Annotated in this window: 42 protein-coding genes and 8 pseudogenes; 28 read left to right on the top strand and 22 right to left on the bottom strand. The window is 68.3% G+C overall.

The window, feature by feature from the left end; all coding sequences use genetic code 11:
- A pseudogene (locus tag ACFWPQ_RS46080) lies at positions 1-413 on the top strand (hypothetical protein); the annotation flags it as partial.
- A gap of 46 nt (positions 414-459) precedes the next feature.
- On the opposite strand, the gene ACFWPQ_RS46075 reads toward ACFWPQ_RS46080, so the two are convergent.
- The 3 genes from ACFWPQ_RS46075 to ACFWPQ_RS46065 form a co-directional block, all read right to left on the bottom strand.
- Positions 460-615, bottom strand: coding sequence for a hypothetical protein (locus ACFWPQ_RS46075; RefSeq protein ID WP_384049471.1), 156 nt, complete (start codon positions 613-615; stop codon positions 460-462).
- A gap of 403 nt (positions 616-1,018) precedes the next feature.
- Positions 1,019-1,468 carry an IS3 family transposase gene (locus ACFWPQ_RS46070; protein ID WP_384049468.1) on the bottom strand — a complete coding sequence of 150 codons (450 nt, stop codon included), beginning with the start codon at positions 1,466-1,468 and terminating at the stop codon, positions 1,019-1,021.
- Positions 1,465-1,764: a transposase gene (locus ACFWPQ_RS46065; RefSeq protein WP_384049465.1), complete on the bottom strand. Its 300-nt coding sequence runs from the start codon at positions 1,762-1,764 to the stop codon at positions 1,465-1,467. Before ACFWPQ_RS46065 ends, ACFWPQ_RS46070 begins: the two co-directional genes overlap by 4 nt.
- Positions 1,765-2,809: 1,045 nt before the next feature.
- On the opposite strand from ACFWPQ_RS46065, the gene ACFWPQ_RS46060 reads away from it, so the two are divergent.
- From ACFWPQ_RS46060 to ACFWPQ_RS46045, 4 genes are all read left to right on the top strand, one after another.
- Positions 2,810-5,422, top strand: coding sequence for an ATP-binding protein (locus ACFWPQ_RS46060; RefSeq protein WP_384049525.1), 2,613 nt, complete (start codon positions 2,810-2,812; stop codon positions 5,420-5,422).
- A gap of 129 nt (positions 5,423-5,551) precedes the next feature.
- Complete coding sequence (locus tag ACFWPQ_RS46055; RefSeq protein WP_384049462.1) at positions 5,552-5,797, top strand: hypothetical protein; 246 nt, start codon at positions 5,552-5,554, stop codon at positions 5,795-5,797.
- A 122-nt stretch (positions 5,798-5,919) separates the two neighbouring features.
- On the top strand, positions 5,920-6,423 hold the full coding sequence (locus ACFWPQ_RS46050; protein WP_384049459.1) for a hypothetical protein: 504 nt from the start codon (positions 5,920-5,922) through the stop codon (positions 6,421-6,423).
- Between the two features lie 23 nt (positions 6,424-6,446).
- Positions 6,447-7,010 carry a hypothetical protein gene (locus tag ACFWPQ_RS46045; protein ID WP_384049456.1) on the top strand — a complete coding sequence of 188 codons (564 nt, stop codon included), beginning with the start codon at positions 6,447-6,449 and terminating at the stop codon, positions 7,008-7,010.
- Between the two features lie 104 nt (positions 7,011-7,114).
- Here ACFWPQ_RS46045 and ACFWPQ_RS46040 read toward each other — a convergent pair whose 3' ends face one another.
- From ACFWPQ_RS46040 to ACFWPQ_RS46030, 3 genes are all read right to left on the bottom strand, one after another.
- Positions 7,115-8,257: a helix-turn-helix domain-containing protein gene (locus ACFWPQ_RS46040; RefSeq protein WP_384049453.1), complete on the bottom strand. Its 1,143-nt coding sequence runs from the start codon at positions 8,255-8,257 to the stop codon at positions 7,115-7,117.
- Positions 8,258-8,623: 366 nt separating this feature from the next.
- Positions 8,624-8,911, bottom strand: coding sequence for a hypothetical protein (locus ACFWPQ_RS46035; protein WP_384049450.1), 288 nt, complete (start codon positions 8,909-8,911; stop codon positions 8,624-8,626).
- Between the two features lie 716 nt (positions 8,912-9,627).
- Positions 9,628-11,760, bottom strand: a complete 2,133-nt coding sequence (locus ACFWPQ_RS46030; protein ID WP_384049448.1) for a hypothetical protein — start codon at positions 11,758-11,760, stop codon at positions 9,628-9,630.
- A gap of 387 nt (positions 11,761-12,147) precedes the next feature.
- Between ACFWPQ_RS46030 and ACFWPQ_RS46025 the strand changes: the two genes are divergently transcribed.
- Positions 12,148-12,501, top strand: coding sequence for a CU044_2847 family protein (locus ACFWPQ_RS46025; RefSeq protein ID WP_384049445.1), 354 nt, complete (start codon positions 12,148-12,150; stop codon positions 12,499-12,501).
- 15 nt (positions 12,502-12,516) lie between these two features.
- Positions 12,517-14,838, top strand: a complete 2,322-nt coding sequence (locus ACFWPQ_RS46020; protein WP_384049443.1) for a trypsin-like peptidase domain-containing protein — start codon at positions 12,517-12,519, stop codon at positions 14,836-14,838.
- Positions 14,839-14,983: 145 nt separating this feature from the next.
- Here the strand turns inward: ACFWPQ_RS46020 and ACFWPQ_RS46015 are convergent, their stop codons facing one another.
- From ACFWPQ_RS46015 to ACFWPQ_RS46005, 3 genes are all read right to left on the bottom strand, one after another.
- Positions 14,984-15,322: a restriction endonuclease gene (locus ACFWPQ_RS46015; protein ID WP_384049522.1), complete on the bottom strand. Its 339-nt coding sequence runs from the start codon at positions 15,320-15,322 to the stop codon at positions 14,984-14,986.
- Positions 15,288-17,102 carry a reverse transcriptase domain-containing protein gene (locus tag ACFWPQ_RS46010; protein ID WP_384049440.1) on the bottom strand — a complete coding sequence of 605 codons (1,815 nt, stop codon included), beginning with the start codon at positions 17,100-17,102 and terminating at the stop codon, positions 15,288-15,290. Before ACFWPQ_RS46010 ends, ACFWPQ_RS46015 begins: the two co-directional genes overlap by 35 nt.
- Before the next feature lie 370 nt (positions 17,103-17,472).
- Complete coding sequence (locus ACFWPQ_RS46005) at positions 17,473-18,114, bottom strand: restriction endonuclease (protein WP_384049519.1); 642 nt, start codon at positions 18,112-18,114, stop codon at positions 17,473-17,475.
- A 488-nt stretch (positions 18,115-18,602) separates the two neighbouring features.
- Between ACFWPQ_RS46005 and ACFWPQ_RS46000 the strand changes: the two are divergent.
- Positions 18,603-18,821 (top strand): annotated as a pseudogene (locus ACFWPQ_RS46000) (transposase); the annotation flags it as partial.
- A gap of 80 nt (positions 18,822-18,901) precedes the next feature.
- Here the strand turns inward: ACFWPQ_RS46000 and ACFWPQ_RS45995 are convergent.
- The 3 genes from ACFWPQ_RS45995 to ACFWPQ_RS45985 form a co-directional block, all read right to left on the bottom strand.
- Entirely contained in the window at positions 18,902-20,062 is a 1,161-nt protein-coding gene (locus ACFWPQ_RS45995; protein ID WP_384049437.1) for an SAVED domain-containing protein, read from the bottom strand.
- A gap of 150 nt (positions 20,063-20,212) precedes the next feature.
- Positions 20,213-21,958, bottom strand: coding sequence for a ThiF family adenylyltransferase (locus ACFWPQ_RS45990; protein WP_384049435.1), 1,746 nt, complete (start codon positions 21,956-21,958; stop codon positions 20,213-20,215).
- The gene (locus ACFWPQ_RS45985) at positions 21,955-22,965 is read right to left on the bottom strand and encodes a cyclic GMP-AMP synthase DncV-like nucleotidyltransferase (protein ID WP_384049432.1); all 1,011 of its coding nucleotides are present in this window, start codon (positions 22,963-22,965) and stop codon (positions 21,955-21,957) included. Before ACFWPQ_RS45985 ends, ACFWPQ_RS45990 begins: the two co-directional genes overlap by 4 nt.
- A gap of 116 nt (positions 22,966-23,081) precedes the next feature.
- Here ACFWPQ_RS45985 and ACFWPQ_RS45980 point away from each other — a divergent pair, with 116 nt between their 5' ends.
- A complete protein-coding gene (locus ACFWPQ_RS45980) occupies positions 23,082-23,930 on the top strand; it encodes a hypothetical protein (protein WP_384049430.1) in 849 nt (282 codons plus the stop codon).
- A 24-nt stretch (positions 23,931-23,954) separates the two neighbouring features.
- Positions 23,955-24,506, top strand: a complete 552-nt coding sequence (locus ACFWPQ_RS45975) for an STAS-like domain-containing protein (RefSeq protein WP_384049427.1) — start codon at positions 23,955-23,957, stop codon at positions 24,504-24,506.
- Here the strand turns inward: ACFWPQ_RS45975 and ACFWPQ_RS45970 are convergent.
- Both ACFWPQ_RS45970 and ACFWPQ_RS45965 read right to left on the bottom strand, forming a co-directional pair.
- Positions 24,488-24,802, bottom strand: a complete 315-nt coding sequence (locus ACFWPQ_RS45970) for a hypothetical protein (protein WP_384049516.1) — start codon at positions 24,800-24,802, stop codon at positions 24,488-24,490. The two genes, ACFWPQ_RS45975 and ACFWPQ_RS45970, sit on opposite strands and share 19 nt — an antisense overlap.
- Before the next feature lie 153 nt (positions 24,803-24,955).
- Positions 24,956-25,219: pseudogene (locus tag ACFWPQ_RS45965) on the bottom strand (helix-turn-helix domain-containing protein); the annotation flags it as partial.
- A 292-nt stretch (positions 25,220-25,511) separates the two neighbouring features.
- Between ACFWPQ_RS45965 and mgrA the strand changes: the two are divergent.
- From mgrA to ACFWPQ_RS45945, 4 genes and pseudogenes are all read left to right on the top strand, one after another.
- Positions 25,512-26,555 (top strand): L-glyceraldehyde 3-phosphate reductase, encoded by a 1,044-nt coding sequence (gene mgrA, locus ACFWPQ_RS45960; protein ID WP_384049424.1) that lies wholly within the window; start codon positions 25,512-25,514, stop codon positions 26,553-26,555.
- A gap of 529 nt (positions 26,556-27,084) precedes the next feature.
- Positions 27,085-27,753, top strand: coding sequence for a response regulator (locus ACFWPQ_RS45955; protein WP_384049421.1), 669 nt, complete (start codon positions 27,085-27,087; stop codon positions 27,751-27,753).
- Positions 27,750-28,937 carry a sensor histidine kinase gene (locus ACFWPQ_RS45950; protein ID WP_384049418.1) on the top strand — a complete coding sequence of 396 codons (1,188 nt, stop codon included), beginning with the start codon at positions 27,750-27,752 and terminating at the stop codon, positions 28,935-28,937. The genes ACFWPQ_RS45955 and ACFWPQ_RS45950 overlap by 4 nt, the downstream gene beginning before the upstream one ends.
- A gap of 344 nt (positions 28,938-29,281) precedes the next feature.
- Positions 29,282-29,464, top strand: a pseudogene (locus ACFWPQ_RS45945) (hypothetical protein); the annotation flags it as partial.
- Between the two features lie 48 nt (positions 29,465-29,512).
- On the opposite strand, the gene ACFWPQ_RS45940 reads toward ACFWPQ_RS45945, so the two are convergent.
- On the bottom strand, positions 29,513-29,983 hold the full coding sequence (locus ACFWPQ_RS45940; protein WP_384049415.1) for a hypothetical protein: 471 nt from the start codon (positions 29,981-29,983) through the stop codon (positions 29,513-29,515).
- Positions 29,973-30,512, bottom strand: coding sequence for a hypothetical protein (locus tag ACFWPQ_RS45935; RefSeq protein WP_384049412.1), 540 nt, complete (start codon positions 30,510-30,512; stop codon positions 29,973-29,975). The genes ACFWPQ_RS45940 and ACFWPQ_RS45935 overlap by 11 nt, the downstream gene beginning before the upstream one ends.
- A gap of 46 nt (positions 30,513-30,558) precedes the next feature.
- On the opposite strand from ACFWPQ_RS45935, the gene ACFWPQ_RS45930 reads away from it, so the two are divergent.
- The 3 genes from ACFWPQ_RS45930 to ACFWPQ_RS45920 all read left to right on the top strand — a co-directional run bounded on the left by ACFWPQ_RS45930 (position 30,559) and on the right by ACFWPQ_RS45920 (position 33,617).
- Entirely contained in the window at positions 30,559-31,905 is a 1,347-nt protein-coding gene (locus ACFWPQ_RS45930) for a CoA transferase (RefSeq protein WP_384049409.1), read from the top strand.
- A gap of 609 nt (positions 31,906-32,514) precedes the next feature.
- Positions 32,515-33,057 (top strand): winged helix-turn-helix domain-containing protein, encoded by a 543-nt coding sequence (locus ACFWPQ_RS45925; RefSeq protein ID WP_217562449.1) that lies wholly within the window; start codon positions 32,515-32,517, stop codon positions 33,055-33,057.
- A complete protein-coding gene (locus ACFWPQ_RS45920) occupies positions 33,054-33,617 on the top strand; it encodes a transposase (protein WP_384049513.1) in 564 nt (187 codons plus the stop codon). The genes ACFWPQ_RS45925 and ACFWPQ_RS45920 overlap by 4 nt, the downstream gene beginning before the upstream one ends.
- On the opposite strand, the gene ACFWPQ_RS45915 is transcribed toward ACFWPQ_RS45920, so the two are convergent.
- Positions 33,614-34,222, bottom strand: coding sequence for a hypothetical protein (locus tag ACFWPQ_RS45915; RefSeq protein WP_384049405.1), 609 nt, complete (start codon positions 34,220-34,222; stop codon positions 33,614-33,616). The genes ACFWPQ_RS45920 and ACFWPQ_RS45915 overlap by 4 nt on opposite strands.
- A gap of 191 nt (positions 34,223-34,413) precedes the next feature.
- Here ACFWPQ_RS45915 and ACFWPQ_RS45910 point away from each other — a divergent pair, with 191 nt between their 5' ends.
- Complete coding sequence (locus tag ACFWPQ_RS45910; protein WP_384049402.1) at positions 34,414-35,757, top strand: IS630 family transposase; 1,344 nt, start codon at positions 34,414-34,416, stop codon at positions 35,755-35,757.
- 354 nt (positions 35,758-36,111) lie between these two features.
- Positions 36,112-36,231, top strand: a pseudogene (locus ACFWPQ_RS45905) (IS5/IS1182 family transposase); the annotation flags it as partial.
- Between the two features lie 122 nt (positions 36,232-36,353).
- Here the strand turns inward: ACFWPQ_RS45905 and ACFWPQ_RS45900 are convergent.
- On the bottom strand, positions 36,354-36,542 hold the full coding sequence (locus ACFWPQ_RS45900; RefSeq protein ID WP_384049399.1) for a hypothetical protein: 189 nt from the start codon (positions 36,540-36,542) through the stop codon (positions 36,354-36,356).
- 204 nt (positions 36,543-36,746) lie between these two features.
- Between ACFWPQ_RS45900 and ACFWPQ_RS45895 the strand changes: the two genes are divergently transcribed.
- The 3 genes and pseudogenes from ACFWPQ_RS45895 to ACFWPQ_RS45885 all read left to right on the top strand — a co-directional run.
- The gene (locus ACFWPQ_RS45895) at positions 36,747-39,470 is read left to right on the top strand and encodes a hypothetical protein (RefSeq protein ID WP_384049397.1); all 2,724 of its coding nucleotides are present in this window, start codon (positions 36,747-36,749) and stop codon (positions 39,468-39,470) included.
- 69 nt (positions 39,471-39,539) lie between these two features.
- A complete protein-coding gene (locus tag ACFWPQ_RS45890; RefSeq protein WP_384049394.1) occupies positions 39,540-41,243 on the top strand; it encodes a hypothetical protein in 1,704 nt (567 codons plus the stop codon).
- A gap of 241 nt (positions 41,244-41,484) precedes the next feature.
- A pseudogene (locus ACFWPQ_RS45885) lies at positions 41,485-41,932 on the top strand (IS630 family transposase); the annotation flags it as partial.
- 402 nt (positions 41,933-42,334) lie between these two features.
- Here the strand turns inward: ACFWPQ_RS45885 and ACFWPQ_RS45880 are convergent.
- A pseudogene (locus ACFWPQ_RS45880) lies at positions 42,335-42,736 on the bottom strand (transposase); the annotation flags it as partial.
- 121 nt (positions 42,737-42,857) lie between these two features.
- Here ACFWPQ_RS45880 and ACFWPQ_RS45875 point away from each other — a divergent pair.
- From ACFWPQ_RS45875 to ACFWPQ_RS45855, 5 genes and pseudogenes are all read left to right on the top strand, one after another.
- Positions 42,858-43,139 carry a hypothetical protein gene (locus ACFWPQ_RS45875; protein ID WP_384049391.1) on the top strand — a complete coding sequence of 94 codons (282 nt, stop codon included), beginning with the start codon at positions 42,858-42,860 and terminating at the stop codon, positions 43,137-43,139.
- A 148-nt stretch (positions 43,140-43,287) separates the two neighbouring features.
- The gene (locus tag ACFWPQ_RS45870; RefSeq protein WP_384049388.1) at positions 43,288-45,939 is read left to right on the top strand and encodes a tetratricopeptide repeat protein; all 2,652 of its coding nucleotides are present in this window, start codon (positions 43,288-43,290) and stop codon (positions 45,937-45,939) included.
- 403 nt (positions 45,940-46,342) lie between these two features.
- Positions 46,343-46,813, top strand: a pseudogene (locus ACFWPQ_RS45865) (transposase); the annotation flags it as partial.
- Positions 46,810-47,214: a hypothetical protein gene (locus ACFWPQ_RS45860; RefSeq protein ID WP_384049385.1), complete on the top strand. Its 405-nt coding sequence runs from the start codon at positions 46,810-46,812 to the stop codon at positions 47,212-47,214. The pseudogene ACFWPQ_RS45865 and the gene ACFWPQ_RS45860, both read left to right, overlap by 4 nt.
- 234 nt (positions 47,215-47,448) lie before the next feature.
- On the top strand, positions 47,449-47,715 hold the full coding sequence (locus ACFWPQ_RS45855) for a transposase (RefSeq protein ID WP_384049382.1): 267 nt from the start codon (positions 47,449-47,451) through the stop codon (positions 47,713-47,715).
- Positions 47,716-47,767: 52 nt separating this feature from the next.
- Here the strand turns inward: ACFWPQ_RS45855 and ACFWPQ_RS45850 are convergent, their stop codons facing one another.
- Positions 47,768-48,538, bottom strand: coding sequence for a site-specific integrase (locus tag ACFWPQ_RS45850; protein ID WP_384049379.1), 771 nt, complete (start codon positions 48,536-48,538; stop codon positions 47,768-47,770).
- A gap of 38 nt (positions 48,539-48,576) precedes the next feature.
- Between ACFWPQ_RS45850 and ACFWPQ_RS45845 the strand changes: the two genes are divergently transcribed.
- Positions 48,577-48,933, top strand: coding sequence for a hypothetical protein (locus ACFWPQ_RS45845; protein WP_384049376.1), 357 nt, complete (start codon positions 48,577-48,579; stop codon positions 48,931-48,933).
- 75 nt (positions 48,934-49,008) lie between these two features.
- On the opposite strand, the gene ACFWPQ_RS45840 is transcribed toward ACFWPQ_RS45845, so the two are convergent.
- The gene (locus ACFWPQ_RS45840; protein ID WP_384049372.1) at positions 49,009-49,596 is read right to left on the bottom strand and encodes a hypothetical protein; all 588 of its coding nucleotides are present in this window, start codon (positions 49,594-49,596) and stop codon (positions 49,009-49,011) included.
- A gap of 12 nt (positions 49,597-49,608) precedes the next feature.
- The coding region (locus tag ACFWPQ_RS45835; RefSeq protein ID WP_384049370.1) for a GNAT family N-acetyltransferase at positions 49,609-49,935 on the bottom strand (327 nt) is incomplete at its 5' end.

The raw sequence follows: 49,935 nt of genomic DNA, 5'->3' as shown, positions 1-49,935 counted from the left end.
AGATGAGGGAGGAGGCCGGGGATCGGGAAGGCGCCGAGAGACTTCTCCGGCAGGTCACCGAGTACGGCAGCACCGACGCCCTGTACCACCTGGCCGAGATGCGGGAGAAGGCCGGGGACCAGGAAGGCGCCGAGGCCCTAGCCTGGCAGGCCGCCGACCACGGCAGCACCCACGCCCTGGAACGCCTGGCCGGGATGCGGGAGGTGGTCGGGGATCGGGAAGGCGCCGAGAGACTTCTCCGGCAGGTCACCGAGTACGGCAGCACCGACGCCCTGTACCACCTGGCCATGATTCGGGAGTTGCTCGATTTTCTCTGGAAGTACGGTCTGGACCCGGACGGTACACCGACGTCTCCGTGGCAACCGTCTATCTACGCTCCGCTCAACCGACATGTACCACCGAGTACCTCGTAGAGATGCCACCGCTTACGGCTGATGACGATCTTGCTCGCTTATTCGGTCATGCAGTGAGGGAGAGTTCGAGGCGGGCAAGGCGGTTGATGCGGGTGCGGTTGAGCGGGTGGCCGTTGCACCAGACGTCGAGGCGGATGAGGTTGACCGTCGGCTGAGAAGACGTGCTCCAGGTGGGTCTTCTGCAGACCGAGGTAGCGGGCACGTCTCCTTCCGGTGACCGCGACGTCCTGGTGGATGGTTCCCTCGATGCCCACGCAGGTTCCGTACTCGGCTCGCCACTGCTCGTCGCTCTACCGAAGGCGGGCATGGTCAAGGACTTCTTGCATCTGGCAGGGGCGCAGGGAGAGGGTCCGGCCGCCGGTCTTCGAGCGGGTGCGCTGGTCGCGCACCGGGCAGGGGCGGCGTGTCTCCTTGGCGGACTTCATGATGATGGCGTTGGTGCCGCGCGGGGCGGCGGGGCTCCACGAGGTGCTGGTGTCTCCACGGGCAGGTGGCCTGCCGCTTCCCCCAGTCGATGGTGAACGCGGGGCGGTCGAATCCGGCGCCCTGATCCGGAGTCTGCCTTCCTCCGCAGAGCCCGCCGAGGCCTGGCAGCGCCCCGACGGTTACTGGCCGAGCGCTTCCCCGTCCTTCCCGGATTCTCCCGGCTGGTCGAAGTAGGAGCAGGAGCGAGTCGTCGTGTTGCGTGAGACGGAACGCGACCTGGCCGCCAAGATCGCCATCAGCGGGTCGGGGACTGTGGTCAGGTGCCGGCGTCTGCGGTGCCGGCCCTCCAGGCCCGCCGCCCGCATCAGTCTGGCGACGCGATGGCGTCCGCAGGCAGCACCCTCGCGTTTGAGTACGGCGTGGATGCGTGGAGCGCCGTAGGTGCCGCGGGACTTTGCGTGGGCCTCGGTTATCCGCCCGGTCAGCTCGGCGTCACGGACCGCCCGCGGACCCGGCTTGCCGGTGCGGCGGGCATAGAAGGCGGCTCGGGAGACCTGCAGTAGTTCACACGCCCGCTTGACGCTGTGACCGTCTCGCTTCTCCGCCTCGATGAACGGGTGCACCGTCACCGGGTCTCCTTCGCGAAGAAAGCCGTGGCCCGCTTGAGGACCTCCACGTCCTCCCGCAGCCGGCGGTTCTCCCGCCGCAACGCGGCCAGTTCCTCACGTTCACTGCTGGTCAGGCCATCGCCCTCGCCTGCGTCGGTCTCGGCCTGGCTGACCCACAGCCGCACCGCGGTCTCGGTCAGGTCGAAGTCCTTGGCGACCTGGCCCACCGAGCGGTCGCCACGCCGGCACAACTCGACGATCTCGGCCTTGAACTCCGGCGTGAACGAACGGCGAGGCCGAGGCCTCTTCTTCCCCATGCTCTCCATGATGGACATCCTCCCGGGGCAGAACCCCTGATCTCGGATGTCCGTCAAAGTGAATCAAGCCCACTTTCCTCGCCTACGGAGCTGGCCAGAGCAATGTCAGCGGCCCCCTTCGGAAGTGATGCGTGAAGACCAGGCGTCTTGCGGCGGGCCCGCAGGACGGCTCGATCTGGGGCCACCGGGCTGACGAACCGGCCGGCCACCGTGCAGCAACCTCGGGATAGCCGCGACCGTCCTGCCTGCGGCTCGGGCAGCAAAGCAGCTCGCTGGCGCCCCCGCGAAGCCTTCCACGGGGGCGCCAACGAGCGCAGGGCGGGATGACCGGCCCGCAGTGCAGGCCCGGCGCAGTTCGGCGATCCGGTTCTCCTTGGCGCGCCGCTCCACGGTCCGGGCGAATCAGTCAGACCGTTGCGAGCGTCGCTGGTCGGCGTGCTCGCCATCAGGGAACCGGCCGGCGCTGATCGGCGTACGGTAACGCCGCCGGTCCGTCCACCAACGCAATCTGTCTGCTGAATTCTGCGGGAAAACTGTATTCAGAACCGCAGAGCAGACCCCGAGCAGCGTGCAGGCGAGCACCACCCACCACGGAGCGTGGGTGATCGCAGCTGCCGTTCCGGCACCCGTCGGCCCGAGCGCGGACGGCCACTGCCCTCGGCGCGGGCGGACGGGTGGTTGCGACCTCCTGTGTGAACGCCCTTCGAATCCGCTGTGTGTATCGGCGCAGCCGCAATTCGACCGCAGCAGGTTGCACGTGTGTCGGGGATCGGTCGGCATATCGGACTCCACAGTCGCCGGTTTCGGCGTCTCAAACCATCGGTCTGAGCAGCGCTCGTTGGTAGCAGCTTCGGTCACTGCGGTGGCGTGGTAGGAAACCCGGGACGGTCCGGGACGGCGCGCGGGCAGCGGTTCACCTCGCGCGAACCGTCGGCTCGCCGCGTCTTCGGGAGCCGGTAACGACCGGGTGAACTCGGTTCGGTGGCCTGCCCTGTTGTCGCTAACGTCGAGCCATCGAACTCTGCAAACTTTCGAGGTGCGTTTGATGCCGCCTGCGTCCTCCGGTACACCCGCGTTCGAGGAACCGCCCGACCCCTGCGAGGCCCGTCATCTGGACGAGCTGATTGTCCAGTTGCGGCAGTTGAAGGTATGGGCAGGCAATCCGTCCTACGAGACGATCACGAAGAGGGTCAACGAGTCGTGGCGAAACGACGGTCTAGCTGCACGCGAATGGACCACATACAAGAACACAGTCGCAGCCTGCTTCATGGTGGGGCGACGACGACCCAATGACGATCTTCTGTTGGGCATCGTGCGGGTACTGAACCCGGATATCGGGTACGTGACGAGGTGGAGGCAGGCGCTTCGGATCGTGCGCGGGGAAGCGGAAGCAGCGTCCTTTGTCCAGGCGCAGGCTTCGCTGCCCGACGACATCGCCCAGTTCACTGGGCGCGCCGCCGAAATCGCGCTACTGACCGGCGTTGTCGGCGTCGAGTCCAGGGCTCTGCCAGTTGTGATCTCGGCGATCGAGGGAATGGCCGGCATCGGAAAGACAGGGCTGGCCGTTCGCGCTGGCAGGCTACTTTTAAGACAGCACGATGTCGACCGCGTGTTGTTCGTTAATCTACGCGGCTTCCACGACGAATCCCGGCAGCCGCCTGCGGACCCGGCAGCGGTCCTCGACTCGTTCCTGCGCCTGCTTGGGGTATCCGGTCACGACATTCCTCTCGACGTGGATCGCCGAGCCGCTCTCTACCGAAAACGGCTGCGCGATCGCCCGACGCTCGTCGTGCTCGACAACGCCGCGGATGCGGCGCAGGTACGTCCGCTGCTACCTGACGATGCGCTCTGCCAGACGCTGATCACGAGTCGGCGTACCCTGTCCGACCTAGAAGGCGTACGACACCTGGAGTTGGACGTTTTCACTCCTGAAGAGGCGCTGGGCTTCCTGCGCCGGACCGTCGGGGCTGAGCGCGTGGACGCTGAACGGGACGCCGCGGGACAGGTCACCGCTGTCCTGGGTTACCTGCCCCTCGCGCTTCGACTCGCGGCGACACGGCTCAACACTCGCCCCAACTGGAGCCTCGGTGACGAACTGCGACGTCTACTCGCGCGCCGCAGCGAACTGCGGCTCGACGATCCGTTGGAGAACTCAATCGGCCTGTCGTACGACGACCTGGCTGCGCAACCGCGACACATTTTGAGACTCTTGTCGCTCCATCCGGGCGACGATTTCGAGAGCCAGACCGCCGCTGCGCTTGTCGGCTCTGATCCCTCGACGATGGAACAACAGCTGACCAACCTATTGCGCAACAACCTGATCGTCCGGCGGAAACCCGGACGCTTCGAGCTCCACGACCTGGTCCGGACGTATGCGGCCGTCCGCGCCCACGACGAGGAACGCGTCACCGACCTGCGTGATTCAGCGGACCGCCTGGTTAGTCATTACATGCGCACGACAACCGCCGCGATGGATCTGCTATACCCCGTTGACCAACAGAGCCGCCCGCACGTACAGGCTTCGGACACACATGCCGTCCCGCTGCCCGACGAGGCCTCTGCGCGCAGTTGGCTGGACAGCGAGCGGGCCAATCTGCTCGCGGTGGCCACCGACCCCAGGAATCAAGACCCGTCCGCCGTCGCCGTGGCATTCGCCACGCTCCTGCATCGCCACCTGCTCACCGGCGCCCACTACTCCGATGCGCAACTGGTCAACCAGTTCGCCGCGACCGCCGCTGAACAGTCCGGCGACCAGGCCGGCCAGGCGCGCACACTGACCAACCTCGGCGCGATCTTTGGATTGACCGGCCAGTACGACGAAGCAGTCCGGTGCCTCGAGCACGCCGTCATCCTTCATGAAACAGCCGCAGACCTCTACGGGCAGGCGAGGGCTCTGAACAATCTCGGCGGAATCTACGCACGGATGGGACAGCACGATCAAGCCGCCCGCCATCTGCAACATGCCTTGGACACATTCCGAGAGATCGGCAGCGTTGACGGCCAGGCGCATGCTTTGACGAACCTGGGATCTGTGTACGAGCAACTCGGCCGATACGGCCAGGCAGCCGATCACCACCGGCAGACATTGACTTTGTGTCGCGAGAGCGGCGACGCCGAAGGACAGGCCCACGCGCTGACGAATCTCGGTGTCGCGATTGCACAGGTCGGCCAGCATGAAGAAGCGGCCGCATATCACTCCCAGGCGCTGGAGCTTTTTCGCGGCCTGGGAGACCGATACGGCCAGGCCCACGCGCTGACCAACATAGGGTTCGTACACGAGCGGCTCGGTCGGCACGAGCAGGCCGCCACGTCTCACCAGCAGGGACTGGCCCTCTTTCGTGAAATCGGTGATCCCGAAGGACAGACGAAGTCGCTCAACGGCCTCGGGAAGGCACACATGGCGGCGGGAAACCACACTGACGCGCTCGCAGCATTCTCCGAAGCAGGACAACAGGCCAGAGCTACTGGTGACTTGCACGGCCAGGCGCACGCTTCATTCGGCCTCGGCGACGCTTACCACAAGACGGCCGATCACGATCGCGCCGGTGAGTGCTGGCGAGAGGCGCTCGCTCTCTACGAACGCATCGGCGCCACCGAGGCGGAGGAGGTCCGGACACGTCTTGACGCCGATAGCCGACGAGACGCACCGGGAGCGTAAGAGCGGTTGCTTGCTCCTCGCCTCCGCCTGCCCTTCATAGAGCAACGCCCCACTCCCCACATCAAGATCAACTTCTTTGCACCCCAGGGACCCCAGTCCCAAGAGCGGGGCGGATGCTGTCCGGCCGGCGTGGAGAAGCACAACCCGGCGGCGACCGCGGCGGGCCCGGCCGTGCGGGGCTGGACGGTGCGCATCGTGGCCGCCGTCTCCTCGGCCTTCATCCCGGTACTGGTCACCTCCGTGACCTCGCTCGTGGAGCACGGCGCCGGTGTCCGGGCCGGGCGTCGCTGTCCGGCCACGACGGCAGAAGACAGTGCGGCGGCGGCCCAGAGGCACGGCCCGTTGCCCGCCGGCGAGCCGGTCACCGAGAAGTGACCACGCCGTCTCGTGCCGGTCGGTGGCTGTGCATCGGTTGGGCAGGCGATTTCGCCCGCGTGGTCACGCGTGTTGGGCATGATGAAGCGAGATGACCGTTGCGGGGGAAGGGTGCGGGACACATGGTGATCGAGGCCGGAGTGGTGACCGGGTACGTGATCGCCTGGGCGGTGCGCAAGGCTCGCCGCGCGGCTGGCCGTCTGGACGCCGAGGTCGATGTGGTCATCGATGCGGGGCTGGACAAGCTGCACACGGCGGTGGCCGCCAAGCTCGGCGCGCATCCGGCCCTGGATGATCTGGCCGAGGAGGCCGCTGCCGAGGAGGGGCAGGTCAGCGAGCTGACCCGTCAGCAGGTGGAGCTGGCGGTCACCGCCGCAGCCCGCAAGGACGACGAGTTCGGCCGCGCGGTCACCGAGCTGGTGGCTCAGCTGCAGGCCGCGGAGAAGACCAGCGGCACCTCGGCGGTGACCGGCGCCGGCTCGACGGTGTTCACCGGCGACGCCCACGCCCATGCCGGCAGGGACGGGATTGCGTTCGGCCAGGTCGGCGGGAACGTCCGGCTGGATCGCGGTGCTTCGGGCGGGCAGCGGCCGGACCCTTCCGAGCCGGGCCGGTCACGCCCCTGACCGCACCCGGCGCACCTGGTGGCGTGGCCCCCCTCGCGCCGTCGCAGCCCTCGGCCGATCCAGTCGGCCCGCCGCCGGTGCACACCCGTGAGAAGGGCGATGGCATCAGCATTGAGCAGGTCAGCGGGAATGTGACGATCAACCAGTACCGGGGGCCTGCCGCTCCGCAGCGCCTTGAAGACGCGGAGCTCTTCAGGTTCGTAGAGTCCAGCGCCGCCCTCCAGCGGAGCCTGTCGGGGTTCGCAGAGGGGACCTTTCTCGGCAACAAGATCCCTACCGGCGTGCTGACGAGCCTTGACGAGTTCGTTGGCGCGTGCAAGGCCGATCCACGCGGCTTCCACGACACCGACGTTGAAAACACTTACCGCGTGTTCCTGGCCGCCGCGCGCGGTCTGCTCAAGAGCACCGCTGAAGGAATGTTCCCGATGAAGCGGGCGGTGGGGTGGAGCGAGATTCCGGGCGAGTGGTACGACGAGGACCGCGCGCGCTGGGACAAGGCGGAGAAGGAGATCATGGAGACGTGGCGCGGGTTTCTCGACGCGCACGACGCCTTCCTCCTCTGCGGTCATGGCGCGCTGCTCGGCTAATTGGTGGGCAAGGACGGACCAGGTGACTTCGTGCCTGGTCTGGACGGTGTCGTTCAGTGCAGTGAAGTCGTCCGCATCATCAAAGTGAACGCCCGAGGTTTTCGTCAGGAGCGGCCCTGGCGTTCTGCGCGTCGGGCGATCCGGCGGCGTACGGCCTCCCGCTGCGCCGAATCCAGCGCGGGAGCACTGCCGAGGACGCTGCGGAACTGGCTGATCAGGCTGTGCGCGCTGTCCGCAGGACTGGCCGGCGGTACATCGAGGTCGGCGCCTTCACCGGGGTCCGCGGCCGGTGCGGGCTGGCAGTCGTTCTTGGTCGCCGCCTCCCACAGGGGGTGGAAGTAGTCGACGGATCCGCCCAGGGCCTGCACCAGCCGCAGCAGGGTCGGCCAGTCGCATGCGGCGGTGCCGTCGAGTACGGCGGTGATCTGGGTGGCCTGAAGGCGCCATTGCGAGGCGATGGCGATGTCCTGGGCGGTGGGCTGGCCCGCGCGTACGTGAAGCGTCCGCAGGGCTGTCATGAGCCGCTGCACCGCGTGTGCCTGGGTGCTGATGCCGTCCAGTACGTCGATCTCGTCCTGGCTGGTGGACGGATGGCGTGACGGCCGCCGCCGGAGCTGCTCCGTCTCCCATACCTTGCGCAGCACGACCGGGTCCGCCCCGCAGGCCCGGGCGAGCCGTTCAGCGATCTTCCAGGAGGGGACCCGGTGGCCGCTCAGCACCCGGCTGAGATAGGACGGCGAACAGCGGGCCTGCCGGGCCAGTTCATTCAGGGGCAGTTCGGATGCGCGGGCGAGCATGGACAGGACCGGCGCCAGACGGTTGTAGGCCGCGCCGGCGGCCTCGGCTTCGTCAGGGAGGTCGTCGTCCTGGCCGGCCGCACCCCCGGCGACGTGACGGGCCGGTTCCTCGTAAAGGGCTCGCAACGAGGTCGGCACGGACGGCAGGTGCCCCACCTGCCGCAGCCGGCGCACGATGTAGTCGTCTGTGTACCGGTGCCTGGCGGTGTCCTCGCTGACGTTCAGCACCTGCCCGATGCGCCCCCAGGTCACCTGCCTCAGCCTGGCCCGGCCGACCAGGCCCGCCGTCAGGCAGTCCAGCCGGGTGCGCATCTGCCGGACCTGCTCCAGGATCTGCTCGGTGTCTTCGGGGTTCAACTGGCGCAGCAGGACCCGGGCGTCGTCCTGGAGATCCCGGATCATCTCCCCCAGGATCTCGTCCAGGCGGCCGGGCGTTGTACGCGGCGGCAAGGAAGCGGTCTTCGGGACCGCGGTCACCTGCCGCGGCCCCGACGGGACAGTGTCGGCCGGGAACGGAGCGCCCCCTTGCCTGCGGGCGGCCCGGTGCGCAGTCTGTCGGCACGTGGTGGAGCAGTACTTCTGCGGGCGTCCGACCCGAGGGCCGGCCGGTAAGGAGGCGTGGCATACGAGACAGCGGTCCACGGAGGTTCTTCCTGTCGGTCAAACGGCTCGTTCGCTCATTTCGTGACCCGACCCGGTCGTTGATGCCCGGCGCATTTCGTCGCCGGGTCCGAAGAGGTCGCGGTTTCGTCCCTGCCGGGGGAACACATCTTCGGTGGGCGGGACATGCCGCGGCGTGCCCCGCCCGCCGAAGGGTCAGCCGTGCGACTTACCCCGCTCGCAGCAGGCCATCAGGCCCGTAACCATCGCGGCGAGCACGCTGCCCAGCACCTGCGCGGACAGTTCGGCCCGTACCTCCGCCCCGGACGAAGAGCCCGCGATCAGCACAATGGCCAGGGCAGGAACCGCAAGGAACGCAACGAGACTTGCCTTTCCCACCGAGGCAAGAACGCCAGTAATTTCGTCGCTCCTGTTAACCTGCTTTCCAGGCGCCTGACGGGCCACTGCCGGTTTAGCGCCACGGCGTCGAGGGGATCGAGACATCGCAACTCCTTGAGGTTGTCGTTCGGAAAGCGCGCGCAGGCCCTCGGATGTGGTTTGGCGACCGTGTGAGGACCTGCGCGTGCCTGAGCGTGACCCTAGCGACACGCTGTGCGAAAAACGAATCACCGCAATATCCGGCAAAACCACCTTTGCGCAGGTCGCCGGGGCCACGGCATCGCGTTCCGTCGCAAGCCGCCCGGAACATTCGCCGACGCAAGCCGAATCCCGGTGTCCCGTGAAAGAAAGTGGTAAAGAAGCCCAGCAGGGACGCGGAATTCGAGCACCGCATACCGCATCCGGCCCGCGGGCCGCCATCCGAAAACATGCAGCAGGAACTCGTGGCCCGGACGGCGTCGCACAATCGGGCCCGGACGGAAGCGGCGTGGCGTTGAGTCGAGGCAGCATCACTCCGCTGGCAGCGGGCCCTGCCAAGTACGAGGCGCTGGCCCATCTTGCCGACGCCTGCCCGGGACGCGGCGTTTTGGGGCTTGGCCAGCTGGCGAGCTGATTCTGTACGGAGGCCTTGCCCAGGGGAGCTGGACGTCCGCGCAGAAGTCCGCGGAGAGCAATGGGACATCGCGAGGGTCTGCGGCGCGCGACTGCCGCCGCCTACCAACGGCAGGCTGGCCCCGGATCCCAGTGCATGGAGTCGGCAGGATCGGCCTCACAAAGCAGTGCCCGGCCCGTCCCTTTCTGCGGCACGGGGATGGTGGCCGTCACCAGGCAAGGCGGGCCAGCAGTCTGGAGTGCTCTGCAGCGAAGGTGGGATCGGCCTGGTAGTCATCAAAGCCGAGGATCGGCATGAAGAGGGGGTGAAGCGCGGTGCGGCCGTATGCCAGGGGATCGCGAAGCGGTGCCCGGTCCACTTGCAGGCCCTCCTCGTCGCCAACGCGGACGGCGCCGCCGATGGGGTCCGTCTCGCGCCAGAGATTCCGCCAGGCACCGATGTCCCTGTGCAGCCGGTTGAGGTTCCGGGGGCCGAAGTAGGCCGGGAAGTAGCGCCCGTAGATGCGCGTCAGCGGGCAGCCGTATGTCAAGAGCGACACCCTGGGGCGCTGCTCCGGACTCATCTGCAGCACTGCGGCGGCTACCCAGACGGAACCTTGTCCGTGCGCGGAGAACATGAGTCGTCCACCGGTCGCCCGCATCCACGCAGTTGCCCGCCACTGCAAGTCGGGCACGGTCCGCTCGCCGAGGCACGGTGGCCCGAACGGGTGGGCGGCGCGCGGCCAGAAGGTGGCGATGTCCCAGAGCAGTCCGACGGACCGGCGACTGACCGGGTACTGGTAGGCGAGACAGCCGAGGGTGACCAGGCCGACGCTGGCGAGGAGGAAGAGCCATTCGCCGAGCATCTTGCCCAGAGCGACGGAGGCATCGTCCCGGGTGAGCACGTCCAGCAGAGACGGAGCCGCCCATGTGGCAGCCGCACTCGTGCCGAGGCTCAGGGCCGCCGCACCACTGAACACACCCAGCAGCAGCGGCAGATGATCCGTGCTGTGAGCTGATGCCCTGGCCCGGGTGATCTCAAAGGTCCGCTCGATGTCCGGAGGCTCCCCCGGGTAGTCCCGTTCCAGGTGGTATCTCAGCCGACGCGCCATGCGCAGCCGGTCAGCCCACAGGAAGCACGCCACCGCGGCGCCGGCGAGCAGCATGACCACGAACCCCCACACCGAAGCCTCCAGGAAGGCAGGCGGCCCGGGCGCGGTGGCGGAGCCGGTGGTGCCGTCGAAGAACTCGGCCACCAGCAGGGCCTGGCCGGCCGCGAAGGCCACACCGGCCCAGAGCGCGAGGAGGAGGACTGCCGGCCCGCCGAAGCCGCGCAGAATCCCGTGGTAGGCCGGTCTCCGGCCCATCAGGAACACGCAGGCGATGCACAGCGCAACGACAAGAACCGCATCGGCGGCAAGGATGCCGCCGAAGAAGAGTGACGTGCCCGGCAGCCGTCCGGATGGTGCCCATCCCTCGCGTGCCCATCCCGCGTACAGGAAGATCCCTGCCACGAGCAGCACACCTCCCCGGGCCAGAAGCCTCGGGAGCGCGGTGGCTCTCTCGTCGAGTCGCATTTCACTCCGTTCGGACGTGATGACGACAAACAGCGTCAGCGCTGCTACCAGCACCACCAGGGCGGCCAGGCAGCAGCCGACAACAGTCAGCGGCCCGAAGCCGTGGTGCTGGTCGCGGTCCAGACAGGGGATCAGGACGAATGCGCCGACCGTGCACAGGCCCAGCGCGATGTGCGCCCGGCGCAGCCTGGCCACCTGCTGTTTGCCGTACCAGAAGCCGGGCCGGGACAGGGGTTCGTCGCCGCCCGGATCGCCGTCGAAACGCCCGTCGGCGAACGGCATAAGCGGCCGGAGGACTTCGGTACGCCGCCAGGTCCGGCGTCCCAGCACAGCCAGACAAACCAGCACGGCCAGAGGCAGCGCCGCTCCCAGCACCAGTCCCCGGCCCGGCGTGGCCTGCCACCAGCCGTCGCCCTGTGCGTTCAAAAACGCCAGCCAGGCGTGGTCTTGCGTGCAGGCCGTGGAGCTACCGCACTGCCAGAACACGAGGTCCATGGAGATTTCTGCGTAGGTGGCGACCAGCTGCACGGTGAGCACGGCTGCGGCCAGCCGGACGCACACGCTGTAGCAGCGGGAGGCGGTCGCTGGCCTCGAGGGCTCAGCGGGCCGCACCCAGTGCACCAGGTTGACCAGCGACAGCGGCAGTAGCAACAACCACAGTCCGCGGGCAGCCGCACTGCCCGTCCGGGGGGCCAGCAGATACGCCTCCGGAACGCTGCGGCCCCTGTAGTCCTCCGGCCTGCTCTCAGCGTCGGCATCCTCCGCTCGCCGGTGGATGCCGGTCACGCGGTCTCCGAGTATCCGACACGTACGCGGGTCACCCAGCACATCGTGCGGGGGTGTGGCGTATACGCCCGACACCAGGATCTCGAGTACAGGTACAGCAGGCTGCTCGGCCGAGGAGCGCAGCGGGGCCCAGTTCTCGCTGACGACGGGCTGGTCCTCAGATCCTGTGATGCCGGGCGCCGCTCGCTTCTCGCCTGGCCCTGCCTGTTCGCCGGGATGCCGCCCCTCCGCCATGAACTCCCCCTCGCCCGTGTCCGGTTCGCCCGACCTCCTCCCCCGCGCCGTGCGGCATGGCTACTCTGCCGCACAGGAATCCATCGGGGTAAGGGGGTCGGAATGGAGACAGGGCTTGTTCTGACGGAGGTCGCTCTGCCAGGTGGTGCCCGCATGATGATCCAGGCCGTCAGCGTGGCTCCGGGGCGCGTGACAGCCCCGACGCCAGCCGGTGACGCATTCGAGGACTCCGTCGACGAGGAGGTCGGCTTCTTCCGACACGGGCTGGGGCAAGTAACGGAGGCTCTGGGATCGTTCGCGCAGGCGATCACCGAATCCCTGAGCCAGGCCAGGCCGGACCGCGTCACGGTGGAGTTCGGCTGCCAACTGGGCGTGGAGCCGGGCGGGCTGATCGCGCTGATCACCCAGGCGGGGGTGGATGCCAACCTCAACGTCACCCTGGAATGGCAGAGGGCTCCGGCCGGCAGTGCGGCACCGACCGCACAGGGCTCATCCGCCGCCGGCTGATCTGCGGAGCCGGGGATGGCGGATACACCGACGGGCTGGGGGCGCCTGACCTCCGCCCTGAACCACAGCACGCTTGCGCTCAGCGCCACAGGGCGCGGCGGGGGCACCGGATACGGCACCGGCTTCTTCATAGGCCCCGGCCTGGTGCTGACCTGCGCACACGTCGTATGCCCTGACGGCCGGCCCGCAGCCATGGTCGAAGGCATGTGGCGGGACAGCGGCGGCGAACAGCACCGGCTGTCCTTCATGCCGGTCACTGACACCGACGTACGACCCTTCGCGGGTGGAACCGGCGCGGATCTTGCCCTCCTACGGCTGTCGGCGTTGCCGCAGGGGCACCCCTGCGTCGCTCTGTCCCGCGGGCCGGGAGACCTGGAGCCGGACAAGAAGCTGTACGTGCATGGCCATCCGCGGCACGCCTATTGGGGCGGTGATTCGTTCGATCTCTCGGTGGTGGGTGTGTCGCGGCACCGGGCGGGCGCAATACTGGTCAAGGCGATCGGATCCGAGGTATGGGGCGGGGTCAGCGGTGCTCCGGCCATCGACATGGAGTCGGGGTGCGTCGTCGGGGTCCTGCGGGCCAAGCAGCCCGCGGAGGGTACCGGGCGCGAGTACGAGTCACGGCTGGTGCCGGCCCCGGTGGTGTGGGATTCCTTTCCCGAACTGGCCCAGGTGCAGCACCTGGGCCTCCCGCAGCTGGACGAGTGGCTGGACTGGCTGTCCGATGCCCAGCTCCAACAGGCCAACTGGCGTTGTTCCGGGCCGGACATGACCGACTACATGACGCTGGTCCGCGAGGCGACCGAACACAGTGGCTACCTGGAGGCACTGGCCTCGTCCCTGCGCGCACGCGGGGCCGCCCCGCGCATGGGCGATATCTACGTGCCGGTGCGGGCGAAGCCCGGGCACGATAACGAGTCGCCCGCTTCACGCTGCATGCCGGTGGAATCGTCCGCGCTGGCGGGCGGAGCGCACATCGTCGGCGGGCCGGGCACCGGCAAGTCCAGTCTGCTGCGGGCGGTGGCCAGGGATGTCGCTGAGCAGTGGCTGAACGGGAGTCTGAGCGACTACGTCCCGGTGTACGCGGCCGCGCCCGTCCTCGCAAGCAGTACCGGTCCCGGCGGCCGCTGGGACCCGTTCGCGATGCTGGAATCCGCCGTCGCCGCAGACCTGCGCCCCGCTCTGGCTCTGCAGCCGGGCAGGACCAGCAAAAGCCCGCTGGCACGAGCCTTCGAGGATCCGCCGTTCCCGGCACGGAAGTGGCTCGTCCTGGTGGATGCGGTCGACGAGGTCCAGGACGGGCAACTGCGCGACCTGCTGGAGGACGCGCTGACCAAGTATGCCAGCACCCCGCATCTGGCGCTGGTGGTCACCAGCCGTGAGTGGTTCTGGTCGCGCGGGATCGAACAGGCAGGTCTGGAGAGCCTGCGCCTGTGCCGGCTGAACGAGAGCATGCACCGGGCCCTGGTCGCCAAGTGCCTCGCCGCCTTCCGGCTGCACGGCGAGGACATGGTGGAGAATTTCCTCCGCGAGCTTGCGGCACGGCGGCTCACGGACCTCGCCATGCAGCCGATGTTCTGCGTCGCCCTGTGCCGGGTGTTCGCCGAAGCCGACCGAAGAGCCCTGCCCGCAGGCCGCGGAGCCCTGTTCGACACGCTCACCGACATCCTGCTGGCCGGTGCCGCCCGACGAGAGACCGCTGTCGACGTCAAGCCAGAACGCCTGCGCGAGCTGCTGATGACCCACGCAGGCGAGCGTGAGCGCCCCAACCAGGTCCCCCTGCCGCTGGACAGCCTCATCGACCACCTGCTGGACCGCGAACGTCTCGCATCGTCCAAGGCGCGATGGAGCGAAATGGTCCGCACCCACCTGTACGGCTCCGGCCTGCTCACCCCCAACTCCCCCGACGAACAGCCCTTCTCCCACCAGCTCCTGGCTGCCTACTTCTCGGCCCGCTACTGGGGAACACGGCATCCGCAGCCAGGCCCGGACCACGTCCGCGAGATCGCCGTGAACTGTATGAAGAGCCACACCGAGGACCACGCCCTGTTCTGCGCGGAGCACATCATGACGACCGTCCCCGACGTCGTCGCCGCGCTCCTGACGTCCTGGCCCACAAGCCGCCAACGCCCCGCGGCAGTCATGACAGCAAAGCTCGCCCGCGACGGCGCACCAGTCCCGAAGCACCTGCTCGCGCACGCCCTCAAAACCCTGACCCGCTGGGCCACCAAGGCAGACAGCCCCAGCCCGCCCCGGACGAGCCCCTCCCTGCCGAACGAGCCCGGCTGGCCGCAATGGGCAGCCGCCCAAATCGCCTACCTCGAACAGAAGTTGTAAAAGACCTGGCGGGTCCACATCGACAGGCGGCGTACGCGGCGCGGTGTGCTCGGATAGCCCTCAGGCTGGCCGCAGGCGAGCCCAAGGGCGAGTAGGCCAGCATCATCCGCGCAGGGGACGTGTCCTGGGATCCCTCAAGGAGCGGTCATGGGGTCGCGCTGTGGATGCCGAGGACGTCGTAAAGGTGTCGGCCATGGGCCCACTTCTTCAGCTCGGCGCGGCCCATGAGGATGAGCTGGTGGTGCTGGGCGAACTTGATCGCTGGTTCGGTGAAGCCGTTGAGGGCGATCATGATCGGGAGGTCGGCCCCGTGGTGCGGCCGCGCTGTGCCGTTGAACTGCTGCACGTGTCCTGAGCCGACCGGGTTGGAGTACTGCGTGGAGTAGGCCGCCGGCGAGGTACCCGTGGCGCGGGTCCTTTTCCGTCGGCCCCTCCCCGAACGGGACGGGTCACTTTCGCAACATCCCGCTCTCCAGTGACTGATTCCGGAGTGAGGTTGTCAGCCGACCTGCGTGGATGGCGTGATGGCAGGCTTCACAGACAACGAGCGTCTTGCGTCGCCGTTGTGCCATCCGTCGGGTCCACTCGGAGGTCTCCGGTCGGCCGGGCTTGTTGAGGTCGGCCATCTTCCGGATGTGGTGAACTTGCAGCCCCATCCGGGATTCACAGATCTCGCACTGCCCAGCCAGCAGGCGACGAATGAGCTCATTCGCCCATGTGTGCTGTATGACCGGCTTCCTGTCGGATATGACAGCTCCGCGCTGTCGTTGCAGAGGAATCCCGCCGAAGCGAGCGATCAGCGGCTTCTTCCCGTCACGGGGAACCATGACCTGGAAGCACCGCCGTGGCCCCAAGGGGGTCTCGACCATTGCGTTGAATCGCCGAGCCATCTTGGCCACGGTGGAGTTGTACTTCGCGGCCATGGTCTTGAGCAGGGATGCCCCCATGACCCAGTGCAGGGTGTGTAGACGCCACACGTCCTGCGCCAAGAAGTAGTACTGAACGAACCCGCGATACTCCGTCTGATACTTCATCATGATGGTGTAGTCGCTGTCATGAATCAGAATCGAACGGTGCGTAGGCTTCCCTCCACACATGTACAGCATGCAGCGTTGCCGGATTACGTCACGAGGAACGTAAAGGCCGATGCCGCCATTTACCGTGCGGCGCCCGCCAGTCAGTTTCGTGTCCTCGTGCTGAACCTTCACGTCATAGCCGAGGAATCGTGCCGCCTGGGTGGCGGCATGCGTGATCAAGGTCTTCGGAACAGAGAGTTCCAGCCCGAGATCTGCTCGCAAGAAATCTCGGACCCTATCCTTGATCTCTTCAGCTTCACGTTTTGGTCCTGCAAACCCGAGAAGCCAATCGTCCGCGTACCTGACGTACTTAAGCCTCCGATACCCTGGATCATTCGGGTCATTGCTCGGCAGTCGGCGGCGTTGCCGCCTCAACTCCCGAACCGCCGAGACATCTTTGCGGCGTTTGGCCCGTAGAATCGCAGCGCAGATAGCCATGTACTCAGGGTTGTGCTCGCGTTTGTCTCCCCGGTTGTAATCTGGCATCAACTCTTGTTCCACGAACCTGTCCAGCCGGTCCAGGTATATGTTGGAAAGCAACGGTGAAACGATCCCACCCTGTGGCGCACCACTGAGCGTCGCGTTCCATCGCCAGTCTTCCAAGTACCCGGCCTTAAGCATCCGGTCGATCAGTCGCAGGAACCGTCCATCGTGGATTTTCTCTCCAAGGATCGCGAGCACGATCTCGTGATCCAGGCTGCCGAAGCAGTCCGAGATATCCCCCTCGATGAACCAGCGTGTCCCGGTCCAGGTGTTGGCCACCTCAGTCAATGCTGTGTGGCATCCCCGGCGGGGACGAAAACCGTGTGATCGGTCGGAAAACTGGGGGTCGTAGTACGCGTCCAGCAGCAGCCGGACTACCTCCGCCACCAGCTTGTCCGACCAAATCGGCAGGCCAAGCGGCCTTGAACCCCGATTTTTCTTGGGGATCTTGATCCGCTTCACCGGCGTCCACCGATACGTCTCCGAGCGCAAGGCTTGGATGATCGTCTCGATCTTCGCCAGCGACATACCGTCCACGGTTTCCCCTGTGACCCCTGGCGTCATCGCACCCTTGTTGGCGTAGATGCGCCCATAGGCCATCAGGAATAACTGTGAGTTGAAAAGTTGTCGGTACAGCCTCTCAAGCGGCATACCCTTCTTGCCGCGTTCCCGGATGACTTCCAGCACAGTTGCGGCGTTCTGCATTACGCATGCCTCCCTTACTGGATTCCCCAATCACCTGTGTCCCTTTGCCCTCATTCCGGCTTTCCCGGACTTCATGGCCGGTCGTTACTCCGGCGACTACTACGGACACTCCGTCACCTTAGGGCTCGCGCCCCTTAGGTGATCCCGTGGTGCGTCCTCGATGTACGTGTCGAGCGCGACTTAGGCCGCCCACTCATCTCCTTGACCTCCCTCGTTGGGAGACGTTTCACGACCTGGAAGTTACCCCTGACATGCAAACCATCTGGGGTATGTCGTGACACCGGTTTCAGACGTTTTTCCGGCGGGAGGATACTTTCTCCACCTGGAGATTAGGCTTCAGGCAATCCAGCTTTGGCCATATCGCACGGGTCTAGCGGAGCGTTGCCTTTGAACGTCTCGGGACAGCCTCCGCGTTCCTGACATGCTGTTGTCCCCTCGCGCTTTCGCGTCCAGGTAAGTCAGGCGACCCAGGAATATTCCTCCAAATTCCTCCCAATTGGGTTGGGGATACATCGAAGCGCCTCACGGCGCACTTGCACTGCAGGATCAGGAGACGGTCTTCGTCGTCCCGTGCAGTGACGTCAACGCCGAGGTCCCCGGCCCCGCCGACCCGGCGGGGGCTGCGGAATCCGTCACGGGCCAGAAGGTCGGCGCACGCCTGCTCGAAGCCCGTGGCGGTCATCGAGGAGAGCTGCTTCATCTTGTAGGTCAGCAGGTCCGGGGCGGGCTCATCGTCCGTCGCGTCAAACACGTAGTGGGAGCCGCCGTAGGCCTGGGCGTCAAGGAAGAAGGACAGGACCTTGCCGGCCAGGATGAGCACGCCCAGTCCGCCGACCACGGTCAGCCCGGTCCACCACGGGTGATCTGCTATCAGATTCCACAGGTCCACCGTGATCCACCGGCTGACGTCCTCGGTGAGCCACTTCCAGAGCATCTTGCCGATGGCCAACGCGAGAACGACGTACAGCAGGAACTTCAGCAGCGGGTCGAGTGACCCGTCTTCGTCGAACACCACACCCCCGAATGATGATCAGCGAGCCTGCCGGTGATGCAGCGCCCGTCCCAAGAGATCGGTGTAGCAGCGGGTACTGACAGCAATTGATGGCCCGTCACGGAACCGGGCCTGGTCAGGACCCCATCCGGCCACCGGCACCGGAAGGGCGTGCGCCCATGCGCCAGTTTGCCTGTGGCCGCTGGCCTGGGCAGACGTATGTCGTGGTCCCCCGTGCAGCCACCCCGGCGAACCCCGCCGTAGGAAGCAACGGGCGCGTACTGAATGACCTGTCACCTGCGGATACGGCCGGGGACACACTCAGTGGCCCGCATCGCCACAAAATGGCGAAATGCAGGGGACGTCCGCTCGTTGCCACAGCGCGCCGGAGCCGCGGCTAGGCGGACAGCGGCGGTCGGGTCAGCCACCTCTTGATCAGTACACCCGGCATCCGGACCGGCTCGTAAGACGCCATTTCAGTTGGCGTGATCTTGCGGCAGTCCGGGGTGATGACTGCTGCGCTCGTCGAGCGGATGGCGCCGGATGAGCTGTGGGCGTTGTTCCAGCGGATGCCGCCGGCGCCGGTTCGTCCGCAGGGTGGAGGGCACCGCTGGCGAGGGGACCCGCGAGGTGCTGGCCGCGATCGTTCTCGTGGCCACCTCGGGCTGCACCTGGAACCAACTCCCGCCGGGATTCGGGCTGCCGGGGGCACCGCCTTCCGACGGTTCATCTCCTGTCAGGGCCGCCCCCGGCGAGGACTGGCTCGACCGCGGTTCAAGATGCCCATAGATCTCGTGTCGGTCCGGATCTACGCGATTTCCAACGCTGCACTGTATTGGCCGTCAGTGCGGTCGTAGATGACGAGGGCGGGGTGGACGTTGGCATCGTGTACCCGGCCGAGGGCCACCGCCGCGGAAACGGGCACGGCGGCCAGTACGTGCAGCCGCTGCAGGTTCTTGTGGGTGGCTTCCAGTTCGGACAGGAGCAGCCGGAGTGCTGAGGTGAACTCGTCGAGTGCGGAGAGCGAATTGATGACATCAACAGACGGAGTGAGGTTTTGCGGGCTGATCGTCCAGCGGGGCAGCGTGGCGAGCGGTCCGGGGAGTTCTCCTGCCTGAATGGAGCCGGAGATGTTCAGCAGCAGCACGCCCTGCGACGCGTCGGGCGAAGGGGCGAGGGGAGACTCGGTGGTGAAGCGTACGGTCGTCTCCGCGGTGCTCGGCCAGCACCAGGATTCAGTGCTGCGATGCCGCTGGTAGATGGAGACATGGAATGTGTCGTCGAGGCGGGAGCCGAAATGGACCAGCAGCGGCAAGCGGGCGAAGGCGAACGCGCTGACGTGCTGCACCGAGTCCTCGCGCAGGGCGTCGGCGAGCTTGTGTTCAAGGACCCGGTCGATCTGCTGTCGGCATTGCTCCCAGTAGGCGGGACCGCCCGTCTTCTCGCCGGGCACATGGCGTAGATCGATCTCGAAGCCGTCGCCGTGCAGGCTGAGCGGAAATTCTGGGAATCGCTCTTCGGAGCGGATGACGGCCTCGGTGGCAGTGGGTTTCGTAAGCTCGACCTCTTGGCCGCGCACCTGTCCGATCAGCCGGATCACCGCTGTGCCGGCTCCGGGGTTCAAGCCTGTAAGCCTTCGGATCCACGCCTCCCGTTCACGTTTGATGCGTCGCAGCCGCTCAACCGTCATGACATCCAGAGAGCCCTTGCGGTCGATTTCGTTGTGCTCGCCACGGCACAGCAGCATCAGGTTGTCGGCCAAGTCGCGCTGGTTCTTGGGCAAAGGGTCCATGCCGCGTGGCGAGTTCGCCGTTGCATCCTGTCCGACGATGTGGGCGAGTTCTCCAAGGGTGAAGTCCTGGTAGGTGAGTTTGCCCTCAAGGAGGTAGATGCCGCACAGTTCACAGCGTCCGCCGGCGCGGACCCAAACCTTGAGTCGCTCCACGTCAGGGATGGACTTGCGCACCACGGGTGGACTCCTTTCTGTTCTGGGTTCCGTAAGCCCGGGCGGGGCTGTCCTGGACGGCCTCGCGGTTCAGATGCCGCACTTCTCCGATGCCCATAGCGCTTTGCCGTCGGCGTACGGGAGCCCGCCTCGATCGCCCGGCGGTTCACGAGGCTACGGCTCGTGGGGTATGAAGTGATGATGGGGCCCACTGTGAGCGTGCGGAAGAGCGACGATGTGGGTTCCTGACGCCGGTGCGGCAAGGTGCATGCCGAGAAACGTCGTGAGGGTGGCGGCGACGGCCGCGAGATCGGCTGAGGATCCGTGGAAGGTCGGGACGGAGCAGCCGCGGGTCGGTACCAACTCGTCGCCGCGCTCTGCGTCTTGCCACAGGGGGTGGTACAGCTCAAGGTGGGGATCGTCGAGCACGCAGGCGCCTGCCAACGCGTCCAGGGTGTACGGCCCTTGGGCGGTTCCCGGTGCGGAGACGGTGAGGATGCCCAGTGTCCCGGTGCGGGTATCCGTGGCGAACTGAGCGAGGGTTGCCTTTCGGTGCGGGGTCTGCGCGAGGATGTCGAGGAACTGTCCGATGGCCAGGCTGACCGTGGCGTCGATGACGACGTCGGCGTCGGCCATGATCTGTTCAGTGTCCTCGGGGAGCATGCCGTCGGCGACCTCGACGATCAGGCTGTCGCTGATGCTGCGCAGTCGGTCGGCGAGTGCGGCGGCCTTGGCTGCGCCGATGTCGGGCTCGAGGTAGTTCTGGCGGACGAGGAGTCCGCCCGTGACTACGCTGGAGTCACACAGTGTGATGTGGGTGGCTCCGGCACGCGCGATGAACTCGGCCGTCCAGGATCCGATGCCTCCGCAGCCCCAGATGTGGATGCGTTTGCCCTGGTAGTTGTTAACGGGGCGGTTCTCGTCCCTGCGGGTCGTGACGGCCTGTCGTTCGTCGGACACTCGGCACCATTCGATCGGGAGGGTCGGGTTCACCGCGCTGGGTGTGAGACTGCTGAGTGAACCGGGCTGCTGTCGCGCGAGAGCGCGCAGCTCGTTCGCAGCGCTTGCCTGGATCCGGCCCGCGAGCAGATGAGGTGGCCCGCCCGCGGGATGGGGCACGGCCAGGAGGAAGTACTGGGGTGTGTCCTCAGCGTTTCTCACCACGCTGGTCACGAGCGAGGTCAGCACGGCTGGCGCGAACGGACTGCCGGCGGGGGCGCTGCCCGCGAGTGGCTGATCAATCTGCTGCAGAAGCTGAAGGAGCGTGGTGCCAGCTCCCATCGGCAGGGGCACCGGGGTGGTAATGACCGGCAGGCGTGCCGTCGGGTGATCTTGCGGAGTGAAGGAAAGGTCCATCCGCTGAGGGGTCCTGGGAGTCAGGTACCCAGCCTGCACCCGCTTTTCGGGCACGGGTTCGCGGACGACGATGGTGGGAGTGCCCGCGGACTGATGCAGGACGCCGCCGACCGCGTGGTACAGGGCGGTGGAAGCGTCGAAGCGGTTGCCCGCGGCGGCGGTGAGCCAGTCCCACAGGCGGTTGAGGCACGAGCGGATACCCCCGGCCGGGTTCCACTCCCGTGCGGGGTCCAGATACAGGCACAGCCGGTGGCCCTGCAGGACGTGGGGGGAGCCGATGAACCGTGCGTGCGCGACATCGACCTGCGGGGAGAGCAGCGGGGAAGAGGGGATGCGAAGCACGAACCGCTCGCGCGGCTCCAGCCGGATTCCTCCCTCCACGGAGGCAATCTCCGTTGTGTCGATCTCGATCGTCACCGCGAGGGCGCCGCTGCCCGTACGGTCAGACGCTCCCACCACCCGCAGGATCTCCGGCTGTTCCACCGCGATCGCACGGAGGTCCGCAAGGGCCTGCCGCTGCCACGGGGTGACAGCAGCAGTCCGCACGGACTTTCGCTTGCTCATCCAGCGCGCCCCGACCGCCCCGTCGTCGTCACGGCGGCCACGGACGTGGCCGCGGCGGGAAACTTCCCGCTGCTCTGCTGCCCCTCGGGCTCCTTGAAGCCGGTGCCGAACAGGCTCTGCCACAGCTCGATGCTGGTCTCCTTGTCCGGATGGTGGTAGGCGGCGTCGATTTCGCCCGTGTGCACGCGGATCCGCTCACGGAAGTAGGCGTAGGTGTCCTGGGTCCAGCGGTGGTCGAAGGTGACACCCGACCCGGAGGGGTCGGCGATCGACGGCTTGGCGGGGTTCGCCTGGAGGTAGGTGTTGAGGTCCTGGACCAGGTGCAGCAGAGTCGTGGGCACGTTGGAGTAGTAGCCCGGGTCGGCCAACGCCCGTGTCTCACTGACCTGGTTGCCCAGCAGGGTCGTCAGGATGATCGACCGGGTTCCGGTGAACGAGTTCTTGTGGTCGCGCAGGTACTTCAGCAACCGGATGACCTTGCGCAGGTTCCCGCCGGTGATGCCGTCCTGCTTGCGCATCCAGGCCGTGAAGCCCTCGGGGTCCGTCGCCTCCCAGACGTTGTCGTCCCGGTTGACGATGACGCCGCGGCCGTCGCTGAGCTGCACGTAGGGGACGATGTCCACGTGCATCAGGTTCTTGTACACCAGACGCACGCAGCGGCACTTGCGCGAATGCGGCATCTCGCGGTAGCGGCTGTGCCGGTGCAGCGCCGCGTAGACCTTGTCGATGTAGGTCTTCGGGCTGCCCTGCCAGTCCGGGTTCTCCTCCATGAGGAGGAGGAAGTCGGCGTCGAACTCGTTGTCGCCGACCGGGTCGATGATGGTCCGCTGCGCCCACGAACCCTGAGGGATCTTGTCGAGGACGAGGTGCCCGATTTCCTCGTCGGCCTTCAGAGCCCGGTAGACGCTGTCCGCCCGGTCGTCGAGCAGTTCGAGCTTGAACCGGCTCAGATTGACCGTGTCGGTGAGCAGTGTGCTGAAGCAGGCGGTGAGCTCCACTGGAACCATCCCGTACATCGTCTTCATTGAAGTTCGTGAAACCGTAGCACGGGAGTACGCCAAGCGGCCGCGACACGACCGAACGGATGAGATTCGCGTCCGCCGACCTGGCATGCTGGTGTGTCGTGTTGCTCTTGCTGACCGGCCGTCACCCGTTACTGCGCGACAACCTGCGCCTACAGGACCACTCTCGCCCCGAACTGGTCATCGACTGCCGCCGCCTGGAGTTCGCCAGCCCGCTGGACCTCGCCGCCGTCGCCGCCCTGACGCACACTCACGCGGCGGACGGGGCGGACATCGTCATTCTCTTGCCGGAACAACGCAGCGTGGCCTCATACCTGCAGCGCATGGACCTCTTGAAGCACCTCCCGGAGGGAGTCCGTGTCGAGGGGGCGCTGCCGCCGGAAGTCCGCAACGATCATTCCGCCAGCCTGCTGGAGGTGACTCCCCTGTCGGGGGCGGCGGTCGGCGAGGTGAATCAGCGGATCGGCTTCGTGGCAACCACCCATCTCGGCAGACGCTTCGGCAGGCAGGCGTTCACGGGCCTGGGCGAGCTCATCGACAACGCGGTGAGCCACGGGGCCAGCAGCCTGGGCGCCTTCATCACCGCGCAGGCGTACAGCGGCAAGACCACGGGCCGGCGACGGCTGGAGGTGTCCGTCTGCGACACCGGGATCGGCGTCCTGAATCACCTTCGGCGCAATCCGCAGCACTCCGACGTAGCCGACAGCGTCCATGCGCTTGAGCGTGCACTGAGCCCCTGCATCAGCGGAACCGGCGAGGACCGCGGTAACGGACTCCCCGACGTCTTGCGCGGGGCGAAGGAGACAGCGATCACGAGCCTGATCCTGCGCAGCGGCAATGGGGTAGTGGCTGCCAGCCACTACCGGGAGCACACCTTCACCGCCTATCGGCGCATCCCCGACTGGGTGACAGGTACCTGGGCCTGGCTGAGAGTATCGTTCCCCAGCTGACCCCGTTGTGCTTCAATGCGTTCAATGAAGGCGAATAAGCACGTACTCACCTTCCTCGTCAGCGAACCGGGTACGTTTCTATCCACTCGCGGGGCGGGGGCACAGAAGCGCAGCGAGCTGGAGACCCTGCTCCGGCCGGCTGGCCCAGCCCGCGTACTGGAGATCGACTTCACTGGAACCGAAGCCATGACCCACAGCTTCGTGGACGAGTTCCTGGGCAAGCTCTACGTCTCCCTCGCGGCCGGCGACCTGCAAGCAGGCGGCGTCAGACTGATCGGGCTGAACGAGGAGACCCGTGAGTCCGTCGCCGTGTGCCTCGAACGGCGCAAGCAGTTCGCCGTGCAAGGTGAAGATCACATGCTGCTGGGTGACACCAACGTCATGCCGGACACCTACCTGCAGGCGCGCCAGCTACGCACCTTCCGTGCCCAGGACCTGGCCGAAGCCCTCGGCATCTCCGTCACCAACGCGAACAACCGGCTCAAACGCCTGGTCCAGGCAGGAGCGCTGGGCCGTAACCGCGCACCCGGCCCAGAGCGAGGCGGCAAGGAATTTCTCTACACCTTGCCGCAGTGACGCTCTGCCGGCGTACGGATACCATTTCTTGACCCCGACCCCGCGCTCTGCAGCGCCGACACAAACGAGTCTCCCCCGGCCGGGTGCGGGGGGCGCCGGCGGCGGAGGTGCGGTGGTCTCCGGGGAGGCCGGGGGGGGCAGGGGCGGGGTGGGGGGGACGGGTCGGTCCGGGTGCGCAGCCGTTCCTGGGCGCCGGCGAGGAAGTAGGCGTACTTCTCGCGGACTTCGCCGCTGGGGTCGCGTCCCTGTTCCCAGCCGCCGACCGTGGAGGGGCTCACTCCCAGCGCCTGGGCCACCTGGGTGCGCAAGAGGTTCAGCGCCTGGCGCAGGGCGCGCCGCTGCTCGGCGGAGGGCTGGCCGGCCGGCGGGCGCCGGCCAGGAGTTCGTCGATCGCGTCGAAGTCGGTCATCGTGCTGTTTCCTGGGCGGGGGTGGTGCGGGGGGGGGCGGGGGGGGCGGGGTGCGCCGCCGCCGGGGAGACAGGGCGTCGCAGGCCCGGGTGGGACCGGCGAGCAGGTCCAGGACGTCGATCCCGTAGTGCGCGGCGAGGGCTTCGCAGTCGTTCAGGCTCCACGCCGCGCCGCCGGACTGACGGCGGCTGATCTGTGTCTGGCTGACGCCCAGGGCAGTGGCGCGGTCCGTCTGGGACTCCCCCGTGATCTGCATGACCGCTGCTGCGGCTGCCCGCACACGCTCACCGAGCGTCATCTTCATGGGGCCACCCTAAAAGATCTATGCACTTCAGGTATGGGAATGGGCGAAAGGGGGTGGATGGGGCGGCCGTGCCGGCCGTCGAGCAGTGACCACGCCGTCCTGTGCCGGCCGGGCCCTCGCACCGGGCCCGACCGGCAGCGGCCACCCGCCTGCCGGGCGGGGCTCTCTTTGAGAAATGACACCGATGAATGCGATGCGCGGGAGCTGTTGGACTCGGAAAACGAGCCGGGGCACAGTAGGCACGTTCACCCCCCGAACGGCATAAAATCCACTGTCACCTGCGGAGACCCCCATGAACCACGTCGCGGACCCCGAGCGGTACAACGGCACGATGCGCTACCGGCGCACCGGGCGCTCGGGCCTCGACCTGCCCGTCCTGTCCCTGGGCTACTGGCACAACTTCGGCGACGACCGCTCCTTCGAGAGCCAGCGGGACATCGCCCTGCGCGCCTTCGACCTCGGAATCACCCACCACGACCTGGCCAACAACTACGGCCCGCCCTACGGCTCCGCGGAACTCGCCTTCGGGCGGCTGCTCCGGCAGGACCTCGCACCGTACCGGGACGAACTGGTCGTCTCCACGAAGGCCGGCTGGGACATGTGGCCCGGCCCCTACGGCCAGGGCGGCGGCTCCCGCAAGTACCTGCTGGCCTCCCTCGACCAGTCCCTGCGGCGCACGGGCCTCGACTACGTCGACATCTTCTACTCCCACCGCCTCGACACCAGCACCCCCCTGGAGGAGACGATGGGCGCGCTGGACACCGCCGTCCGCCAGGGCAAGGCCCTGTACGTCGGGATCTCCTCCTACGACGCCGAGCGCACCCGGCAGGCCGCCGCGATCCTGCGGGACCTGGGCACCCCCCTGCTCATCCACCAGCCGTCGTACAGCATGGTCAACCGCTGGATCGAGACCGACGGACTGCTCGACGCGGCACAGGAGGAGGGCTTCGGCGTCATCGGGTTCACCGCGCTCGCGCAGGGCCTGCTCACCGGACGCTACCTCGACGGCATCCCCGAGGACTCCCGGGCCGCGGCCGGCACGTCCTTCGACAGGAACTGGCTGTCGGAGGACATGATCAGCAGGCTCCGCGCGCTCGACGCCCTCGCCCGGCGCCGCGGGCAGACCCTCGCGCAGATGGCACTCGCCTGGGCACTGCGCGACAAGCGCATCACCTCACTGGTCATCGGCGCCTCCCGCACCGAACAGCTCGAACAGAACGTCGCCGCCCTTCAGAACCTGGAATTCACCGCCGGGGAACTGGCCGACATCGACACCCACGCCGTCGACGGCGGCGTCGACCTGTGGCACGACGCCCGGACCGGACAGATGGACTAAAGCCACACACACGCGCGCGCCGGCCCGCGGCCTGCGCAACGGCCGGCACGACCCCGGCTCCGGCGGCCGACACCGCCCTGCCCGCTCCTGCCGAGATCCGGCCACCGGGCCACCGGGCCACCGGGCCACCGGGCCACCGGGCCACCGGGCCACCGGGCCACCGGCAGGAACGTGCCATCCGGGAACAGGGGGCGTGCCGCACGGCCTCCGGCGACGGAACCGGGCCCCGCCGGCGCACGGCCGGGCGAGAGCAGGCGGGCGGCCACGGTCCCGCGACCCGTCCCGCACCCTGTGCTCCCCCCTCCCCGGCTCAGCGCCGTGCGGCACACCGGGGAGGTCCTGACTGCGGCCCCGGCGAGCAGGCCGCGCCGGTCGCCGAGGCCGCCCGCCCGCCGCCGGCCGGCGAGGGCACCGCCCGCCGACCGGCTGAGACCGCGCCGCCAACCGGCGGGTTCCGCGTGCCGGCCGCCCAAGGGCCCGCTCCCGCGCGGGTAGGCCCCGACGGAGGCATGCGACGAGCGGAGCGCACATGATCCGGGTCCTGGTGGTCGACGACGAAGCCCTGATCCGCACGGGTTTCACACACATCCTCCAAGCGGCCGACGACATCGACGTCGTCGCCGCGGTACCCGGCGGCCAGGCCGTCCAGACCGTGCGGGAGCTGTGCCCCGACGTCGTCCTGCTCGACATCCGCATGCCCGACGTGGACGGGCTGACCATCCTCGCCGAACTCCGCCGCATGCCGAAGGCCCCGGTCATCGCCATGCTCACCACGTTCGACACCGACGAGTACGTGACGAGAGCCCTGCGCTCGGGCGCCGCGGGATTCCTCCTCAAGGACACCGACCCCGAACAGCTCCCCTACCTGGTACGCAGCCTGGCCGAGGAAGGGACCGTGCTCTCCTCCAAGGTCACCCGGCGGGTGGTGGGCGGCTACCTCGACAACAGCGTCCGCGACCCCGCCGCCGGCCGCCTGACCGCCCGCCTCACCGAACGCGAACGGCACGTGCTGGTCCTCATGGCCGAAGGACTCGCCAACAACGAGATCGGCGAACGCCTCCACCTGAGCACCGGCACCATCAAGGGACACGTCACCAGCGTCCTCGCCAAACTACGGGTGAGCAGCCGCGTCCAGGCGGCCCTGATCGCCGAGCGCGCGGGACTGCTCACCCGCCCCCGGGACGAGAACCCCCGATGAACCGGCGCCGCCCCCGGGCCCTGCTCACAGACACCGCTCTCGTCGCGGTCGCACTGGCCGACGCATGGGCCCACACCGACCTCGAGGACCGGCCGACCACCGCCTGCGCACTGCTCGGCGCCCTCGCCCTCGTCCTGCGCCACCGCCTGCCCCTGACCACCTTCGCCCTCACCCTCCCCACCGGCCTGGTCACCGACGCCGTGGTCGCCCCCATGGCCGCGCTGTACACCCTGTCCTCCCTCAACCGCCACCGGCTCCTGCTGGGCGGCTGCGCACTCCTCTACGCCATCATCGACTTCCTGCCCTGGCCCTGGTCCTCCCTCGACGCCACCGAACTCTCACAGACCAACAGCCTCTTCCACCTCAGCTACACACTGGCCACCGCCGCCGCCCCCGTCTTCCTCGGCCAGCTCGTCCAGGCCCGGCGCGAACTCTCCCTGCGGCTCGCCGACATCTCCCGGGCCCGCAGACAAGAACGCCTGCTCACCGCCCAGAGCGTGCTGGCCAAGGAACGTGCCCAGCTCGCCCGGGAGATGCACGACGTCGTCTCCCACCAGGTCAGCCTCATCGCCGTACAGGCCGGAGCACTCCAAGTCGCCGGCCCCGACACCCAGACCCGGCAGGCCGCGGCCACCATCCGCCGCCTGAGCGTGCAGACCCTCGAAGAACTCCGCCACATGGTCGGCGTACTGCGCGCCTCCGGCAGCAGACCCACCGAACTCACCCCCCAGCCCTCCCTCGCCGACCTCGAACACCTCCTGGAAGCCGGCGGCATCGAAGCCACACTCCAGACCGACGTACCCGAGGAACTCCCCCCCACCACGCAACGCGCCATCTACCGCACCGTCCAGGAAGCACTCACCAACGTCCGCAAACACGCCCCCGGCGCCACCGTCACCATCCACATCCGCCTCACCGAAGGCATCCTGCGCACCACCATCACCAACACCGCCCCCACCCGAAACCCCCTCACCCTCCCCAGCGCCCACCACGGCCTCGCAGGCCTCACCCAACGAGCCGAACTCCTCGGCGGCACCATCACCTCCGGCCCCACACCACAAGGCGGCTACCAACTCCGACTCGAACTCCCCCACCACCCCAACCACCCAACACCACCACGAACCCGACCACTGAACACCACCACAAACCCGGCCACTCAACCCCGCCACGAACCCGACCGGTGAACACCGCCACGAACCCGACCACTCAACCCCGCCACCATGACGACCACCCACCCGTTCACAGGCCACGCGCCAGGGACAGGCCCCCGCCCACCAGACCACGACCCCCTTCGAAAACCAGCCGAGCACAGCGCAACCGGCACCCGATGCCCGGCTCAGGCCCAGCCCGGCCGCACGAGCGGACCAGCCGGCCGGCCGGGCGGTTCCGGAACCCGGCGGACAGCACCGCAGCAGGACCGCACCCACCACAGAGCACATAAACCACGACGCGCCAGCAGCCATCCGCACTCTGGACCCACTCCCCGGCAACCCCCACCTCAGCCAGGACAGCATCCACACGGCAGACACTGCGAGACCAGCCCCCTCCCCCCGGCACGCAGGCCGTCCGGGCACCCTCCAACCGCTGCTCGCAAACCGCCGACACCATCGGCCTCACGGCAACACCCGAACCCATGCTGCCCGACCTCGACACAGGCAGACGGCACGGCCGCACCGCCGCCGAAACCGCCGCAACCGACCCCGACGGATCCACCGCCCGGCCCACCGACCCGGACACCACCCCGCACCACGGAGAATCCCTACGACAGCTGAACCCGCCGGCCGGCCAACCGGCTGCGCAGCATGGCGCCGCACACCGACCACACGCACGCCATCACCGAAGCAACCGCCAACCGGGCCCTGCTCATCGACACACCCGCCATACCCGCACCCGCCTTCCGGCACCTCACCGCCCCACCCCTGATCCTGGCGGTGAGCCGTCTACCGAGAGCGTGCAGGCGCGCGGCCGCACCCGCCCGGATACGGATCAGATGCGCGGCAGCGAGATCCCGGCTGGTCCCGAACTCGTCCAGCACGCCGCCGGAACTGAAGCAGAAACCGTTGCCGTCCAGGATCACCTGACGCACGGCCCCGCCCCGAACGGCGATGTCCACGGCCGCGACCACGGCGTCCCGCCACTGCGCACCGTGCGCGCTGCGCCGCCCGGGCCGGCCGGGCGTGATCCGCAGGACGCCGCCCGCGCGGCGCACCAGCACCGGGTCACAGCCCATGGGAGGCGGCGCCGGCCGCGGCCCGCGCGCCCAGAGCCACCGCGCAAAACCCGCACCGCCGCGCGACACCCGCACCGCCGAGCAGCATCGAATACGCCATCGACTCCACGTCGAGTGCCCCCGGCACCGGCAACCGCCCGGCCGTCCCGAGGACCTGGTGCACAACCAGCACCGCCCCGGACTGCCCCTGCATCCGTACACGCAGGTGCTCCGCCCCGGCGACAGGATCCGTGACCGCCACCACGGCCCGGCTCCCGACGGCGTCCCCCGCGCACCGACGGCCGCGGGGCACCGACACCAGCGTCAGGTCCAGAACACCGACAAAGCCACGGAGACAGCCCGGAACCGGCCACCCGGCGCGCCCGACCAGCAGCCGTCCGCAGCCCCGGGCACAGCGGACAGCCCGCTCCAGGCCGCCGGCCACGGGTGCCGTCACACAGTCCAGACCGACAACCGTCAACGGCCCGGGCGGCCTTGCGCAGCCGTCCAGAAGGCCGGCGCCCGCCGCACCGGCCACGAGACCGGTCACACAGACGACTGTGGCCGCCGACACCTCTTCGATCTACCATCCCCGCATGGCCGACGACCAGGGATCCGGCAGCACGACACACTCCGCCCGGCGCCGAACACCCGGCGGTCCGCCGTCACCCGCCCCGGCCCGGCCCCACTCCCACGCGACGCAACCGGCCCGGGCCTGGCCCGAGAGCGACCCCGCACGCCTCGCCGAGGACTGGGCACGCAGCGGCGTCCCCCTCCTGACCGGCCATCGCGGCGGACCTCCGCTGCTTCCGCCCGGCGGGGCGGCCACCCTCGCCACCCGGCTGGCCGATCACGTCGCCGCAGCCGGCGGCGCACGGCTCGACGGAGCACAGCTCCTCACCGAACGTGCCGCGCTCAGCGGACGCGGACGACAGGGCCGCCTGTCGGTCGGCGGCAGCTGCCGCCTGCTGCCCACCCGCGACGGCTGGGCAGCCGTCTCCGACGCACGCCCGGACGATCCCCTGCTGTGGAGCGCCCTGATCGGCCAGGATCCCGAACCAGGCACGCTGCCCGGCAGATTGGCCCACTGGCTCGCCGCCCACGACGGCACCGAACTGGACGAGCGCGTGGAACTCCTGTCCCTCGCGGGCGGTGCGGTCCGGCCCCGACCGGACCGTGCCTGCCCGCTGCCCGCACAGCCACGCAGCGCAGCCGGACTCCTGGTGGTCGACTTCAGCGCCCTGTGGGCGGGGCCGCTCTGCGCCCACCTCCTCGGCACGGCAGGGGCGAGGGTGGTCAAGGTGGAGACGCCGTCCCGCCCCGACGGAGCCCGCTTCGGCGATCCCGCCTTCTACGACCTGCTCCACGCCGGCCACGCCTCAATCGTCCTCGACCCCACCGACCCCCACGAACGCACCGCGCTGCACGAACTCGTCGGCCGGGCGGACGTGGTCGTCGAGGCCTCCCGCCCCCGCGCACTCGCCGGGTTCGGCCTCGACGCCGAGGCCGAGGCCGCCCGCGGCTGCACCTGGATCTCGATCACCGCATACGGACGGGCCTCGGGGCGGGTCGGCTTCGGCGACGACATCGCCGCCGCCCGCGGCCTCCTCGGCATTGACGCAGACGGACTGCCCGTGTTCGCAGGCGACGCCATCGCCGACCCGCTCACCGGCCTCCTCGCCGCCGCACTCGCCCTGTCCGAGCGGCCCGGCGGCGCGGTACTAGACATCGCCATGGCAGACGTCGTATCCACCTCCCTCGCCGTGACCGACCACCACGACACCCACCTCGTCCCACACGGCAAAAACTGGCTCATCACCCACAGCAGCGGCACCTCCCACCCGGTGACCACCCCACACCCACGCCGCCCGGCCGGCACCGCCCCGGCCAGCGGCACCGACACCGCCGTGGTCCTGCGCGAACTGGGGATCCGACTGCCATAAAACCGGCTGCTGATCCGGGATACGGAGGCCGACGGTGCGACGTCCGGGTCAGGAACGCACGGGCCGAGGACGGACAGATCAAGGACGGACAGACCGACGAACCCGGCCCGAAGCCCGCACACACCCGATGACACAGAGATCCACGCAGCCGACAACGCCCAGCCGCACAGACTGACAAACCAACACCCCCACCTGTCCACACCACCATCCACACCCTCCCCAACACGCTGCGACCTCCCGGACGTCCACACCCCCACCACCCCTGCGAGCGCCGGCCGCAGGCGGCGCTGCACCACGCAACACCGGACCGGTACGGCTGGATCCGGGCACCGGCTACGACGAGCAGGTCGCCGGACCGCTGGACACCACCGGCTCGACACGCTGCGCGCGGACGTCCCGTGGGCCGATGCCCTGTCACCTCCGTCGGCCGACCTTGTGCGGCTGACTCTCATCGGGGGCGGCATCCACAGATCGATCCCCGACGGGCAGACAAGCACGTGAAACTCCAGGCGGCCAGGTCGATCTTGGTCGGCAACCCGTCTAGAGATCTTTAATGGTTGGGGTTACGGGGGTCGTGACGGTTGTCGTGGGCCGCGCTATGCCGGAGAGATGAGGTATCCCGATGGCGGTGGGCTGACGGCCGAGGAGCGGGATCGGCGTGAGCAGGTCCGGCTCGCGGCGGCTGACTTGATCGAGGCCGGGGCCAGTAACGGGGAGGTGGCTCGGCGGTTCAGGGTGACCAGGATGTCGGCGAACCGTTGGCGTCGGGCCTTGGCCACGGGCGGCCGCCAGGCGCTGGTCTCCAAGGGGCCCGGTGGCGCCAGATGCAAGCTCGATACCGACCAGCTACGCGTGCTGGAGGCGGTGTTGGAGGTCGGTCCGGCCGCGTCGGGCTGGAGTGACCAGTGCTGGACGCTGGTCCGCATCGGCGAGATCGTGCGGCGCCGGTTCGGGGCCGAGTACACCCTGGCCGGGCTGGATCTGCTGCTGCACCGCATTGGCTGGAGCGTGCAGGTCCCGGCCCGCAAGGCCACCGAGCGGGACGAGGCGAAGATCGCCGCCTGGAAGGACGAGCGGTGGCCCGTCATAAAAAGAAGGCGGCGGACTTGGGCGCCTGGCTCTGCTTCGAGGACGAGGCAGGTCAGGGCCTGAGGCCGCCCAAAGGCCGCACCTGGGGCCGCCGAGGCCGCACCCCGCTCGTGAAGGTCACCGCCGCGGGCACCAAACGGGTCTCGATGGCGGCGTTGATCTGCACCAAGGCCGGCCACCGGCCACGGCTGATCTATCGCATCCACCTCGACCGCGGCCCCGCCAAAGACCGACGCAAGGGCTTCGCCGAGACCGACTACGCCCACCTGCTTGATGCCGCTCACCAGCAGCTCGGCGGCCCGGTCGTGCTGGTCTGGGACATTTTGAACACGCACGTCAGCCGCGCCATGCGGCGGTTGATCGACGCTCGATTATGGCTGACTGTCTACCAGTTGCCGCCATACGCTCCGGAGTTCAACCCGGTCGAGGGCGTGTGGTCGCACCTGAAACGGTCGCTGGCCAACCTCACCAAACACAGCCTCGACGAGCTCACCGTACTGGTGAAAACCCGGCTCAAACAGATGCAGTACCGACCCGGCCTCATCGATGGCCTCATCGCCAAAACCGGCCTGAACCTCCAACCGCCGCATCCCCAGGCGTTAAAGATCTCTAGAGGGCGCTAGCTAGGGGGCAGCAAGTGCGGGGCACGGTTGCCGAGGATGCCGAAGATCAGCTCCTTCGCCAGGCCGCGCAGTTCCGCCAGGAAGGCGGCATCGACTTGGCTCTCCCTGGCCCAGATGCCGGCGAGGGACTCGGCGCAGGCCTGGGCTAGGTCGCTGTTGAAGTCGCCGTCCCGGATGGCCCGGATCAAGGCCGCCTCGACGAACGGACCAGAGAGGAACTCCAGACCCGACGCCGCGTCCTCCTGCTCGTCCTCGCGCGCCGTGGGGTCTTCGAGGAGGCATACGAGCAGAACCGCGCGCTCCTCGTCCGGGATCTCCGGATCGCTCCACACCGGGCCCTGCGACGAGACCGCTGCCGAGTCCTCTTCCGCACTGCGGTGCCGCTCCTTCCTGAGCAGCCTTGCCAGCCAGTTCCTCATCTGGAACAGATCCTCGATTCCGTCCACAATTGCCCTCGCCGATCCCGCTGCCGACCACAGCCCGACCTGCCCGCCGAGGGAGCTGGCCCTGGCGCCGTAGCCCGCGCTCGCAAGCCGGCCCGCCAGGCTCGCCCCGTCGTGCACGGCCGTCTGCGTGCGCTGGGCCGCTCGGCGGCGTCGCCACATCGTAGATGTCGTATGCGACAGCTGTGGCGAGCAGCAGCCTGCCACCGATGGCGGTCGACCTTGCCAAATCGATGGCTCCGCGCGGCGCCCACGGCCCGCCGAAGGGGATGTGCTCCTTCGTAACCCCAGCCGTTAAAGATCTCTAGTGTGATGCGCCAGAAATCCTGAGGGTTAGTTACTACTCTGTTGTCATGTCGCATTCGGGGCCTTCTGCTGTGGCGATCACGTTGTCCGAGGCCGAGCGTGCCGAGTTGGTGCGCTGGACGGAATTGCCGCACCGGCGCTCGGCCGAGAAGGCCCGCATCATCCTGGCGTGTGCTGACGGCATGTCGAACGCGGGTGTCGCACGGCTCGTCGGTGTCCAGGCGAAGACGGTGGGCAAGTGGCGTCGGGCTTTCGCCGCGGAGCGGATGGCCGGGCTTGAGGACGCCGGCTGGATCGGCCGGCCGAAGGCCGACCTCATCCTCGACGATGCTGAGCGCAGGCAGCTGCAGCAGTGGGCGCGGCAGGCCAGGACCGCACAGTTCCTCGCGTTACGGGCCAAGATCGTGCTGCGCTGCGCGGAGGGCGGGACGAACCAGCAGGCCGCGGCCGACCTCGGCATCGACAGGTCGACCGTGGACCGCTGGCGGGCCCGGTTCATCGCGAAACGCCTCGATGGTCTGCAGGACGAGCCGCGCTCGGGCCGGCCGCCTTCGATTCTCCTTGACCAGGTCGAGGAGGTCGTCGTGGCCACCCTGGAGTCGGTCCCGGGCCAGGACACGCACTGGTCACGGGCTTCGATGGCCCAGCGCACTGGCCTGTCGAAGTCGACGATCGGGCGGATCTGGAAGCGGTTCGACCTCAAGCCCCACCTGCAGGACTCCTTCAAGCTGTCCACCGATCCGCAGTTCGTCGCCAAGGTCGTCGACGTGGTCGGCCTGTACCACCACCCGCCCGAGAAGGCGGTCGTGCTCTGCGTGGACGAGAAGTCCCAGATCCAGGCACTGGACCGGTCCCAGCCGGTGCTGCCGATGATGCCGGGCATGCCCGAACGCCGCACCCACGACTATCTCCGGCACGGCATCACCAGCCTGTTCGCCGCCTTCAACATCGCCGACGGCACCGTCATATCGGCCCTGCACCGCCGCCACCGGGCGATCGAGTTCAAGAAGTTCCTGACCCGGATCGACAAAGCGGTGCCCGCCGGACTCGACGTGCACCTCGTCTGCGACAACTACGCCACCCACAACACCGCCGAGATCCGGACCTGGCTCGGCAGACACCCCCGCTTCCACGTCCACTTCACCCCCACCGGATCCTCCTGGATGAACCAGGTCGAGCGGTGGTTCGGCCTGCTGACCGACAAGCTCATCCGCCGCAGCGTCCACACCTCCGTGAAGGCATTGGAGGACGACATCACCGCATGGATCGACACCTGGAACGAGAACCCGCGGCCCTTCACCTGGACCAAGACAGCCGACGAGATCCTCAACTCCCTCGCCGACTACCTCACCAAGGTCGGAACCACCGGCCAGAAAACAGGGCAGAACTAACCCTCAGGATTTCTGGCGCATCACACTAGCCATCGCCGCCCGCCAGCCCTCGGCGCGGTCCTTTCCGGCGCCGCCCCGGGGGAGCAACGATACCGGCCGAGGGTGGGCATCCGAGCCGGGTGACACCGTCGTACAAGCCGAGGTCACCGAATCCGGAAGTGGTGGTTGCTGACGCCAGACTGCCTGCACGGTGCCCTCGGCGGTTTGAGTCCCGAACACCCGGCCTGCCGGAACCGACCAGTGCAGCGCATTGCCGCCAATCCCCGGCGATCTGGTCGCTGCACCGCTGGCCTCCGGCTACACAAGACCAGGGAGCTGCCGTCCGCTGCCCCGGAGGTTCTGGCGGGGGGCTGAAAGCACCGTCCGGCCTCTTCCGCGTCGCGCGTCTACTGGGCGATGACCCAGGTCATGGCCCGCCGACTCACCGGCGCGAACACTCCAACCTGGCGCGACCCGCAGACGGTGACCGCGTGACATCCAGCCCCCTGGAATGACCCGCCTCCACTGGCGCTCCGGCCGCTTCCTGGCCGCCGACGGTCACTGAGGGGCACTGAGAGGGCCTGGCGCCGCGATGTCGTGTCGCCGCGACGCCGTGGTCACGGCGAGGGCGGAATGTCCCTGGTGATGATCACGACCGCATCGACGCGCAGGGACAGGACCTTCTTGCCGTCGACGGTGGTGAAGTCGACGAAGTCACCGTTCACCGCGTAGCCGTCCGCCTGCACCCGACGCTCCCGCACCGGTGGCGTGTTCAAGGACGCGTACTCGATGGTGTAGGTGTCCACGGGTTCCTCCTGGGGCTGTCGATCGCTTGGCGCGCTCCGGCCGCTAGTCCAGGGTGGCCGCCGGGGGCCGCGGCGGCCCGCCAGGGAAAGCCGTCAGGGTGATTGCCAAACCCTGATCGTGTGATCACAAAGCCCTGATCGTGAAACCTGGGCCGCGCCGCGGGATACCGGAGAGGACACATCTGACAGCTTGAGGGGCTTCGCATGACCTTCACCGTCACGTTCCTGGGCCAGACGCCCATCCCCGTTCAGGGCACCAGCAACGCGTACCGGGTCTGGTCGTACAGGATCGACGCAGCGCCCAACAGCGACCTCCCGGTGGGGCAGCGGATGACCCTGGCGTTGCCGGGCACCATCACGGTGCTGGATCCCAGCGGCTTCCCCAGTGTGGACGCGGTGGCCGCCACCATGGTCTGGCGGGATTCCAGCGGCCTGCAGTACGTGGCCGCCAGGGCCACCACGGCCGGCACCGTGACGGTCGCGTTCGTGGCCCAGGCGCACACGTCCAGCGGCCCGGTCCAGCTCTTCAAGTCCACTCCCGGCAACGAACTCGTGTCCGTGACCTACGCCGTCGTGGCGGGCGGTGCGACGGCCCACTCCCAGCCCCTGGTCGTCCCCGCGGACGGCGCTCCGGTGTACACCGGCCAGCCCGTGAACGACTTCGTCGGCACACTGCCGTACGCCAGCGAGCTGTTCGGGGTCTACCACCCGCTGAGCAAATGGATTGGCATGACGTCCGGCCTGGCGGCCGCCAAGGTCCATCCGCAGTCGGCGTTCGGCAACCTCGCCCCCGCCGACTTCCACGGGAACGACGCCCGGATGATCACCGGTGCCGGATTGGCCGCTCTGGCGGCGCGCTACCAGAGCACCTCCGCGGGGGCACTGTCACCGGTCGGGCTGGTGAACCTCTTCCGGGAGTACTTCTTCGAGTTCGACACCTTCCTGGGCACCCCGTCGGGGCACATCTGGGTCAGCCCCGGTGGCACCGTGGAGGTCGTGGAGAGCAGTACCCGGCGGACGCTCGTCGAGAAGACGACGGAACAGGCCGAGGAGGTCTCCCGCAAGAGCGAGGAGAGCCTCACCGATCAGAGCGACGTGGCGGACGCCGTCAAGGAGGACAACTCCAACGACACCAAGCTCGGGGTCAGTGCCACGGGCGGGGTGAACGCCAAGATCTACCACGCCGATGCGAGCGCCAGTTTCAGTATGGAGAACACGGTGAAGCGCGGCTCCGAGACGACCCGCAAACACACCCGGACCCAGAGCGCCAAGACCACCAGCGAGATCAAGCGGAACTTCAAAACCACCTTCCGGACGGTCACCGAGACGACGGACACCTCCAGCCGCCGATACGTCCTGCAGAACACCGGCCCCGACCTGGTCAACTTCGAGCTGCGCCGCAAGATGCGCAAGGTCGGTGTCCAGCTCCAGCACGTGGGAACCCGGCTGTGCTGGCAGATCCACCTACCCGATCCCGGCCGGGAACTGGGCCTCGGGGACATGGTCCACGTCGTGCCCGCCCCCGACTTGTCATCCCTGCAGAAGCCGGAGGAGCTTCCCGAGCCCGCGCCGAAGGACATTCCGTTCCACTACGACATCCCGTTCAAGCACGACAAGGGCACCGACGACGAGGCCGAGGAGACCTACCTGCCCTTCCCCGGTCTCCCCTGCCGCGGGCGGCACGAGAACCACACACCGCTCACCGAAGACGACACCATCGACTTCTGCTTCAAGGACCTGCCGCTCCCCCCGGTCCCCGAGGGCTACCAGTTCAGCGAGGTCGTCTCCCAGGACAAGCACGGAGCCCAGATCGATCTGGCGCCCCTACAGATCGACAAGGACAAGAACACGATCTCCATCCAACTGGTGTTCGCGAACTTCCAGAAGAACAAGTCCCTGCCGTTCGACGCGATCCTCCGCTACGTCCCGACGGATGAGGCGAAGCAGAAGGTCAAGGACCTCAACGACAAGGCGAAGGCGGAGTACCAGAAGGAGGTGGACCGGCTCCAGTACCAGGCCTACGGCGAGGCGGTCCGCGAGCGCCTGCGCCTGGTCAGCTCGATGCGCTCGCGCGCGCCCGAGGACCTCCGCAGCGAGGAGCGCCGGTCGGTCTTCCGCAAGCTCCTCCAACAGTTGGAGCGGAACGGGCACTATCCCGATAAGCCGGACCAGCCGCCCTACCTGGAGGGGGAGCAGATCCAGCAGTACTTCGACGTGGACGAGATGCTGTACTTCGTGGCTCCGGACTTCTGGCGCCCCAGTCGCAGTGACGCGCCCCCGCTGTCCGCCACCAGCACCGGACGGTACCCCGTTCCACCGCAGGACTCGACGCCCGGATCCCCCACCGATCCGCCGCTGAAGGGCCAGACCGTGGCCGGCTGGTACTCCCGCGCGGACTCCTACGCGGTGGTCGACAGCCCGACTCCGACGAAGGAGTGGCGGGTGAACTACCTCATCACCGACGAGACCCAGCCGGCCCCCCTGGGCAGCTCGCTCGGTTGGCTCGTCCAGATCGACGCCGACGAACGCCGCAACGAGTTCCTTAACTGCGCTTGGGTGAAAGCGGTCCTGCCCGTGCAGCCGGGACAGGAACTCGCAGCTCTCGCCTGGCTCATGGACGTCGAGGGCGAGGCGGGACTCGGCCTCCCCTACGCCGTGCAGCAGGACGATCCCGCCGAGTACCAGGGCAAGACCGTCCAGCAGGCCCTTGAGCTGGTGTCCGGACACCTCACGGCACTGGACGGCCCGGAATTCGCCACCACGCTCGCCGCCGACAAAGTGTTCGAGCACGGATTCGACCCGCTGGCCGGCGGGTTCCGCCCGGCCGATCCGTGGCAGGTCTTCGACCAATGGGTCGAAGTGCTCCCCACCGACCAGATCGTCGCCGTCCAGGTCAGGTACGACCCCAAGACGGGCCAGCAGCTGTGACCGCACCAGCACATGCCCCTACCGGCCCGGTTCCGTTCCCGTCGTGCGTAAAGCTGGCGGCGTAGCCGCATGGCCCCGGCCGACTGGCGGGTCACCGTCACCGTCGAGAACGCCAGCGGTGTGCCGGTCGCGGGCGCACGGCTGACCCGGAGCATCTGGGCGGGGGCCGCGGTCCAGCAATTGCCCGAGGTCACGCTCTCCGGCGCGACGTTCACCTTCGTCGCCCCGGCGGCGGCCCAGAGCATCGCCTGCGGGCTGCGGCACGCCCGCTACGCGGCACTGGACATCGCGCTCGTGCGGAACCCGGGCGAAACCGTCTGGCGCTGGACCAACTCCACTCGCCGGGTCGGCACAACCGGCAGCGATGTGACGGTCACGGCCACGCTCGGCCGCGTCCGGCCCGCGCCGCTGGGCCACATCCCCGAGACCGAACTGACGCGGCGGGCCTCGGTACATCAGGCCAGGCTCGACGAGGCGGACCGGAAGAACGCCGAAGCGCGCAGGCGCGGGCGGCCCCCGACCGAACCGAACTTCGTCCCCCTCGACCTTGACCACCGGACGGCGCTCATCACCCAGGACCGCACGGCCTACCGCACCCAGGCGCGGATTCAGCGAGTGATCAGCGGCTTCCACGTGGCCACGCCGGAACTGTTCTCCGAGACCCCGACGGCCCACGGGTGGCCACGGTTCGCGACCACCCCGCACACCGTCGACCCGAACCGTGAGGGCCGGCTCTACCTCGTCGAATACGGTGAGGTGGGTGACGACCCGAGCCCGGGTCCGCGTTTCGCCGTCGGCGTCTGGGTGCCCCACCGGCTGCACGACCCCAGAACGAAAGCTCTCGACTTCGTGGTCTGGCTGCATCCCCACACCAACAGCCGGCTGGTCATTCCGCAGGTCGAGTACCCGTTCCGACAGCCGTACCCGTACGGCATCGTGACAGCCAAGAACGTTCAGGGGAACGCCGATGCCGCCCAGCGGTTCATCGACATCCCGGTCTTCCACCTGCTCAGCCAGCACTTCCTGGCCTACCAGCTCGCAGCCGCGCGCCGGGCCGCAGTCATCGTGATCCCCGTTGCGCCGTCCAGCCACTTCGAGCCGTTCGAGTCCCCGGCCACCTTGATGCGGCTGCTCAGGGAGTTGTGTCTGTGGATCCCCCAGGACTTTCCGCGCGGCGCTGAGGCAGCGGTGCACCGGCCGCGGCCGGCCGTGGGCCGCGTCGTCGTCAGCGCGTTCAGTTCGAGCGTGCCCCGTCTGCACACCCTGATGAACGGTCTCCGCCCCGACTCCCGCTACGACGCCCCGTTCTGGTGGGCGTCGACCGGTCAGCAGGGCCTCGACGACGTGGCCGACTTCCGCCGCGTCTGGAAGGAACAGTGGGCGGTTGACGGAATCGCCGCAGGATTCCTGCCGTACGTCGACGCGGCCGCCTATTGGGTACAGCAGACCGATGACCGACGGCTCCGGATCTACAAGAGCCGGTTCACTGGCGGCTGGGACCCGGCGGCTCCCCGCCCCGGGGCCTGGGGCACGCTCGTGAAGGGCGCGACCGTCGTGCGACGCGGAAGCGGCGACGTATCGGCGGTCAAGGTAACCGACGCACGGGGTCGGCTGCAGGCTGTTTCGTTCACCGACAACTTTCTACTCGGCCCAGAGAGGGGCCCCGAAGCCGCCTTCGAACCCCGCCTGTTGCCCAACAGCGCTCACGAGATGATGCCCCGAGTCTGTTTCGGGCACGCCGCTGTCACGAGCGGGCTGGCATCCGCGGACTAGTGTGGCGGGACTGGGTGGCCAGGATCTGCACCCTGACCTGCCCTGGATCAAGGGCGAGCACCTGCTGACCGGGCCGATCAGCTCCCTGCGTGAACACCATGCCACCGCTACGAAGAAGGGATACAGCCATGTGCTCGTCCCGCCTGTGTGTGTAGCTCTCGAGGTGGCGGAGTATCCGTTGCCCCCGAGGGAGGATCCCCGTGGTGCCCGTCCGCATCCCGAGCTGACCGAAGCGTTCGTCGGCACGGCTCCCACTGCTGGCTCCTGCTGGGCCGAACAGGGCAGCCCCGACCGCCTGCCGGCCACCTACCGCCGCACCCAGGGCATCACCTACTTCCACGGCTGCTACTCGGTCGGCGACGACAAGCTGTGGGGAATCAACCGGCGCCGCAAGGGCATCGACCACACCTGGACCGCCCTGCGGTCCATCCGCGCCGCCCGCGCGGACGGCGCCCCGATCTACGTGATCCTCCGCCCACCTCAACTGGAAGATCCGCAGGTGGGCGGCGAAGAACAAGGTCGAGCTGTGCTTCACACCCACCTACGCGTCCTGGGCCAACCCCATCGAAGCCCGCTTCGGACCGCTGCGGCAGTTCACCCTGGCCAACTCCAACCATCCGAACCACACCGTCCAGACCCGAGCCCTTCACGCCTACCTGTGCTGGCGGAACGACCTCAAGCGCGGACCATACCGCCACGCAAGCGGTACCAGCACCCGAACATCACAAGGCCACCTGGCCTCAGTCTTGGAGCCTACCTACCCAGCACGCGGCCACCCTCTCTGCGGAACTCCGTACGTCTCGCCCACGTGCCGGACGACGATCGCGGGCCGGGCAACGGCTGCGGGTGCCCAACTCATTCCGTCACCCCACGGGTCGCGTTTCGTCGGTTGCCCTGAGGGCCGGCGAAGGCCCCCAGCGGCCACCGGCCTCGGCAATCGCCCCGACAATCACCTTCATGCCTGACTGGATGCCCTCCTGGGGCACGACCGCGCTGATCTCGATCGTGACGTCCGTGCTCACCCTGATCGTCGCCGGGCGGTACGTCTCGCCCCTGCTCGAAGTCCGCAACCGCCGCTTCCAGACGAAGATCTTGTTCGCGTCCAGTCCCGTCGTGGTCTTCGGCACTCCCGCGGCCGCGCGCACGGACTGGGTGTCGATGATCACGAGCGACGGGTCCTCTAATCGGCGGGCCTTCTCCCGCACCTGGCAGCGCAGGAGTTCCTGGATCCGCTAGTCAAGGCCGTCCTGGCGCCAGAGCATGAAGTAGCAGAACACCGCCGACCAGGCCGGCAGATCGTGGGGCAGGTAACGCCACTGACAGCCTGTCCGGTTCTGGTAGAAGATCGCGTTCACAACCTCCCGGAGATCACACGTCCCAGGGTCTCCGGTCGCCGAACGGCCCACCCGGTCCTGCTTCCAGGCCGTGATCATCGGCTCGGTCAACGCCCAATGCTCATCCGATAAGTCGCTCGGATACGGTCTTCGGTCCATGCCCGCATCCCAGCATGCACATGGCGAACGGTCGGCTCGTACGGCGATCAGTACCTCGATCGAGCGATCACGAACCGAGGAAGATCGGATTTAACACCCTCTGACCACCTGCGTACGCGAGGTGCTGACGCCGGAGGCGGCCCGCGTACCCGCCCCCAGAGGCGACGAGCCGCTGTGGCACGCCTCCGCCCCCTCGGAGGCGATCCCCTTCGGAGCCCTGGCCGACCGGCTGCGCGCCGAGTTCGAGTGCCCCGGCATCACCCGCGAGCGGCTCTTCGCGGTCGCCCGCGACGCGTGCCTGCTGCTCCGCCTGGACTCCCCGTACGCCGGCCACACTCTGGCCGAGCAGCGCTACGAGGCCCTCTTTGCCATCCGCCGGATCAACGGCTCCAGCCGGGGCTGAGAGTGGATATACCACTTCCAGCCGCTCGCTCTCGCCGAAGGCATAACGATCATGCGCCGCCTCATCGCCCAAGACATCGAGGCCGGCACGCTGCGGCGAGCCGGGCCTCTGCGCGACACTTGACGCAGGAACGACGGGGGTGGTTCATATGCTCGGCGCCGCTGAGGAGTTGCTGCGCTGCTGCGATCCGGCGGGTGCGCTGTCGTCGTTCGAGGAAGCCCTGGCCCAGGCGCCCGACGACCCCGCTGCCCTCAGCGGCCGGATACGCGCCCTCTGGCTGCTGCGGCGGGCCGACGAGTCCCGCCGAGCCCTCGCAGATGCGATCGCGGCCCACGGACGCCCGGCCACACTGCTGGTCGCCGAGGGCACCCTGGCACTGGGCCTGCGGGAGGACTTGGTCCACGTCGGCATCATGTACGGCTCCGAAGCGCGGGACGACCCGGCGGCGTACGAGGCCTTCGCAGCGGCAGTGACGCTGGACCCGGCCGATGAGCGGGCCCGCCGCGGCCTGGCCACCGCGCACCGCCTCGCCGGACGGGTGGCGCAGGCCCGCGCCGTGCTGGGCGAGGCCGTACGGGAGCTGGGGCCGAGGCCGGGGCTCCTGGTGGAGACGGCATGGTGTGCGCACGACGAGTGGAATCTGGACGAGGCCATATCCGCTCTGGACAACTGCCCGGACGACGTGGAGGCGATGTTCGCCAGAGCCTTCGTGCTGATGCAGGAGGACGGCGGTCTGGAGGAGTCCTACGCCGTGCTCGACGCGCTGAGCCGCCGCCTGGCGGAGGAACCGCCGCCCACGGCCCTGCTGGTGCAGCAGGCCCTGACCGCCAGACTGGACTGGACTGAACGGACGTACAACCAGATCCCTCCCGACGCAGAGGCCGAGCCGCTTCGGGACGTGGCAGAACGAGCCGGCGGGTTGTTCCGGCGGGCGCTGGAGACCATGCCGGACCTGCCCAGTGCCCAGTGCGGCCTGATGTACCTGGCCACCTACGCCCACCTGCCGGAACCAGACATCGACATCGAGCATGCGACGTCTTCGGGGCAGGTGGAGTCCGTGGCCAACGCCCTCACGGAGCGGGGCGACTTCGACGCGGCGCTCGCACAGTTCAGACGCGCACACTCGCTGGATCCGCTGATCCAGTCCCCGATGATCGGGCAGGTCAGCTGCCTCCGTTCTCTCGGCCGCGTCCGGGAAGCCCGTCGGCTGGCCGAGGCGGCGCTCGCGGCGCGCCCGCGCGACAAGTGGATGCTCAGCGAGTTGGGAGCCCTGGAGTTTGACGCCGGTCATGCCGAGCGTGCGCTGGAACTCAGTGCCAGCGCCGGTCTCCGTGGTGCCGTCGTCCACGTCATGGCCCTGCGGCAGTTGGAGTGCTACGACCTTGCGGAGAAGCACGCCGCCGAGTACCTCGGGAAGTGGCCGCGCCATATCGCGCTGCTCCTTGAGCTCGCGTGGTGCGCGCTGGCGCAGGGCGACCATGCGGAGGCGCTCGCTCTGTTCGGCCGTGCGCTGGAGGTCAAGCCGGCCGACGAGTCTGCTGTCGAAGGACAGAAGCAGGCCAAGCGCCTCGCCAAGCGCCGCCTCAGCGGGCTCCGGCCGCCCCTGGCGTGGCATCAGCCGAACGCAGGCGACACCTCCGGTGCTTCCGACAGCACCGCCGCCGCCCAATCCGAGTACCTCGCGGACCTGCTCCCGCAGGGCGTCCCGCCGAGACTCGCCGGACGCCTGACCGCACTCATCCGGCGCCAGGCGGCCATCGACCAGTGGAGCACCCGGCTCACCGACGCCGCCGCGGGCGTCCTGGTGTTGCTTCTCCTCCCGGGACTTCTCTGTGCCTCATGGTGGCTGCCGCGTCTGCTGGGGGCCGGTGCGGGCTGGGAGGTCTCACTCGGGGTCGTGGCCGCCGAGGCGGCCACCCTGGCACTCCTGGTCTGGATCTCCGTCAGCAGTGCCTTCGGCGAGCAGTGGCTCGTGCTGCTGATCATCCTCACCCTGGCGGGCGGCGCAGGGCTCGGGACAGTCCAGTGGCGAGGCCACGGTCACCCCGACGTCGGCGTGCTGATCCCCACGCTGGCCGCCTGCTTCGCCGCCGGGTCCGTCTGGCTGATCGTGGCGCTCATGGCCGCTGTCGACGGATCCGTCGCCGCGCACCTGTCCCGCCTGCGTACGGGGGACCCCTTCACCCACCTCGTCGGCGACATGGTCGACTTGCTCGCCCTCCTGGAGTACGAGCCCGCCCTCGTCGACCCGGCCGTCCGCCGCGAGGCCCTCGGTCTCCTCGAACGGATCGCCCGCGGCCAGGAACGGGTCATCGCCGAGCCGCTCGGCCGACAGCGCCGTCGCTCGACGGTCAAGGAGCCCACCGGGCGGGCGTTCCGCCATCACGTCGCCGGCGTCGCCGCCGCCACCCGCGACCTCAAGCGCTCCGTCCTCAGCCCCGGTCACGACACCTGGCCCGCCCTGCGGACCCGGCTCCACGACATGCTCACCGCCACCGTCCACGCTCGCTGGGACCTCCTCCCCCACCGCGAACCCGACCCCGCCGCCAAAGCCCTCCTCGTCCGCCTCCTCAGCCTCGGCCGCAGCCTCCTCGTCCTGCTGGTCCCGCCCGCCCTGCTCATCGCCCTGCAGGCCTTCCACGTCATCCCGGAGAACCCGCCGACCGGCGTGCAGGTGATCGCGTACATCGCCTGGCCCGCGATCGTCCTGCTGCTGTGGCTCGACCCCGCGCTGGCGCAGAAGGTCGACCTGGTGAAGTCCGCGAAAGACCTGATCCCGCGCGGCTCGTCGGAGAAGTGATGACGGCTGCCACTGCCCGCGCGGGCCGCCCGGCCAGGGCCTCAACTCCAGCGCCTGGGTGATTAAGGTCGAGGCATGACCGCTGAGCTGCGTCGAATCACGCTCCTGTGCCGTGACCCCACTGCACAGGCACACTTCTGGGGCCACGTCCTGCACCGTTCGGTGGTTCACAGCCCCTGGGGGGGAGCACATCCAGTTGGTTGACGGCAATCAACCGCAGGCACTGTACTCCGAGGCCGCCCCTGGAGGTTCGGCTCCGGTCGCTGCGGTACGCCTGGCGGTCGGCGCGGTGAGTGGCGCTCTGGCTGACGAGGTGGCGAGGTTTACCGCGCTGGGGGGCCGCCGTCGCGGCGAAGCACACCGCGTCCGTCGAACCAGGCTGGGTGTTGATGACCGACCCGGAAGGCTGGACGCGAACAAGAGGACGCCGGGACGCAAGCGGGGGCTGGCCGTCGACGTGCTGGGACTGATCATCGGAGTCGTTGTCCTGGCCGCCTCCGCCCACGACAACACCACCGGCACCGCCCTGCTCGACCAGGCGACCGAGCGGTGCGGGAACCGTCTGGAGAATGCCCTGGTGGACCAGGGCTTCAAGGACGAGGTCATCATCCACGGCGCCCTGCTGGACATCACCGTCGAGGTCGTGCGCCGCAACCCGGCCGACCAGGGCAAGGGCTTCGTCCCGCAGCCGAAACGGCGGGTGGTCGAGCAGGTCAACGGCACGTTGATGCTGCACCGGCAGCTGGCCCGCGAGTACGACCACCGGCCCGACACCTCCGCCTCACGCGTCTACTGGGCCTCCACCGCGAACATGACCCGCCGCCTCACCACACCCGCCCCCACCTGGCGCGACACCCTCCGGGCGGCCGCGTGAACATCGCCGAGTTCCTGATGCATCTCCAGGCTCGCCACGACGAAGCCGTTGGCCGGGCTGATGAACTCCGCCGTCAGATAGATGACTTAACTGGCGCGTTAGCCGAGACCGAAGCGCGCCTCGCGGAGTTGGCCACAGCTCGAAAGGTCATCGCCGAACTCGCGCCGACCGGCGACGGAGGCGATCTCGATCCGCCCGAGCAGGCCACTGTCTACCAGGCCATCGTGAACGCCTTCAACCAGCACCCCGACCAGGCGTTCCGGATCCGCGAACTGCACGAACTCCTCGGCATGCCCACCGACGACCCGGCCATGAACGTCACCCGCAGCCGCCCCGGACGCCTCACCCGCCAAGGCTTCCTCACCCAACCCGGACGAGGCCGCTACCAGAAACGGACTTAACGCCCTCTCAGTGGGCGTTCAGGTATGACTCATGCCGGTATGCCAGTTCTGTCGCTGTGTCAGTTTGAGGCCTTTCAGCGGATCAATGCGCTTCATCACCTCCAGACTTCCGGACCTGTCCGCCCGTTTCGCTCGGCTTCAACCCTCGAAGTGCGTCTGACGTAGAGTTCGACCAGAACCGCCCAATGATCAGCGGAACCTGATCTTCCGTCACGCCCATGATCCCTCTGGGACGTGAGCCAGCGGAAGCCGTACCCCAGCGACCTCTCCGACGCCCGATGGGCCCTGATCGAGCCGACGTTGACGGCCTGGAGAAAAGCCCGGCTCGACCGCAGACCCACCGGGCAGCCGGCCAAGGTCGACCTGCGCGACGTATTCAACGCACTCCTCTACATCAACCGCACGGGAATCCCCTGGAAATACCTCCCACACGGGTGCCACGCCCGCGCAGTTCGCCGATTCGCGAACACCCTGCGGGCCCTGTGCCGCTTGGTCACCTGAGCCGCGAGGTAGATCTCGCCCCGTCCCCCTGCCACGGCAGGAAGCTCGGTCGTCAGCAGACTCGCCCCTCGCCCAGGCGCATGCCGGTGTAAACGAGCGAGTCGGCGAACAGCGCGTTGCGCTCACCGTGCCGACCACGCCACTTCGGGTCCGGTCTGCCGTCCGGCAGCTCGCCCCGCAGCCCCACATTGCGCCACAGCAGGTAGTCGACGAACTGCACAATGTGCAAGGGCTCTTGATCGTCGTCCACGTCGTACTCGGCGTTGACCCGGACGCGCTTCGGGCCCTGCGGCGTCATGACCGTCTTGTCGATGTACCGGAACGGCTCGTGATCCAGCAGCTCCTCGTACAGGGACCACTCCACCCACTTGTCGAGAGCCGCGATGGACCGCCGCCACGTGGCAGCGCTGATCGAGTTCTCGTCGTCCATGCGCATGCGGACGACCTTGTAGGCGCGCAGATCAGCGCTGTCCGTCTCCCATATCGACTTCCCTCCCCGGGACTCGTGCAGGAACCGGCAGTACAGCATGATGTCGCGCATGTAGCCCTCGTGCCCGTTGTCCGACCGCACGCCCCAGCTGTCGAGTTCGCGCCCGAACCGTTTCAACTGCACGTCGTACGAACCGTCGGAGCCGAGGACGAAGCACTTGCCGTCGCATGCTCCCGCCCGTTCCAGCACGGCGGATGCGTCGAAGGGCCACGGACCAGAAGCCCGAGCTTGTGCAGTCCGGTGCAGGAGGACCACGGTCTCCGGCGCCGACTGGCAGGAGAAGGCGTCGGCTCCTTGCAGAGCGATGGCAGTTGACGTGCTGGTGCGCTTCATCGGACCCCCTGAGACTGAAGCTACGCGAACATAACTGCGTGCTACGTGAGACAGAACGAAGCGCCAACATAAAAGCCGACCTCGCCGTCGACTCCGGCCAGGCCCTCCTAGACCTCGGCGACCCCCGCCGCGCCCACCAGCTCATCACCGAAGGCGAGCAGTTCCTCCCCGCCTCCCGGGACAAGACCCGCGGCGTGTTCCTCACCTACCGGGCAGCAAGCTACCTCGACCAGAAAGAACCCGAGCCCGCCGCGGCCGCCGCCCTGGAAGCACTCCTCCTGGCCCGCCGGATCGGCGCACCCCGCTGCATCAGCCTCGTCGACAACCTCCTCCCCCGCTTCCAGCCCTACACCCAGACCCAGGGCGTGCCCGAACTGCTGACCGCCGCCGCGTAGTACTGCACCCCACGTCCTCGCACACGCGGACCCGGTGCCGTCGGCGGCGGCCGATCAGCTGAGCGCCGTCCTCGGCTACGGAGTCGGCCCTCGATGGCAGGAGCACGGGCATTCGCTGCCTCGGCAGTCTCCTGCGCGGTACCTGCGATCGATGACGCCGTCGTCCTGCAGAGCGCACAGCAGCCGTTGGAAAGCGGCGGCTGACTCGCCGTCTGAGATCTCTGTGGCCGTAGCTTCGGCGATCTTCCTGCGTGCGACGGCGAAGGCACACGCGTATTCGGCGACGTGCCATGCCACCAGGCTGTCCAGGTATCTGACGGCGTCCATGCTCCGTGGAGAGCTGCGGACACCACCGCGCAACAGCGCGGTACGGCCGCCTTCGATCCGCTCGAAGCACCAGAGCAGCGTGAAATAGGCGGTGAGGGTCGAATCCCAGTCGTTCGTCCTGGCGGGCGAGCCGAAGTCCCCGTCGTGAAGGCTTCCTACGAGCCGGCGGGCCAAGGCGACCTCGCCGGTCGTCAGGTCCTGGTGCAACGCGCGAGCGGTCTCGAATCGTGCCCGGCGGTGTTCGGCCCTGAACGCGACGAGGGCGACCACGACCGCTGCCAGTGCCAGCGCTGTGGACGACACCCCCGCCAGGGCCGACCAGTCGTCTGCGGTCAACTCGCTGCCCCCTCACGCGCCTTGCGGCTGCCACCGGTGGAAGAAGGTCAGGCCCGGTCCGGCCCCGAGATGAAGCGGGATGCCGGTGAGCAGGGTGCCGACGTCGATGCCCTGCCCGGGCCGCAGCACGGTGAACCCCTGCCCCTTGTAGTACGGCCCCAGGGCCCGCTCGGTGTCGAACTCGCCGAACAGCAGCGTGTACTCCAGCTGCCCGTACACCTGCATGCACCGGGCGAGCAGCGCGGCCCCGATCCCGCGCCGGCGGGCGTCCTCGGCGACGGCGACCGCTTTGATCTTCGCGTACATGAGCATCGACATCAGGACGTACCGCCTGCCGAC

Source organism: Streptomyces sp. NPDC058464, from assembly GCF_042721035.1.
Lineage (GTDB): Bacteria > Actinomycetota > Actinomycetes > Streptomycetales > Streptomycetaceae > Streptomyces.
The sequence above is the reverse complement of the archived record's forward strand: the minus strand, read 5'-3'. Positions and strand labels throughout refer to the sequence as shown.

Excerpts from the sequence above, each read along its gene's own strand:
- ACFWPQ_RS46065 (WP_384049465.1), bottom strand. The coding sequence starts at position 1,764 with ATGGGGAAGAAGAGGCCTCGGCCTCGCCGTTCGTTCACGCCGGAGTTC.
- ACFWPQ_RS46060 (WP_384049525.1), top strand. The coding sequence starts at position 2,810 with ATGCCGCCTGCGTCCTCCGGTACACCCGCGTTCGAGGAACCGCCCGAC.
- ACFWPQ_RS46050 (WP_384049459.1), top strand. The coding sequence starts at position 5,920 with ATGGTGATCGAGGCCGGAGTGGTGACCGGGTACGTGATCGCCTGGGCG.
- ACFWPQ_RS46035 (WP_384049450.1), bottom strand. The coding sequence starts at position 8,911 with ATGTCTCGATCCCCTCGACGCCGTGGCGCTAAACCGGCAGTGGCCCGT.
- ACFWPQ_RS46025 (WP_384049445.1), top strand. The coding sequence starts at position 12,148 with ATGATGATCCAGGCCGTCAGCGTGGCTCCGGGGCGCGTGACAGCCCCG.
- ACFWPQ_RS46020 (WP_384049443.1), top strand. The coding sequence starts at position 12,517 with ATGGCGGATACACCGACGGGCTGGGGGCGCCTGACCTCCGCCCTGAAC.
- ACFWPQ_RS46010 (WP_384049440.1), bottom strand. The coding sequence starts at position 17,102 with ATGCAGAACGCCGCAACTGTGCTGGAAGTCATCCGGGAACGCGGCAAG.
- ACFWPQ_RS45990 (WP_384049435.1), bottom strand. The coding sequence starts at position 21,958 with ATGAGCAAGCGAAAGTCCGTGCGGACTGCTGCTGTCACCCCGTGGCAG.
- ACFWPQ_RS45985 (WP_384049432.1), bottom strand. The coding sequence starts at position 22,965 with ATGGTTCCAGTGGAGCTCACCGCCTGCTTCAGCACACTGCTCACCGAC.
- ACFWPQ_RS45975 (WP_384049427.1), top strand. The coding sequence starts at position 23,955 with ATGAAGGCGAATAAGCACGTACTCACCTTCCTCGTCAGCGAACCGGGT.
- mgrA (WP_384049424.1), top strand. The coding sequence starts at position 25,512 with ATGAACCACGTCGCGGACCCCGAGCGGTACAACGGCACGATGCGCTAC.
- ACFWPQ_RS45955 (WP_384049421.1), top strand. The coding sequence starts at position 27,085 with ATGATCCGGGTCCTGGTGGTCGACGACGAAGCCCTGATCCGCACGGGT.
- ACFWPQ_RS45950 (WP_384049418.1), top strand. The coding sequence starts at position 27,750 with ATGAACCGGCGCCGCCCCCGGGCCCTGCTCACAGACACCGCTCTCGTC.
- ACFWPQ_RS45940 (WP_384049415.1), bottom strand. The coding sequence starts at position 29,983 with ATGGGCTGTGACCCGGTGCTGGTGCGCCGCGCGGGCGGCGTCCTGCGG.
- ACFWPQ_RS45930 (WP_384049409.1), top strand. The coding sequence starts at position 30,559 with ATGGCCGACGACCAGGGATCCGGCAGCACGACACACTCCGCCCGGCGC.
- ACFWPQ_RS45925 (WP_217562449.1), top strand. The coding sequence starts at position 32,515 with ATGAGGTATCCCGATGGCGGTGGGCTGACGGCCGAGGAGCGGGATCGG.
- ACFWPQ_RS45915 (WP_384049405.1), bottom strand. The coding sequence starts at position 34,222 with ATGTGGCGACGCCGCCGAGCGGCCCAGCGCACGCAGACGGCCGTGCAC.
- ACFWPQ_RS45910 (WP_384049402.1), top strand. The coding sequence starts at position 34,414 with ATGTCGCATTCGGGGCCTTCTGCTGTGGCGATCACGTTGTCCGAGGCC.
- ACFWPQ_RS45895 (WP_384049397.1), top strand. The coding sequence starts at position 36,747 with ATGACCTTCACCGTCACGTTCCTGGGCCAGACGCCCATCCCCGTTCAG.
- ACFWPQ_RS45890 (WP_384049394.1), top strand. The coding sequence starts at position 39,540 with ATGGCCCCGGCCGACTGGCGGGTCACCGTCACCGTCGAGAACGCCAGC.
- ACFWPQ_RS45870 (WP_384049388.1), top strand. The coding sequence starts at position 43,288 with ATGCTCGGCGCCGCTGAGGAGTTGCTGCGCTGCTGCGATCCGGCGGGT.
- ACFWPQ_RS45850 (WP_384049379.1), bottom strand. The coding sequence starts at position 48,538 with ATGAAGCGCACCAGCACGTCAACTGCCATCGCTCTGCAAGGAGCCGAC.